The sequence below is a fragment of the Pedobacter hiemivivus genome, assembly GCF_004331685.1.
In the GTDB taxonomy this organism is placed as follows: Bacteria; Bacteroidota; Bacteroidia; order Sphingobacteriales; family Sphingobacteriaceae; genus Pedobacter; species Pedobacter hiemivivus.
This window is the reverse complement of sequence record NZ_SJSM01000018.1, coordinates 57672-112411: the sequence shown is the minus strand read 5'-3', so window position 1 is coordinate 112411 and position 54740 is coordinate 57672. Positions and strand designations below refer to the sequence as shown.

At 40.3% G+C, this 54740-nt stretch carries 39 protein-coding genes, 4 tRNA genes and 1 riboswitch (1 of these 44 only partly in view); of the genes, 26 read left to right on the top strand and 17 right to left on the bottom strand.

Going from position 1 to position 54740, the window contains the following annotated elements; translation table 11 throughout:
• A partial coding sequence (locus EZ444_RS27460) for a hypothetical protein (RefSeq protein ID WP_205945321.1) occupies window positions 1-193 on the top strand: 193 nt, incomplete at its 5' end.
• A 134-nt stretch (window positions 194-327) separates the two neighbouring features.
• On the opposite strand, the gene EZ444_RS21075 is transcribed toward EZ444_RS27460, so the two are convergent.
• From EZ444_RS21075 to rsgA, 3 genes are read right to left on the bottom strand one after another with little or no spacing between them, the layout of a single operon-like run.
• Window positions 328-654, bottom strand: coding sequence for a nucleotide pyrophosphohydrolase (locus tag EZ444_RS21075; RefSeq protein ID WP_131611126.1), 327 nt, complete (start codon window positions 652-654; stop codon window positions 328-330).
• 1 nt (window position 655) lies between these two features.
• A complete protein-coding gene (gene dtd, locus EZ444_RS21070; RefSeq protein ID WP_131611125.1) occupies window positions 656-1108 on the bottom strand; it encodes a D-aminoacyl-tRNA deacylase in 453 nt (150 codons plus the stop codon).
• Between the two features lie 3 nt (window positions 1109-1111).
• Window positions 1112-2032 carry a ribosome small subunit-dependent GTPase A gene (rsgA, locus tag EZ444_RS21065; RefSeq protein ID WP_131611124.1) on the bottom strand — a complete coding sequence of 307 codons (921 nt, stop codon included), beginning with the start codon at window positions 2030-2032 and terminating at the stop codon, window positions 1112-1114.
• 293 nt (window positions 2033-2325) lie between these two features.
• Between rsgA and thrA the strand changes: the two genes are divergently transcribed.
• From thrA to thrC, 3 genes are read left to right on the top strand one after another with little or no spacing between them, the layout of a single operon-like run.
• A complete protein-coding gene (gene thrA, locus EZ444_RS21060; RefSeq protein ID WP_131611123.1) occupies window positions 2326-4773 on the top strand; it encodes a bifunctional aspartate kinase/homoserine dehydrogenase I in 2448 nt (815 codons plus the stop codon).
• Between the two features lie 6 nt (window positions 4774-4779).
• A complete protein-coding gene (locus EZ444_RS21055) occupies window positions 4780-5715 on the top strand; it encodes a homoserine kinase (protein ID WP_131611122.1) in 936 nt (311 codons plus the stop codon).
• A gap of 16 nt (window positions 5716-5731) precedes the next feature.
• Window positions 5732-7042 carry a threonine synthase gene (gene thrC / locus EZ444_RS21050; protein WP_131611121.1) on the top strand — a complete coding sequence of 437 codons (1311 nt, stop codon included), beginning with the start codon at window positions 5732-5734 and terminating at the stop codon, window positions 7040-7042.
• Here thrC and EZ444_RS21045 read toward each other — a convergent pair.
• The 7 genes from EZ444_RS21045 to murQ all read right to left on the bottom strand — a co-directional run bounded on the left by EZ444_RS21045 (window position 7029) and on the right by murQ (window position 15760).
• Window positions 7029-7463: an META domain-containing protein gene (locus EZ444_RS21045; RefSeq protein ID WP_131611120.1), complete on the bottom strand. Its 435-nt coding sequence runs from the start codon at window positions 7461-7463 to the stop codon at window positions 7029-7031. The two genes, thrC and EZ444_RS21045, sit on opposite strands and share 14 nt — an antisense overlap.
• A 144-nt stretch (window positions 7464-7607) precedes the next feature.
• On the bottom strand, window positions 7608-8564 hold the full coding sequence (gene metF / locus EZ444_RS21040) for a methylenetetrahydrofolate reductase [NAD(P)H] (RefSeq protein WP_131611119.1): 957 nt from the start codon (window positions 8562-8564) through the stop codon (window positions 7608-7610).
• Window positions 8565-8703: 139 nt separating this feature from the next.
• Complete coding sequence (gene metH / locus EZ444_RS21035) at window positions 8704-12363, bottom strand: methionine synthase (RefSeq protein ID WP_131611118.1); 3660 nt, start codon at window positions 12361-12363, stop codon at window positions 8704-8706.
• Window positions 12364-12480: 117 nt separating this feature from the next.
• Window positions 12481-12590, bottom strand: a riboswitch (SAM riboswitch).
• A gap of 118 nt (window positions 12591-12708) precedes the next feature.
• On the bottom strand, window positions 12709-13368 hold the full coding sequence (locus tag EZ444_RS21030) for a hypothetical protein (RefSeq protein WP_131611117.1): 660 nt from the start codon (window positions 13366-13368) through the stop codon (window positions 12709-12711).
• Between the two features lie 185 nt (window positions 13369-13553).
• Window positions 13554-14306 carry a Bax inhibitor-1/YccA family protein gene (locus EZ444_RS21025; protein ID WP_131611116.1) on the bottom strand — a complete coding sequence of 251 codons (753 nt, stop codon included), beginning with the start codon at window positions 14304-14306 and terminating at the stop codon, window positions 13554-13556.
• 48 nt (window positions 14307-14354) lie between these two features.
• Window positions 14355-14927 carry a hypothetical protein gene (locus tag EZ444_RS21020; protein WP_131611115.1) on the bottom strand — a complete coding sequence of 191 codons (573 nt, stop codon included), beginning with the start codon at window positions 14925-14927 and terminating at the stop codon, window positions 14355-14357.
• A 14-nt stretch (window positions 14928-14941) separates the two neighbouring features.
• The gene (gene murQ / locus EZ444_RS21015) at window positions 14942-15760 is read right to left on the bottom strand and encodes an N-acetylmuramic acid 6-phosphate etherase (RefSeq protein WP_131611114.1); all 819 of its coding nucleotides are present in this window, start codon (window positions 15758-15760) and stop codon (window positions 14942-14944) included.
• Between the two features lie 263 nt (window positions 15761-16023).
• Between murQ and EZ444_RS21010 the strand changes: the two genes are divergently transcribed.
• Window positions 16024-17604 carry a S41 family peptidase gene (locus EZ444_RS21010; RefSeq protein WP_131611113.1) on the top strand — a complete coding sequence of 527 codons (1581 nt, stop codon included), beginning with the start codon at window positions 16024-16026 and terminating at the stop codon, window positions 17602-17604.
• Between the two features lie 8 nt (window positions 17605-17612).
• On the opposite strand, the gene der is transcribed toward EZ444_RS21010, so the two are convergent.
• Together der and era are read right to left on the bottom strand one after the other, a co-directional pair.
• Window positions 17613-18914, bottom strand: a complete 1302-nt coding sequence (gene der / locus EZ444_RS21005) for a ribosome biogenesis GTPase Der (RefSeq protein WP_131611112.1) — start codon at window positions 18912-18914, stop codon at window positions 17613-17615.
• Window positions 18915-18998: 84 nt separating this feature from the next.
• Window positions 18999-19886 (bottom strand): GTPase Era, encoded by an 888-nt coding sequence (gene era, locus EZ444_RS21000; protein WP_131611111.1) that lies wholly within the window; start codon window positions 19884-19886, stop codon window positions 18999-19001.
• 111 nt (window positions 19887-19997) lie between these two features.
• Here era and EZ444_RS20995 point away from each other — a divergent pair.
• The 7 genes from EZ444_RS20995 (at window position 19998) to cysC (ending at window position 23111) form a co-directional block, all read left to right on the top strand.
• Window positions 19998-20073: transfer RNA gene (locus EZ444_RS20995), tRNA-Met, on the top strand.
• Window positions 20074-20113: 40 nt separating this feature from the next.
• Window positions 20114-20185, top strand: a tRNA-Glu gene (locus EZ444_RS20990).
• 73 nt (window positions 20186-20258) lie between these two features.
• Window positions 20259-20334: transfer RNA gene (locus EZ444_RS20985), tRNA-Met, on the top strand.
• Between the two features lie 41 nt (window positions 20335-20375).
• Window positions 20376-20447: transfer RNA gene (locus EZ444_RS20980), tRNA-Glu, on the top strand.
• A gap of 193 nt (window positions 20448-20640) precedes the next feature.
• Window positions 20641-21591: a hypothetical protein gene (locus tag EZ444_RS20975; protein ID WP_131611110.1), complete on the top strand. Its 951-nt coding sequence runs from the start codon at window positions 20641-20643 to the stop codon at window positions 21589-21591.
• A 29-nt stretch (window positions 21592-21620) separates the two neighbouring features.
• Complete coding sequence (locus EZ444_RS20970; RefSeq protein WP_131611109.1) at window positions 21621-22574, top strand: phytanoyl-CoA dioxygenase family protein; 954 nt, start codon at window positions 21621-21623, stop codon at window positions 22572-22574.
• Window positions 22575-23111 (top strand): adenylyl-sulfate kinase, encoded by a 537-nt coding sequence (gene cysC, locus EZ444_RS20965; RefSeq protein ID WP_131611108.1) that lies wholly within the window; start codon window positions 22575-22577, stop codon window positions 23109-23111.
• On the opposite strand, the gene EZ444_RS20960 is transcribed toward cysC, so the two are convergent.
• Entirely contained in the window at window positions 23095-24039 is a 945-nt protein-coding gene (locus tag EZ444_RS20960; protein WP_131611107.1) for a bifunctional UDP-sugar hydrolase/5'-nucleotidase, read from the bottom strand. The genes cysC and EZ444_RS20960 overlap by 17 nt on opposite strands.
• Before the next feature lie 127 nt (window positions 24040-24166).
• On the opposite strand from EZ444_RS20960, the gene EZ444_RS20955 reads away from it, so the two are divergent.
• The 11 genes from EZ444_RS20955 (at window position 24167) to EZ444_RS20905 (ending at window position 44262) form a co-directional block, all read left to right on the top strand.
• Window positions 24167-25105, top strand: a complete 939-nt coding sequence (locus EZ444_RS20955; protein WP_131611106.1) for a methionyl-tRNA formyltransferase — start codon at window positions 24167-24169, stop codon at window positions 25103-25105.
• 33 nt (window positions 25106-25138) lie between these two features.
• Window positions 25139-25696 carry a phage tail protein gene (locus EZ444_RS20950; protein WP_205945318.1) on the top strand — a complete coding sequence of 186 codons (558 nt, stop codon included), beginning with the start codon at window positions 25139-25141 and terminating at the stop codon, window positions 25694-25696.
• 86 nt (window positions 25697-25782) lie between these two features.
• On the top strand, window positions 25783-31569 hold the full coding sequence (locus tag EZ444_RS20945) for an MBG domain-containing protein (protein ID WP_165503681.1): 5787 nt from the start codon (window positions 25783-25785) through the stop codon (window positions 31567-31569).
• Between the two features lie 144 nt (window positions 31570-31713).
• On the top strand, window positions 31714-32436 hold the full coding sequence (locus tag EZ444_RS20940; protein ID WP_131611103.1) for an aspartyl/asparaginyl beta-hydroxylase domain-containing protein: 723 nt from the start codon (window positions 31714-31716) through the stop codon (window positions 32434-32436).
• An 83-nt stretch (window positions 32437-32519) separates the two neighbouring features.
• Window positions 32520-33119 (top strand): RNA polymerase sigma factor, encoded by a 600-nt coding sequence (locus EZ444_RS20935; protein ID WP_131611102.1) that lies wholly within the window; start codon window positions 32520-32522, stop codon window positions 33117-33119.
• Window positions 33120-33218: 99 nt separating this feature from the next.
• Complete coding sequence (locus EZ444_RS20930) at window positions 33219-34445, top strand: FecR family protein (protein ID WP_131611101.1); 1227 nt, start codon at window positions 33219-33221, stop codon at window positions 34443-34445.
• A gap of 331 nt (window positions 34446-34776) precedes the next feature.
• Window positions 34777-38232, top strand: coding sequence for a TonB-dependent receptor (locus tag EZ444_RS20925; RefSeq protein WP_225874798.1), 3456 nt, complete (start codon window positions 34777-34779; stop codon window positions 38230-38232).
• A gap of 60 nt (window positions 38233-38292) precedes the next feature.
• Entirely contained in the window at window positions 38293-39729 is a 1437-nt protein-coding gene (locus tag EZ444_RS20920) for a RagB/SusD family nutrient uptake outer membrane protein (RefSeq protein WP_131611100.1), read from the top strand.
• Between the two features lie 3 nt (window positions 39730-39732).
• Entirely contained in the window at window positions 39733-40809 is a 1077-nt protein-coding gene (locus tag EZ444_RS20915; protein WP_131611099.1) for a TlpA disulfide reductase family protein, read from the top strand.
• Between the two features lie 578 nt (window positions 40810-41387).
• Entirely contained in the window at window positions 41388-41873 is a 486-nt protein-coding gene (locus EZ444_RS20910) for a hypothetical protein (protein WP_131611098.1), read from the top strand.
• 70 nt (window positions 41874-41943) lie between these two features.
• Window positions 41944-44262 (top strand): T9SS type B sorting domain-containing protein, encoded by a 2319-nt coding sequence (locus tag EZ444_RS20905; protein WP_131611097.1) that lies wholly within the window; start codon window positions 41944-41946, stop codon window positions 44260-44262.
• Window positions 44263-44343: 81 nt separating this feature from the next.
• On the opposite strand, the gene EZ444_RS20900 is transcribed toward EZ444_RS20905, so the two are convergent.
• Window positions 44344-45570: an MFS transporter gene (locus EZ444_RS20900; protein ID WP_131611096.1), complete on the bottom strand. Its 1227-nt coding sequence runs from the start codon at window positions 45568-45570 to the stop codon at window positions 44344-44346.
• A gap of 114 nt (window positions 45571-45684) precedes the next feature.
• On the opposite strand from EZ444_RS20900, the gene EZ444_RS20895 reads away from it, so the two are divergent.
• Window positions 45685-46578, top strand: a complete 894-nt coding sequence (locus tag EZ444_RS20895) for a LysR substrate-binding domain-containing protein (protein ID WP_131611095.1) — start codon at window positions 45685-45687, stop codon at window positions 46576-46578.
• On the opposite strand, the gene EZ444_RS20890 is transcribed toward EZ444_RS20895, so the two are convergent.
• Window positions 46558-49551 carry a glycosyl hydrolase family 28-related protein gene (locus EZ444_RS20890; RefSeq protein WP_131611094.1) on the bottom strand — a complete coding sequence of 998 codons (2994 nt, stop codon included), beginning with the start codon at window positions 49549-49551 and terminating at the stop codon, window positions 46558-46560. The two genes, EZ444_RS20895 and EZ444_RS20890, sit on opposite strands and share 21 nt — an antisense overlap.
• Before the next feature lie 48 nt (window positions 49552-49599).
• On the opposite strand from EZ444_RS20890, the gene EZ444_RS20885 reads away from it, so the two are divergent.
• Together EZ444_RS20885 and EZ444_RS20880 are read left to right on the top strand one after the other, a co-directional pair.
• Complete coding sequence (locus EZ444_RS20885; protein WP_225874797.1) at window positions 49600-50733, top strand: patatin-like phospholipase family protein; 1134 nt, start codon at window positions 49600-49602, stop codon at window positions 50731-50733.
• Window positions 50734-50784: 51 nt separating this feature from the next.
• Window positions 50785-53286, top strand: coding sequence for an ATP-binding protein (locus EZ444_RS20880; RefSeq protein ID WP_131611093.1), 2502 nt, complete (start codon window positions 50785-50787; stop codon window positions 53284-53286).
• A 3-nt stretch (window positions 53287-53289) separates the two neighbouring features.
• Here EZ444_RS20880 and EZ444_RS20875 read toward each other — a convergent pair whose 3' ends face one another.
• Both EZ444_RS20875 and EZ444_RS20870 read right to left on the bottom strand, forming a co-directional pair.
• On the bottom strand, window positions 53290-54618 hold the full coding sequence (locus EZ444_RS20875) for a sigma-54-dependent transcriptional regulator (RefSeq protein ID WP_131611092.1): 1329 nt from the start codon (window positions 54616-54618) through the stop codon (window positions 53290-53292).
• 95 nt (window positions 54619-54713) lie between these two features.
• On the bottom strand, window positions 54714-54740 hold the end of the coding sequence (locus tag EZ444_RS20870; protein ID WP_131611091.1) for a hypothetical protein. Its footprint extends 285 nt past the window's final position; 27 of the gene's 312 nt are visible here — the last part of the coding sequence; the start codon falls outside the window, past its right edge; its stop codon occupies window positions 54714-54716.

Below are 54740 nucleotides of genomic sequence, written 5' to 3'. Positions count from 1 at the left end.
GACGTGCGACTTCCTATGGAATACAGAATATGGAAATGCAGGGGGCTATGGCAATTTTTACCGTAAACTTAAAAAGAATCCTAAAACTGATCTAATATTCAATAAATCTGAGTTAAATCCAGTCAATTGCAACCAAAATGCTTATTTATCCTTCGAAAAAGACAGGTATATATTGATCAAAAAATCAGTATAACGAAATCTCAACTTTGTTCAATAAAAAAAACGATCAAGTAAAAAACATGTTCTACTTGATCGTTCCTTAAGCTGGCTCATAAATGAGGAACTTTTTCAGTGCCCTCATTATTTTGACTCCGTTTTTTTTACATCCTATTTCAACTTGTCGTTGTTTTTATGTCTGTCGGCATCTCTGATGCTCTTTTTAATCAGATTTTTTTCCATTGCCGCAGTCAGGTCGATTCCAGTCTGATTGGCCAGACAGATCAATACAAATAAAACATCGGCCATCTCATCGCCCAGATCTACGGCCTCATCGCTTTTTTTGAAAGATTGTTCGCCATATTTACGCGACATGATTCGTGCCACTTCACCAACCTCTTCCATCAAAATTGCTGTATTGGTCAGTTCATTAAAATAACGGATGCCGGTTGTTTTGATCCATTGGTCTACCGTTTCCTGTGCCTCTGCTATGGTCATATTATTCTTTATTTTTTGTATCGATAGTAATCGTTACCGGGCCATCATTTACCAGGCTGATCTTCATATCCGCACCAAATATCCCGGTTTGTATTTCTTTGTTCAATAGTAAGGATAGCTGCTTAATCATGGCTTCATAAAGAGGAATTGCTTTTTCTGGGCGGGCGGCTCGTGTAAAACCGGGCCTATTACCTTTTTTAGTAGATGCGAAAAGGGTGAACTGGCTGATCAGTAAAATATTCCCATCAACATCAGCCAAAGCCTTATTCATCAGGTCTTCTTCATCTCCGAATACCCTCATATTCACTATTTTTCCGGCAAGCCATTCCAAATCCTCCTGTGTATCTGCATCTTCAATGCCAAGCAAAACTAAAAAGCCAAGATCGATAGCACCAGTAGTGTTCCCCGCTACAATACAACTTGCAGTTGTAACCCTTTGTATAACTGCCCTCATAATTTACGCTCTGGTTTCATTCCCATGGAAGATGCTCAGGTAGCTCTCATATCTGCTCAATTCTATTTCACCATCTTCTACCGCTTTAACAACGGCACAGCCAGGTTCATTTACATGGCGACAGTTGTTGAAACGACATTTGTTCATCAAGGCTCTCATTTCCCTGAAATAATGCCCTAGCTCTTCTGGCTTAATGTCATATATGCCCAGTTCACGTATCCCTGGAGTATCTATCAGATAGCCACCGAATGGTAAGGTGTGCATTTCCGCAAAAGTAGTGGTGTGTTGTCCCTTATCACTCGCTTCAGATATTTCACCAGTTTTGATACTTCGGCCAGGTAATAAAGCATTGATTAAGCTAGATTTTCCTACACCCGAATGACCAGAAAACAAGGTCGTTTTATCTTTTAATAAACTTTCAATCAATGGAATATTGGTGCCTTCAAGTGCCGAAACTGTATAGCATGGATAGCCAATATGCTCATAAATGGCCTTATATTCTTCTAAAATCGTCAAACCGTCTTCATTAAAAAGATCAAGTTTGTTAAAAATGAGTACCGCAGGAATGTCATATGCTTCAGCCGTAGCTAAAAAGCGGTCTATAAATCCCAATGAGGTACGGGGAGATGCTAGTGTAACCACCAAAAAAGCCTGATCAAGGTTTGCCGCAATGATTTGAGCTTGCTTAGATAAGTTGATAGATTTACGAATGATATAATTCCGTCTGTCGTACAGCTTGTTAATCACACCGTTGTCTGAATTAGGTTCCAGTTCAAACTCCACCTGATCACCTACAGCAATAGGATTGGTGGTTTGGATACCCTGAATCCTAAACTTGCCTTTTATCCGGCAGTCATAATCAAGTCCATTTTCGGCGTGCACCTGATACCAGCTTCCTGTTGATTTTATTACTAATCCTTGCATATAATGCGTAAAGGTAAGAAAATGTAGGAATTTATAATTCCTACTAAATCGACCTACTAATAATTTATTTTTATAAACATTTGCTAATTAGAAAAATATAACTTTACTTTACTGCCAGTTACAAGATAGTGTAAGAAATACAATGTATAACAATTCAACCATTACTACGATTACCACAACCACCGGCATAGGACGGAGGAAGGTAAGCTAGTGGGCTGAAAATGAAAATATAACAACCACAAAAAAGCGCCTTCCTCTAATACGGGAAGGCGCTTTTTTTTTAACCAACAACTATGAATATTTTAAAATTTGGAGGTACTTCTGTCGGTTCAGCGCAAAGCATTAGCGCGCTGATGGATATACTCAAGAAGGAGACGGGAGTTGAAAACCCTATTGTTGTTCTTTCTGCAATGGGGGGCGTAACCAACACCCTATTGCTGATGGCAGAAAATGCCAGAAGTGGAGCGGATTATGCCGATCAACTTAAGGAGATAGAAACCAAACATTTCGAAGTGATCCGTGCATTGCTGCCTGCAGGGGCACAAAATCCAGTGTTGACTAAACTAAAGATCTATTTCAACGAATTGGAAGACATCCTGCAATCGGTATATACCCTTCGCGAGTTGAGCCTGCAAACCAAAGATCTGATTTTGAGCTATGGCGAGCGTTGCTCGAATGTGATGGTTAGTCATATCGCCCGTCAGTATTTTGCCAATTCAGTTTATGTAGATGGTGCCGAGCTCATCAAAACAGATGGCAATTTCGGACAAGCAAAAGTTAATACGCAGCTTACCGAAACGCTGATCAGAGATTTCTATGAGTCCAATAAAGATAAATTGCTTTTTGTTACCGGTTTTATTTCCAGTAATGAGGACGGACGCGTCACTACATTAGGTCGTGGTGGTAGCGATTATACTGCTGCTATCTGGGGTGCTGCATTAAATGCTGAGGAAATTCAAATCTGGACAGATGTCGACGGGATGCTTACCGCCGACCCGAGGATTGTTAAAAAAGCGTTTTCATTACCCGAGTTAAGTTATATTGAAGCGATGGAGCTTTCTTATTTCGGAGCTAAGGTGATTTATCCGCCAACCATGACTCCAGCGTTTTTAAAGAAAATACCAATTGTAATTAAAAATACTTTCAACGTAGATTTTCCTGGTACTTATATCAAACATGGCGCACAAGCTTCTAGTCTGCCTATAAAAGGAATTTCTTCTATTGATGAAATCAGCATACTAAACCTTTCAGGAAGTGGTATGGTGGGCAAAGCTGGGTTTAGCGGAAGGTTGTTTTCTCTTTTATCCAGAGAGCAGGTAAATGTCGTGCTGATTACACAATCCTCATCAGAGCATAGCATTACTTTTGCAGTTAAACCGACAGATGCCTTAAAAGCATTAGCGCTGATTAGTAAGGAATTTGAATTGGAGCTTCAGGCCCGTAAATTAGAGTATCCTGAAGTAGAAAACGGACTTTCAATTTTGGCTATTGTAGGCGAAAACATGAAACGTACACCTGGGATTTCAGGAAGATTATTTAGTGCCCTTGGCCGAAATGGCGTAAACATAAGAGCCATTGCACAGGGCTCTTCAGAGTACAATATCTCCGTAATTCTATCAAGAGCAGATCTTTCTAAAGCAGTAAATGCTGTTCATGATGCCTTTTACTCAGACCTTAAAAAAACACTGAATATATTTTGTCTGGGTACCGGTAATATCGGAAAAACCTTGTTCCAGCAATTACAAAACCAGATGCCTTTCCTGGCGAAGAACAATGATCTTCAGGTAAAAGTGATGGGTGTTAGCAATACCCGCAAAATGTATTTGAATCCCGATGGTATAGATTTGACTACCTGGGAAAACGTGTTGGAAGAGCAGGGGGACAAAGCTGATTTGGGCGAATTTATCAAACAGATGAAAAACATGAACTTAGCCAATTGTGTATTTGTAGACAATACAGCTAGTCATAACCCCATTCAGTTTTATCTGGATGTGTTGCAATCCAGCATCTCCGTGGTTACCTGCAATAAGATCGGGAACTCGGCGGAGTATGATCAATATGTAGCTTTTAAAGAAGCTGCCAGAAAGCATGGGGTAGAGTTTTATTACGAGACTAACGTAGGAGCTGGTCTGCCGATTATTCGTACACTAAAAGATTTAATGCTTAGTGGCGATAGGATTGCCAGTATCGAAGCCATCTTATCGGGTACGATATCTTACATCTTTAATAATTTTAAAGGCGACAGGTTATTTCATGAGGTGGTAAAGGAGGCTCAGGATTTGGGCTATACAGAGCCTGATCCTAGAGATGATTTGAACGGTAAAGACTTCATGCGCAAAATGCTAATACTTGCCCGCGATGCAGGATATGCTTTGGAAGAAAAGGATGTTGCCATAGAAAGTATGCTTCCGGCCGCTTGTCTGGCCGCCAATAGCGTAGCCGATTTCTATCAAGAAATGGAAAAGAATGCCGCGCATTTTGAAAACTTAAAGCAGGAAGCTGCAAAAAACAATAAAGTATTAAGATATATCGGTAAACTGGAAGATGGTAAAGTTTCTATCACCCTTCAAATGGTTGATGACTCGCATCCCTTCTATATGCTTTCGGGCAGTGATAACATCATTTCATTCATTACCGATCGATATAAAGAACGTCCATTAGTAGTTAAAGGTCCAGGTGCAGGTGCTGAAGTAACAGCCGCTGGTGTATTTGCAGACATTATAAACGTGGGTAAAAGATAATAGGTTATGAGAAAATCAGTAAAAGTTTTTGCCCCGGCCACTGTGGCCAATGTAGTATGTGGATTTGATGTCCTTGGCTTTGCGGTAAACGAGCCAGGTGATGAGGTGATCATGCGTTTGACAGATAAACCGGGAGTGTCGCTTTTAAAAATTACCGGTGACGAAGGCCGGTTGCCTTTAAATCCTGACAAGAATACCGTTAGTGCCATTGCAAAGCAATACCTGGAACATATTGGTAGGCCCGATGCAGGTATCGAGATAGAGCTGCATAAAAAAATGCCGATAGGTAGTGGGTTGGGTTCAAGCTCCGCTAGTACAGTCGCCGGTCTTTTTGCCATCAATACTTTGTTTGATAATCAGTTGACGAATAGAGAGCTTGTTCCTTTTGCAATGAAAGGGGAGGAGCTGGCTTGTGGATACGGACATGCCGATAATGTGGCTCCGGCCTTATTGGGTGGTTTTGTGTTGATCAGAAGTTACAGCCCGTTGGATATCATTAGTCTGCCTTTCCCACAGGATCTGCATGCTGCAATTGTATATCCTGAGGTAGATGTGCCTACTAAAGATGCCCGTCAGATGATCCGTTCAAAGGTATACTTAAAAGATGCAGTAACGCAATGGGGTAATGTTGCCGGATTGGTAAGCGGATTGTTTATGAATGATTACGATCTGATTGGGCGTAGCATGACTGATATATTGGTAGAGCCAACCCGTTCTATTTTGATCCCTGATTTCGAAATACTTAGGGCCTTGGCTATGGAAAGTGGAGCTATCGGTTTTGGTATTTCTGGTTCAGGACCATCTGTATTTGCACTTACAAAAGATGCAGAAACAGCGAATCGGATTACTCAAAAGTTACAGCATCATTTAAAAAACATTGCCATTAATAGCCTGGCCTTTGTTTCTGAAGTAAATAAAAAAGGACCGGTAATTTTAGATTAATAGAAGGAAGAACAAAATGAAATTATATAGTACCAACAACCATAACTTAAGTGTTGATTTCCCTACCGCGGTATTTAACAGCATGCCGGCAGACAAAGGTCTGTACATGCCTATGCATATTCCGCAATTGGATCAGGAATTTATCGATACAATCGATCAATTCAGTTTACCTGAAATTGCTTTTAAAGTGGCCTCAACTTTATTGCAAGATGCTATACCAGCCAAAGACCTTAAAAATATCATTGATGATGCAATTAATTTTGATGCTCCAGTAGTAAAGCTGGCCGACAATGAATATGTTTTGGAGCTTTTTCATGGCCCTTCGTTGGCCTTTAAAGATTTTGGTGCAAGATTTATGAGCCGGATCATGGCTTATTTTTTAAAAGATAACGAGAAAACGCTTGATGTATTGGTGGCTACTTCCGGGGATACCGGCGGTGCCGTAGCGCTAGGTTTTTTAGGTGTGCCAAACACCCGCGTAACCATCCTTTACCCTAAAGGAAAGGTGAGTGATATACAAGAATTACAGCTTTGTACCAATGGTCAGAATATCCATGCTGTTGAAGTAGATGGAACTTTTGACGATTGTCAGGCACTCGTAAAGCAAGCTTTTGCTGATGATGAACTCAATAGTAAGTTCCGTTTGACTTCGGCAAATTCCATTAACATTTCCAGGTTGATCCCGCAAACATTCTATTATTTCAATGCCTATGCTCAATTGAAAAAGCAAGGTAAAAAAGAGGTTGTATTTGTGGTGCCAAGTGGAAATTTTGGGAATATCGCTGCTGGTTTATTGGCCTATAAAATGGGCTTGCCTGTAAAGCAATTTATAGCGGCAACGAATGTAAACGATACCGTTCCACGTTTTCTGGAGACAGGTATATATGAAACTCGCCCATCGGTGCAAACTTACGCCAATGCAATGGACGTAGGTGCGCCAAGTAACTGGGTAAGAATCATGGATATGTTTCAAAATGATAAATCAGCCTTACAGCAAGTATTGAAAAGCTATCGTTATACGGACGAAGAAACGTTGAAAGGAATGAAAACCATATACAATGATTTTGATTATATCGCATGTCCACACACGGCAATTGCCTGGAAGGCTTTACAGGAATACAGAAAGGAAACAGGCGATAAAGATTTTGCAGGCGTTTTCCTATCTACCGCACATGCATGTAAGTTTCCGGATGTTTTTCCTGAAGAGATGAAAGCTAAGATTGAGATTCCTGAACAAGTAAAAAGTCTGGCTGCAAAGCAAAAACATGCTACAGCTATGGATACTGCGTTTGAATCTTTTAAAAATTACCTAATTACTTCTTACTAAAACGCATAATGGCAATATCACCCATCATAAAATTCAGGGTACTGTCGCTGGTTATCGTATAATTACTTGCTTTTTTAAGCATTTCTACAAAAGTGGTCTCTCCCTCACCGGGGCAGGCCATTTTTGTCATCATAAAGGGTTTTGTGAAGTTGATTGTAGCATCGTCCGCTATCAGTTGTCCAGAGAAAGAATTACAACTGGTGTTGCCGCTAAATCTTTTCTCGGCAATGTCAAACTTAATGATCGGTTTTTTACCTGGGTACAGCCCATTAAACGCTATTCTTGGTCCTGATATGTAATTAAGCTCCCAGGTGCCGCCCAATTGAGATAATCCACCATTGCCTATAGTTCCGGACTTCATGGTCGTGCAGGACACTAGAGAACTCGCAATCACAACTGTAAATAGCATCAGCCTTTTCATATAAAAATAAGTTTTACGTTATGTGAATATACAAAGAGTATTCCAAAAAACAGGGAAAGGCTTTTTTATAGGCTCCAGCGAAACTATCATCCTGAATTGGTTCAGAAACTCAGGATAATAGTATACACTGTTTTTGTATATAATTTAAAAGACTGCGCGTGCAATTCTTTTTGTAGGCTCAGGATTCCCCATTGTGTAGAAATGCAATACCGGTGCGCCCATTGCCTTAAGTTCATTACATTGGTTAATCATCCACTCAATACCCACTTCTTTTACCTCTTTTTCTGATTTGCAAGCTTGTACAGCTTCACTCAATTCCAAAGGAATGTCCAGATGAAATATTTTAGGTAAACTGATCAACTGTTTACTGCTGGTAATTGGTTTTAATCCCGGAATGATAGGTACATTAATTCCATTAGCCCTGCATTTATCAACAAATTCCTGATATTTATTATTGTCGAAGAACATCTGGGTTACAATAAAGTCAGCACCAGTGTCTACTTTGTGCTTCAGCCATTTGAAATCTGTATCCAGGTTAGGCGATTCAAAATGCTTTTCAGGGTAGCCAGCCACACCGATACAAAAATCTGTTTTTTCTGCACTTTCCATATCATCATGCAAGTACTTACCTTTATTCATATCTGCCACATGTTGGAGTAGTTCCGAAGCGTAAGCATGACCGTTAGGTGTAGGAATAAAGGCATTGTCACTTTTACGCGCATCACCTCTTAATACCAATACATTGTCGATACCCAAAAACTGAAGGTCGATCAAAGCATTTTCTGTTTCATCTTTGGTAAAACCGCCACAAATTAAATGAGGCACAGCATCAACTTTATACTTATTCATAATGGCAGCACAGGTTGCTACTGTGCTTGGACGTTTGCGGTAAGCCACTTTTTCCAATAAACCATTTGCATGTTGTTTATAAATATAGTCCTCGCGTAGATAGGTTACATCAATAAAAGGAGGGTTAAATTCCATTAAAGGATCTATCGCGTCAAATATTCCTTTGATACTTTGTCCTTTAATAGGCGGTAATAATTCAAATGAGAATAAGGTTTTACCCTTGGCATTATTTATATGATCTATAATTTTCATTAGTTTCCTTGGTTATGTCTAGTGTTTTTGTGGTTCATCACATACTGATTCATTTCAGCATCTCTCAGTAGCTACTTATCTTTCTCTTGCGAGATGCTGAAATAAATTCAGCATGACGAAGGAGAAAGGGAAAGGACTCTTAATACGCCAGGTTAGGACTCAGCCATCTTTCAACTTCTTCAAGTGGCATGTTTTTCCTTACTGCATAATCTTCAACCTGGTCTTTCGTAATTTTACCCAATCCAAAATATCTCGATTGTGGGTGAGCAAAATAAAACCCGCTTACTGCTGCAGTAGGGTACATGGCATAGCTTTCCGTTAAACGAAGGCCAATTTTAGCTTCAGCATCCAATAGTTCAAACAAAGTACCTTTTTCGGTATGTTCCGGACAAGCAGGGTAACCTGGCGCCGGACGAATACCTGAATATTCTTCTTTTATCAGCGCCTCGTTATCTAAAGTCTCATCCTTGGCATATCCCCAATAATCTTTTCTCACCAGTTCATGCATTCTTTCCGCAAATGCTTCTGCCAACCTATCGGCCAATGCTTTAGCCATAATACTGTTGTAATCATCATAAGCAGCTTCAAATTCAGCAACCAGCTCATCACAACCTATGCCGGTTGTTAAGGCAAAGCCGCCGAAATAATCAGGTACACCTATCTCTTTTTGGGCCACAAAATCCGAAAGTGCATAGTAAGGCTGATTGGCGGTTTTTTCTGCCTGCTGGCGTAAAGTATGGATCACCACCTCTTTACCTTCAACATCCAATACAATATCGTCACCCACAGCATTTGCTGGCCAGAAACCAATTACTGCTTTTGCAGTTAACAATTTCTCATCAACAATTCTTTTTAACAAGGCCTGTGCATCAGCAAATAATTTCTTGGCCTCATCACCTACAATTTTATCTTCCAGTATCCTAGGGTAGCTTCCGCGAAGTTCCCAGGTTTGGAAAAATGGCGTCCAGTCAATGTATGGTACCAGTTCTTCTAAAGGATAATTTTCAAATACCTGGGTTCCTGTAAATTTAGGAGCAGGGGCCACTAGTGCCGGATCTATTTTAAAGTTATCCTTACGTGCTTCTTCAATGGTTTTAAAACGTTTGTCAGATCGCTTGTTTAAATGTGCTTCACGTGCTTTATCATACTCAGCCCTGATACCAGAGATATATTCATCTCTGGTGTCTTTATTCATCAATGTACTAGCAACAGTTACACTTCTCGAAGCATCTAAAACATGTATCGCCGGACCAGAATAGTTTGGTGCCACCTTTACGGCTGCATGGATCCGGGAAGTTGTCGCGCCACCAATCATCAATGGAATGGTAAAACCTTCACGTTCCATTTCTTTGGCAAAATGAACCATCTCATCCAATGAAGGGGTGATTAAGCCGCTTAGACCAATAATATCAGCATTTATTTCTTTGGCTTTTTTAATGATATCCTGTGCAGGCACCATTACACCCATATCTACAATTTCGAAGTTGTTGCAAGCTAAAACAACACCTACAATGTTTTTTCCGATGTCATGTACATCACCTTTTACGGTGGCCATTAATATCCGGCCTGCAGATGAGTTCTGGTCCTGATCAGGATTGTCTAATTTCTCCTGCTCAATAAAAGGCAGTAAATAAGCCACTGCTTTTTTCATTACACGGGCAGATTTTACAACCTGTGGTAAGAACATTTTTCCGGCACCAAAAAGGTCACCCACAATGTTCATTCCATCCATCAAAGGACCTTCAATTACTTGAATTGGCCTTGGATATTTCTGACGCGCTTCTTCCACATCGTCGTCCAGATACTCAATGATCCCTTTAACTAAAGCATGAGAAAGTCTTTCTTCAACTGGATTTTTACGCCATTCTTCATCTCTTACGATCTCTTTTCCTTTCGATTTGATAGTGTCTGCAAATTCAACCAATCTTTCTGTAGCGTCATCCCTACGGTTCAACAAAACATCTTCAACCAGTACAAGCAGCTCAGGTGGAATCTCCTGATAAACCTCTAGCATTCCGGCATTCACAATTCCCATATCCAGCCCAGCCTGAATGGCGTGGTATAAAAATGCAGAGTGCATCGCCTCTCTAACGGTATTATTTCCTCTAAAAGAGAAAGATATATTGGATACCCCACCACTCACTTTTGCGTAAGGCAGGTTTTCTTTAATCCAACGGGTAGCATTTATAAAATCTACCGCATAGTTATTGTGTTCCTCCAGACCGGTCGCAACCGTTAGGATGTTTGGATCAAAAATAATGTCTTGTGGTGGAAAGCCGATTTCATCTACTAAAATATCGTATGATCTTTTACAGATCTCTTTTCTTCTTTCAAAATTATCAGCCTGTCCCTGCTCATCAAAAGCCATTACTACTACGGCAGCACCGTAAGTCATAATTTTGCGGGCACTCTCTTTAAATTTCTCTTCTCCTTCTTTAAGCGAGATCGAGTTTACAATTCCTTTTCCCTGCAAGCATTTTAATCCAGCCTCAATTACAGTCCATTTCGAAGAATCGACCATGATTGGTAGTTTAGAAATGTCAGGTTCAGAAGCAATCAGGTTCAGGAATTTCGTCATCGAAGCTTCCGAATCGATCATCCCCTCATCCATGTTCACATCTATTACCTGTGCTCCACCTTCAACCTGTTGACGGGCAACGGTTAAGGCCGCTTCAAAATCTCCACCCAGAATTAGTTTAGAGAATTTTGGCGATCCGGTAATGTTGGTACGCTCACCAATGTTTACGAAAATGCTTTCAGGTGTAATGGTAACCGGCTCCAATCCACTTAAACGCATATAAGGTTTAATATGTGGGATTTTACGAGGGGCTACATTTTTTGCTTTCGCAGCAATACATCCGATATGATCTGGAGTAGTACCACAGCAGCCGCCAACTATGTTCACAAAGCCATGCTGGATAAAATCTCCTACCAGATGAGCCGTTTCGTGCGGCATTTCATCGTAGGCACCAAACTCGTTTGGCAACCCTGCATTTGGATAAGCCGAAACGTAACAAGGGGCTTTTGCCGAAAGTTCTTCAATGTGCGGTCTCATGTCTTTAGCCCCCAATGCACAGTTAAACCCGATGCTTAATGGGTTTGCGTGGATCACCGAATTTAGGAATGCTTCAGCGGTTTGTCCGCTTAAAGTTCTTCCCGAGGCGTCGGTAATCGTGCCTGAGATCATGATCTCTATTTTACGGCCAATTTCTGTCTCATACTTTTTAATAGAAGATATGGCAGCTTTGGCATTTAAAGTATCAAAAATGGTTTCAATTAACAGTAGATCCGCGCCTCCATCAACCAATCCGCGAACCTGCTGATCATAAGCATCAACCAGCTCATCGAAGGTAATGGCCCTAAAACCAGGATCATTTACATCTGGAGAGATAGACAAGGTTCTGTTGGTTGGCCCTACAGCCCCGGCAACAAAACATTTACGGTCGGGGTTGGCCGCCATAAATTCATTTGCCGCTTCTTTAGCAATTTTAGCGCCTTCAAAGCTCATCTCATAATCCAGCTCTTCCATCTGGTAATCAGCCAGTGAAATACGCTGTGTGCTAAAAGTGTTGGTCTCAATGATATCAGTACCGGCCTTTAGGTATTCGGTATGTATCGCTTTAATGATGTCGGGACGGGTTAAGTTTAGTAAGTCGTTGTTCCCTTTTACATCACATGGGTGATTTTTGAAGCGCTCGCCTCTAAAATCTTCTTCAGTCAAAACGTATCGCTGTATCATAGTGCCCATCGCACCATCAATAATTAGGATCCGTTTTTCTAATTCTTCTCTAATGTTCATTTAACAAAAAATCATATGAGTAGGTAATAAGCTATTTTTGATAGAGGCGAAAGCCTAAACAAGTGCCGAACTCATTACATACAAAGCTTATTCGGAATTCAGGTGTTGTACGAATTCAACTTATCTTTCCGGAATCAATGGTTCGGTTCCAGTAGAATTTAGCACCTTGTAAGCACAGGTTGCCAAGACTTCGCAGGGTCTAATCCCTCCGTCTTTCTCTATAAGCCTTACAAAGGTGCAACAAAGAAAAATCATTTCCAAAAAAACAGAGGGTAAAGCATATAAAATTGTATGAATCCTTCTGTTTGTTGTTGGAAATAGAATTATATTCTGTATTTCAGTAGTTTATTTAAGATTATTGTTGTTGTGGTACTTAGCTTTGGTAACGTACAATGCCTGCGTATTTCCTCTGATAGATCTTATTTTTCCGTGCTTTTCTTCATCCTCCTTATACCATGTAATTTGAACCGGACCAATTGATTTCAGGCTTTCTTGGATCTCGCCCCTGTCAAATACATTATTGTACTTGATAGAGATGTCGCCAATTGATTTAAACGTGCCCTTAGGTTCACGCATATCAAATACGTTATTGTAATTGATGGCCATTTTTCCAATAGATTTTAAGCTGCCTTTTGAGTCATGCATATCAAACGTGCCGTAATAGTCAAATGCGATTCCATCTATTGATTTGATCTTTCCAGCCTTAATTTTATCAAAATTATCATAGTAGGTAACTTTTAAATTTCCTAGGTTTTTTAAGCCCCGTACAGGGTTATCCTCAAAGTCATCCCATTGGTTTGGTCTGCTTCTTTTTAAAGGTTCAATAAAGGCAATTTCTCCTTTAGGGCTAATGCCGATAATGAAAGTGTTATAAGTTAGTTCAATTTCTTGTACTCCCTTTTTATAATCTTCGATTGTGAATTTGGCGCTAAGAAATTCTTGGGCTTTGCCTGCCAAGCCAATGCATAGCATTAAGCTTAGGATAAGTAGTTTTTTGTAGTTCATTTGTGTAGGTGTGTTTTGTGGCAGTACCTAACACTGCCGGTGCTAATGTAATCGTTTTTTATATTGTGAAGTATTCGCTAGTGTAATTATTTAGCTAGATAGTGCAGGAGGAGCACCTAAAAAGATGATAACAACGAAGCCCCCTGATTTTAGGTCAGAGGGCTTCGTTGTTATGTAAAGAAGTATTATCTTCTGTCTCCGAATATTCTTAGCAAGTAAATGAAGATGTTTAAGAAGTCAAGATAAAGTGACAAAGCACCCATGATGGCCAATTTCTTAGTATCAGCATCTTGCATCTGTGCACCACTTTCTTCTAAACCAGCACCTATTCTTTTCAGTTTTTGAACGTCGTAAGCAGTTAAGGCCGTAAAGATAGCGATACCGATAAAGGCCATGAACAAGCTAAAGTTTGCACTTTGAATGAACATATTTATCACACTGGCAATCACTAAGCCTACTACACCGATCATTAAGATTGGGCCAAACTTACTTAAATCCACATTGGTGGTATAGCCCATTACAGCCATGATACCAAAGATACCGGCAGCACCAATAAAGCAGCTCAATACTGAACCAGAGGTGTATGCTAGTAGAATAAAGCTTAAGCTTACCCCTGTTAATACAGAATAAAGGATGAAAACACCTACTAATGCCCCAAAAGAAAGCCGGTTAAGGCCAGCGCTCATCAATAAAACCAATCCAAGTGGTGAAAGCATTGCTACCCAACCTAACATACCCATTTTACCAGTTTCCTGATTGATCAGGTAAGTCATCATTTCAGGTGTACTCGACATATAGTAAGCTGCGAAGCTTGATAAGCTTAATGCCACAAACATCCATAAGAACACATTAGCAAAGAATTTCTTAGCCACTCCAGCCGTTGTCTTTTCTACAAAAACAGATTGTTGTGACCAGTCGTAATTATTTTTGTTATCCATTTGTTTTAAATTTATTTAAAGGTACTAATTGTTTCTATCATACAAAAGCTATGCCCCAAGCCTTTTTGTCAGGGTTTCTTCAACTTTTTTAAAGAATTGAAGTGGTTTTAAGGTGCGCCATGCCAAATCGTCAAGCTGTCCACCAAAGTTAATGTAGTAATCAATGTTGCTACTTTTGAACTCGTTGATGACGTGCTGTTGGAAGTTAATCCCAGTAATCCAGCCCTCTTCAACTTCCTGAAACCACTCTTCATAATAGCTATCTTCGTCAGCAGAGTGGTAATTCAACACGTTTTCACCAATAAGGATGAATTTGTTGATGCCTTCATCCATCATCAGTTCCAGAATTTCACGTTTTAAAAGCATAATGTCGTTGCCAATAGCATCGTTCCACTCGCCCATAAACTCAATGATCGCGAAGTTTCTATCATAGTCCACATACAATACTTTCAGGTATAAAGTACCCGATCCAAAATCATCCCATTGTGGATGAATGAGGTAGTTGTATAGCTGCTTGTCAAAATAAAACTCTGAATACTCTGTGTTGTAAAACGGCGAACGCTCATCCTCTGCTGCTATATAATCATCCCTCCAAAGATAATAAGGTTCTATTTCGTGCATATGCTTGTTTGCAGTTATTTGTTATCATTTGCTCTACTGGCTTCGACAGCCTTGCGAACGCTTCCGTATCGCAATAGTAAATCTGCGGCATGGTCGTAATCGATGTGTAATTCGTCCATTACCATTTGCGTACCCCTGTCAACCAGTTTATGATTGGTTAACTGCATATCCACCATTTTATTGCCCTTTACCCGGCCTAATCTGATCATTACAGTGGTACTCAGCATATTTAAAACTAGTTTTTGTGCTGTGCCAGATTTCATACGTGTTGATCCAGTTAAAAATTCCGGTCCAACGACTACTTCTACTGGGAAATCGCTTTCGGCAGCGATAGGGCCACCTTCATTACATACGATACATCCGGTAAGGATTCCTTTGCTGCGAGCCGTGTTTAATCCTGATACAACATAAGGTGTAGTGCCCGAAGCTGCCAGTCCTATCAATGAATCTTTAGCATTGATGTTGTACTCTTGAAGGTCTATCCATGCCTGATTCACATCATCCTCCGCGTTTTCAACAGCTTTTCTAATGGCCGTATCGCCACCAGCAATAATGCCAACTACCCAGTCAAAAGGAACGCCAAATGTTGGTGGACATTCTGATGCATCAACCACACCTAAACGGCCGCTTGTACCCGCTCCAATGTAAAATAATCTACCCCCATCAGCCATTCGCTCTGCTACTGCAGTTGCTAATTTCTCTATTTGCGGGATCGCTTTTTCTACAGATTGTGGAACAAGTTTATCTTCTTCGTTAATGCCTTTCAGAATTTCAAGTACCGACATTTGGTCGATATCATGGTACTTTGACTCTTGCTCGGTTACTCTTATCATATTTTCTCTATGTATTTTTATCTCGTTTTATGGCTATACTCAGCCATCCATTCTATTTTACTCGTAATTGTATTGAAAGGATAGATTTATAAAATTCGTTATTTTCTTGTTAAACAAGAAATTTAAGCGCAAAAACCATATAATTTATACCTAATTCTGAACCTTCTGTAATAATTCCATCAAAAAGCTAAACAATTGCAAATGAACATAGTTTAATTTATTATTTGACTGGGTAATTTTATAACTTTACGCAGCGTTTATCTATGAAAAAGAATACCCATTTTAATGTCTTAATCGCCCTTACTTATTCGGTTACGTTAATCGTAGGAATGTTTATGGGCTATAAATTTTTGAAGGATCAGGGGTATCAGTTTCAAAAGCCAGTAACGTTTGCCAATAACAATACTGAAAAGGTAGATGAAATCATTCATATCATCAATAAAAACTATGTTGATGAAGTTAACGCCGACTCATTAAATCACTTACCTATCGATAGTTTGCTGCATCAGCTGGATCCGCATAGTATGTACCTTCCTGCAGTTGAAGCTAATGAATTGACTGAAGCCTTAGAGGGAAATTTTGAGGGGATCGGTATTGAATATTATATTCTGAACGATACTTTGCTGGTCACCAATGTGGTAAAAGATGGTCCCGCTTTTAATGCTGGGATTAAGCAAGGGGATAAAATCCTGAAAATAGATACAGTTATGGTGAGTGGTAAAGCCTTGCCAAGGGAACAGATGATTGGACGGATCAGGGGTAAAAAGGGCACTGCTGTGAAGTTGACTATCGTTCATCCTAAAGATACGCAGCAGGTGGTTTTTTTTGTTAACCGCAGCCGTGTAAAAGTAAGTAGTATCGATGCTGCCTATCTGTTAAACCCCGAAACGGCGTATATCAGGATCAGTAAGTTCGGAGCAGATACAGACAAAGATTTTATAGAAGCTATAAAAACGCTGAAGTCAAAAGGTATGAAAAAGCTGATTCTTGACTTGCGAGATAATGGAGGTGGTTACCTGAGTGCTGCTACTGGTTTGGCCAACCAAATTTTGCAAGAGAACAAGCTGATCGTATATACAGAAGGAAAACACGAACCTCGTACAGACTATACCACTTCGGGTGGGGGAGAGTTTGAACAAGGTAAGCTAGCTGTCCTGATTAATGAGAACTCGGCTTCTGCGAGCGAGATTCTTGCGGGTGCGGTACAGGACTGGGGTAGAGGGGTGATCATCGGTCGCCGATCTTTTGGTAAAGGGCTAGTGCAGGAACAATTTCCTTTTGGTGATGGCTCTGCTTTAAACCTGACCATTGCGCGCTATTATACGCCTTTGGGTAGGAGTATCCAGAAATCGTATAAAAAAGGCTATACGGCCTATAAGAATGAAATTGACGACCGTTTTAACGATGGTGAGCTGACTACCGATAATATATATAGTGCAAAAGATACGGTAAAGAGTAAAAACCTTACCAGAGGGGGGATTCAGCCTGATATTTATGTAAAGCTAGATACCATGGGGTATAATAGGTTTTACAGTAAGCTGATTTCTAAAAAGATATTGTTTGATTTTGTGTATGATGTGCTGGCCAATAGGTATAATGCGAGTTACTTAGATCAAAATATGTCTGCATTCTCCATCAGTGATCTCGACTATAAGGACTTAGTAAAGTATATCCAGAACAGGGACGTTGTGATTGATCAGAAGCAGTTGAGTGCTTCAAAAGCACTCATTTGTAATGAAATCAAACTGCTTTTATACAAGTATCACTTAGGGGATGCCGGTTATTATAGGGCATTAAACCTAAGTGATCCTATGGTTAAGCAAGCTGTGACCAGCTTGCAGTAAAACTCTTTTTATTTCTGTCTGAAATAGATTTGAATTGGCACTCCGCTAAAATCAAAGTTCTCACGTAGCTTATTCTCAATGAAACGTTTATACGGTTCTTTAATGTATTGAGGAAGGTTACAGAAGAAGGCGAACATCGGAGATGTACCATTGATCTGAGTGATGTATTTGATTTTAATGTATTTTCCTTTCAATGCAGGAGGTGGATATTTTTCTATGATTGGCAACATCACATCATTTAATTTTGATGTAGGGACTTTCTTCCCTCTGTTTTTAAATACCTCAAGCGCTGCTTCAATAGCCTGGAATATACGTTGTTTGTTGACAACTGAAGTGAAGATGATAGGGACATCAGTAAACGGTTGTAGTTTTTGGCGAATCTGATCTTCAAAAACATTTACGGTTTTGCTGTTCTTCTCTACTAAATCCCATTTGTTAACCAGGATAACGATACCTTTTTTGTTTTTCTCTGCCAGGTGGAAAATGTTCACATCCTGCGATTCCAAACCATCCATGGCATCAATCATCAATACCACTACATCGGCTTCTTCGATCGCTTTAATGGTACGCATTACCGAGTAAAATTCTATGTTTTCTTTTACTTTGGTTTTTTTACGTAAACCTGCAGTATCAATAAACATAAATTCGTGACCGAATTGATTGTAGTGGATATGGATCGAATCCCTTGTAGTACCTGCAATAGGGGTTACAATATTTCTTTCTTTACCAATTAGTGCGTTGATTAAAGAGGATTTACCAACATTTGGTCTTCCTACAATAGTCAGCTTAGGTAATGCATTCTCTTCCTCAGGGAGATCTTCGAAGTGTTTGATCACCTCATCTAATAAATCTCCTGTTCCTGATCCTGTCATAGAGGATATCGGGTGGATCTCTCCAAGACCGAAACTATAAAATACAGCAGCTTCATTTTGTAGTTGGGTATTGTCTACCTTATTTACAACAATGAATACTGGTTTTTTACTGCGTCTCAGCAATTGAGCAATCTCATCATCCAGATCGGTAATGCCTGTAGTCACATCAACCATAAACAAAAGCACAGTGGCTTCTTCTATGGCAATAACTACTTGCTCGCGGATGGCAGCTTCAAATACATCTTCCGAATTGGCTACATAACCGCCAGTATCGATCACTGTAAATTGTTTATCTGTCCACTCTGCTGATCCATAATGACGATCGCGCGTTACCCCGCTGAAATCATCAACAATAGCTTTACGACTCTCAGTTAAGCGGTTAAAAAGGGTAGATTTGCCTACGTTAGGTCTTCCGACAATTGCAATAATGTTTGCCATGGGTGTTTTATACGAATATTTTAAAAGCCACAAAGATACACAATCCTGTGGATATGACTGATTTTAGTTTTTTGTTATGAAATCTTAGTCGTAACCGAAGCTTTTGAGGTAGTTCTTTTTACTGCGCCAATCTGGGATTACCTTTACAAAAGTTTCCAGGAAAACTTTCTGATCCAGGAACTTCTCGATGTCTTTACGAGCCTCCATACCTACTTTTTTAAGCATTGTACCACCTGTTCCGATCAGAATGTTCTTTTGCGAATCGCGTTCAACTACAATCTCGGCGGTGATGCGCACCATTGGTCCATTTTTACTTTGTTCTTCTTTAAAGGCAGTAACGATAACCTCAGTACTGTATGGGATTTCTTTTTTATAATTGAAGAATATTTTCTCTCTTATAATTTCCGAAACAAAGAAGCGCTGGCTACGGTCCGTTAATTCTTCCTTATCATAATAAGCTGGATGCTCGGGGATATAGTCCAATATCATCGGCAAAATACCTTCCAGGTTATACTTATGCAGGGCTGAGATCGCGTATATATGTTTAGGGTTTAACTTTTCCTGCCAGTAAGCGAATTTCTCATCTACTTGTTCTTGTGTAGAGTTATCAATTTTATTTAAAAGCACCACCAATGGGATTTCGGTATTGATGATTTTTTCAAGCACATCATTTTCATCATGTTGCTCATTGATGTCGGTTACAAAAAGAATTAAATCGGCATCAGTCAATGCTCCTTTTACTGAACTCATCATAGAATCTTGTAAACCATACAGCGGTTTTATGATGCCGGGCGTGTCCGAAAAAACAATTTGGTAGCTTTCTTCGTTCACAATTCCTAAAATGCGGTGACGGGTAGTCTGTGCTTTTGGAGTAATGATAGAAAGCTTTTCGCCCACTAGGGCATTCATTAGGGTTGATTTGCCCACATTGGGCTTACCTATTATACTTACAAAACCTGCTTTATGCGACATGAAAATATTTTTTAAAATAAATTTGCATTGCAAAGGAACGAATTATATCTTTGCATTCCAATTCGGAGGAAGAGTTAAGGATTTAACAAACACTAAAGAAATTGTATATAGTGCGGGGTGGAGCAGTTGGTAGCTCGTCGGGCTCATAACCCGAAGGTCATCAGTTCGAGTCTGGTCCCCGCTACCAAAAGGTTCGCAGCTTTAATAAAGCTGAGGCAATCTTAAATGGCCCGTTCGTCTAGGGGTGAGGACGCCAGATTTTCATTCTGGAAACAGGGGTTCGATTCCCCTACGGGCTACGGAAGCCAATTGCCGAGTTAAACGGTTTTAAGAGGCAAAAGCATTTACAAACGGAGTTTTGTAAACATATAGTGCGGGGTGGAGCAGTTGGTAGCTCGTCGGGCTCATAACCCGAAGGTCATCAGTTCGAGTCTGGTCCCCGCTACCAAAAGTAAGGCATAAGCAGCAATGTGAGTCGCTTTACTAAATGGCCCGCTCGTCTACCGGTTAGGACGCCAGATTTTCATTCTGGAAATAGGGGTTCGATTCCCCTGCGGGCTACATAAAAGTTAAAAAGTTGGTTTAAGGCAATATGCTGGAAGCCAACTTTTTTTCGTTTACGGACATTTTGAATGGAAGGCTATCTACAATAACGTTTTTTTTTATCTTTGGTTACACCTTTGGTATAAATAAGATTCGATTTTAAATATGATGAAAAAATCCAGCAGTCTGAAAAGTATGAATTTATCATCCTATGAATAAAGATCACCCTTTAAAAAACTGGGTTCCATATCAGTTGCTATTTGATGAGCTTGAGGGCTGGAAAGTAACCTGGATGGATTTGCAGGATAGAAAAATTGCTGAGCCCTTTTTTGATGAAACAATCATGAAGTGCAGAAGTATGAGGGCGCAAAAAACAATGCTTAAGAGTTTTAGTTCTCCAGATTTTATGAAAGAAGTAGCTGAAAATATCCCACATTTAAAACCAAATGCCTTTATTTTTCATGTATCGAGATGTGGTTCTACTTTAGTTACGCAGGCTTTTTGCGAAATGGATGAAAATATTGTCATTGCGGAGGCTCCTTTGCTAGACGAGATCCTGAGGGCTTCAGAAAAGAACGATAGCTTGCCAACCGAAAAGAAAGAAGCCTGGTTTAAGGCAGCATTAAATTTAATGGGGCAGCACAGAAATTCGAAAGAAACGGGCTATATCATTAAATTAGATAGCTGGCACCTTCACTTTTATGAATTGTTAAGAAGCTGGTTTCCGGATACGCCCTTTTTTTTCTTATCCCGTAGGCCCGATGAGGTCCTTGCCTCACACGAAAAACGACGTGGTATACATACAGTGCCTGGGATGGTCAACAAAGATTTGCTCAAAATTGATGCTTCAAAAGAATATGGAGGTGATTTTAACAGTTATACTGCTGATGTTTTGGAGCATTTTTTTCTGCAAATGCAGTATATACAACGGTTGGGGCATCCAAAAAATGCTTTTACCGATTATGGGGATGGAGTATTTAAAATGCTGACAGAATTTTCAGCATTTGCAGGTATTTCAATTCATAATCCTGAACGAATTTATAACCGTCTGAATTATCATAGTAAAGCAGGCCAGGAACTTTTTAAAAAGGATAAGGCGGCTGAGATTCGTCATTATTATCATCATTGTATGGAGGCATACCTTCAATTTAAAAAATATTAGTACAATTAATTAGAGTTAAGCATAGTAAAATGATAAACTGCAACTTTAGCAAACTGTTATACGAGACACATCAGATCAGGAAATCAGGGGTTCGGAATTTAGCGGATTCAGATTTTGACCATATCGAGACAATATGGTTGGGCATTTACGGACTTGGGAAATTTGAAACTTACTTTTTTCTATATTCCGAATGCAGGGATTTTGAACATTTTATAGATTGGGTTACTCTGTTGAAGGGACAGGATTTTGTAAATCGTGCGGATGAGCAATTTAAAAAATGGCAAAACCTTGAGAAGGGCCCTGAAACAACTGAAGTTTTGTCTTCTAATGTGCTGAGTGCAGAACAAGTTAAATTTTGGGAAGAAAATGGCTATTTAAGGATACCTAAAGTTGTTGACGGAGCAAGTTGTGATGCAGTGAAGCATAGAATTTGCCGGTATCTGAACCTTCATCTCGAATTTCCTGAAACCTGGTATATTCCCCATCCGGATTGGCAGGGGATTATGCTTCAGCTATATCAGAACGAAGAGATGGAGGTCATCAGGCAAGACCCACACATCTTTGATATATTTGCAGCTCTTTATAAAAGCACTAAAATTATTCCGAACACGGAGAAACTAGGTTATAACCCGCCCGAAACGCAGAGCTGGGCATTTAGGCATGGTAATTTACATTGGGATTTGGATTTGTCCCTTCCTGTTACACCGCACATTCAAGCCCTGGTTTATTTGGATGATGTCCCTGTTGAAAGAGGGCCATTGCATTTGGTTCCCGGCTTTAACAATAAGTTTAAAGACTGGATAAGGGATTTTTCTTCTTTAGATAGGGCACATGAGTACATGCGGATAACAGAGCGGTCGGTGCCTGTTCCTGGTGAAAAGGGAGATCTAATCCTTTGGCAGAATACTATTCCTCATGCTGCGGGCAAAAACCAATCGGACCTGCCAAGATTTGTTCAATATATCAGTTTTACAAAAATCTAGATGGGTGTAATTGTTCAGTTTTGCGGTCTTTCGGGATCTGGAAAGACTACCCTGGCAAATGCCGTATTCCATCAATTTGAAAAGGAGGGACTAAAGGTAATGGTTCTGGATGGGGATCATTATCGGCTGACTTTGTGCAAAGATCTTGGTTTTAGTAAAGCTGACCGACTTGAAAACGTAAGACGGATTGCAGCAGAGGCGGAAAAACTAAGGTCGCAATATGATGTGCTGATCCTTTCCATAATCAATCCTTTTGAAATAGGACGTAACCATATCCGTTTAACTCATCAGGCAGAAGTGGTATGGATAAAGTGCGAGCTTGAAACACTAATAAAAAGAGATACAAAAGGACTTTACTACAAAGCAATGCTGCCGGATAAACATCTGGAAAAAATTTACAACCTTACTGGGGTAAATGATACTTTTGATGCCCCCGATAAGGCTGCACTCGTTATAGAAACAACCAGATCTTCACCGAAAGTGTGTCTTGATCAGCTAACGTTCTTTTTAAAACAGTGCATCAGACAGCCGCGGTAAGCAGTTGAAATACCTCATGTTTTTGCTTTAAGCTAGCATATTGGGACATGCCTGAAATACTATATTTGTGTTTTAAGCTTCTAATTGTATTAAACTGATTAAACTCGTAGGTTAATTCACCGACGGTTTTTCCTTTTGAACCTGCCTGGCTAACGAGTACGTCATATTTCTTCTGATTTTTTACCACGTAGGCATTCTTTATAACTTTTCCCGGCTCTCCACCAATGATTAAATCGATGTATTCTGAGGCTTCAGCTAATTTCTTATCATTGTATGTTTTTGTATTTTTGCTAAACTGTGTTAGACAAATAACAAAATCACATTTTAAATCTCTTTTTAGTTTTTTGGCGATTTGATTTACTGCCTGAAAAGGTTCACTTATTTGAACACCGGCAATAGGAGAGCAATTACCAACCCCAGTAATTCCAATTTTAATTTTTCCGGAATTCAGTATTATATATGGTTTTATACGTGAAGATAATGTTGTATGACTAAAATTATAATTGCAGTTAACCAGTTCGAAATTTAAAGCAGGTAAAATTGCAGCGAGTTGTTCCTGGCCCATAGATAGCTCATTTTTGCCAATCGTTGTCGCCCGGTATCCCATTTTATTCATCAACCTGATCACTTCGAAATGATCCTCTGTTTGGCCCCCCTCCTGAAGAAAGTTTCCTGAATCGAGTATTAAATGGCTGATATCGCGTCTAATGAAAAGTTGATTTACCTTTTTTAATCCTCCAAAGGGTCCGGCAACAGGATTAAGAGAACCTGATAAACCGGAGGTATGTAAAATGGAAAGGGCATTGCTAGCTAAAGTTCCATTTAATTCCTTGCTGAAAGCGGCTATGCTATCCACTGAGCTACCCAATAATATGGAGCCCGCAAGAATTGATGAGTTTTTTAAAAATGACCTTCGTTTTGATACCATGGGAATAATTTTTATAAAAACGAAAGTTATAAAAAAACATCGAACGAAATAAATTTTTTTTTATTGTGGATGTTTATTTTTTTTTCTCTACGTTTATGTCATAATCATCTATCTATCGTCTTAATTAATGAAAATTCTCATATTCGCTAACAGCTCTCTGTTTGTTAAAACAGTGACAGGTATATTAGATCATATTCAAGTTGTTGGAATTATTATTCCTGATACTTCTAATAATGATTTATTAAGTACAGTTGAATATGTGGAAGCACAGCAAATTCCTTTATTGAAAGTAAGTGCTGCTGATCTAAAAAAAGGTCGGGAAGTAAATTCCTGGATTTTGGAGACTGGTTGCAATGCTGCGCTAGTCATGACTTTTCCTTTTAAAATTCCTGAAAGTATCCTAAATATTCCGGAGAAAGGTGTATTTAATGTGCATTATAGTATGCTGCCAGCCTACAAAGGTCCTGATCCTGTATTCTGGCAATTAAAAAATGGTCTAAAGGAGATTGGCTTGAGCATACACAAAATGACCGATGTACTTGATGAGGGCCCCTTGGTTTTCAGGAAAGCAATGGTTTTGATGCCAGGAGAGAATTATGGACTTGCAGCTGTCCGATTGACATTACTGTTGTCACAGAACCTTGATGAAATATTTCAGAACATTTTGGCGGAAAAATATATTGCAGCAGAATCTGAGATCCAAACTAGTTATTTTAAGCGTCCGCAAGTTGATGATCTCACAATTAACTGGGAACAACAGTCGGCGGTAGAGATTGAAAATTTGGTGAATGCTGCAAATCCCAGGTATAACGGTGCTATTAGCTATTTGAACGAACAGCCGGTTCGAATTCTGGAAGTTTCTGGGGTAGATGGAAAGTTTGAGCCTGGTACTGTTGTTCCCGGAACAGTTTTTCATGTTGACCCACATCACGGACCAATGGTTCTTACTGCGGATAAGCAACTGTTGCTATTCAATATTGTGGAGACTGAGAATGGCATTTTTAGCGGAAAAAAATGGTGTGCAATGGGATTAAAGCAAGGTGATAGGTTCCTGAATTTAAATTAGTAAACAGAAAATATAAATTAAATAAAAAAAATTATGGAAGATTTTATAGGTGTGGTAAAGGTTTTTGCGGGAAGTTTTGCACCAAGAGGTTGGCAGTTGTGTAATGGACAGATTATTGGTATTGCGCAGAACTCAGCACTTTTTTCGATTCTTGGTACCACGTACGGTGGGAATGGTCAAACAACCTTTGCGTTGCCGGATCTACGTGGTAGAGTAGCGGTTGGGTGGGGACAGGGGCCAGGGCTGTCAAATTATACATTAGGAGAGGTGACAGGTACTGAAAGTGTATCAATTTTGACCACTAACATGCCTTCACATAACCATACTGCTACTTCTACTTTAAATGTCAACAATACGGGGACACCTGCAGCGATTCCTTCTGCTACGACTTCAATAGGGCTGGCTAAAGATATTAATACGGATAATGTTACAATGTATGCTACTGGTGCTCCTAATGTTGCGCTTGCTCCATCATCTGTTACAACAACTGTTGGGCTTACTGGGGGTAATCAGCCAATTTCTATTTTGCAACCTGTGCTTGCACTGACTTACATCATTTGTATGGAAGGCTATTTTCCGTCAAGGAATTAATTTAAAATAGGCTTATTACGAGTAGGTATTCACCTGCTCGTAATAAGCCGTACCTGTGAATGCGCTTTTCATCTAAAGATACTGCTATGAAAAATATTACTAAACTGTTCCTGTTCTGCTTTTTGTTCCTGTTTGGCTTTAAAAGTACGGCACAAATAGCCGCTGGGGATATTGCCATTATTGGTTATAATGCCAGCACGACCACAACGGCCGAATTGGCTATTGTTACCCTTGCTACAATCCCATCAGGACAGGTGATTTATATCACGGATAGAGGCTGGGGACCTTCTGCTTTTGACGTGTCCAATACTGTGGCAGAAGGTTTGATTACCTGGACAACTAACGCTATAATCCCTGCAGGAACAGTAATTAATACTACCATTCTTCCTGGTGGCTCACCAACTGCACCTGGTTTGAATGCCTATGGTACAACTAGTGTTACGGGATGGTCAAGTTTGGTTACTGCAAGTGGTGGGGATAATTGGTTTATCTATACGGGGTCGGTAGCTAGTCCATCCTTCATTTATGCCTTTTCCAATTGGTCTACTAATAGCCCTAATGGACAGGCAACTGCTTCAGGATCATGGCAAAGTGCAGGCGCAGTAACGGCTACGTCCTCTTATCTCCCCCCTCTTTTAGCAGCGGGGAATTTTTCTACAGCATTTACAGGGAGTACACTTCACGGTGATTTTATTATCTATACTGGTGATATTATAGGTACTAAGGATCAGCTATTGGCCGATCTAGCTGGGATAACCAACTGGTCGCACAATGAGACCACACCCGTTGTGTTGACTCCTGGCGATCCGACAGGAGGTTTCCCAGGTACTCAACCCATTTTTCAACTTCCGCCTGCAGTTACAAACGTAACCGCTTCAACTGCCAATGGCTCTTATAAAATGGGCGCTACGGTGTCTATACAGATTACTTTCTCCACTGAGGTTAATGTGACAGGGACGCCTACCCTTGCACTAAACAGTGGCGCTACTGCAAATTATGCATCAGGCAACACCACCAATACACTTACTTTTACTTATAGTGTGGGCGCTGGTCAGAATAGTGCCGACCTCGATTATGCCGATATAACTTCTTTGGCTTTAAACGGCGGAACCATGAAAGATGGTACAGGAAATGATGCCGTACTTACTTTAGCTGCACCAGGGACTGCAGGATCATTGGGCGCGAATAAAGCTATCGTTATTGATAACTTGGCACCAAATGCACCATCAGCCCTAGTATTGGCAACAGCCAGCAACAGTGGCACTTCCAACACAGACAATATAACCAATGTAACTACACCTGTGATTACAGGGACAGCAGAAGCAGGTGCTACAATTACTTTATATGATACTGATGGTACAACTGTACTGAATACAGGAACGGCTACCGGAGGGAACTGGTCAGTTACTTTGCCGGCGCTAACAGCCGCTGTACATGACATAAGAGCGAGAGCGACAGATGCAGCAGGAAATGTGGGTGTACTTTCGAGTCCGCTGAGTATCACCATTGACACCACTTCACCTACCTTGGCAATTACCAGTAATGTACCGCAATTGAAAGTCGGCGAAACCGCCACCATCACTTTTACTTTTTCTGAAGATCCATCTACCAGCTTTACATGGAATGGAACAACAGGTGACGTGGTGGTTATCGGTGGTACTTTAGGAGCCATTTCTGGTACAGGTTCAACCCGAACGGCAACTTTTACCCCAGCAGCAAGTACCAATAACGGAACGGCTAGTATTACTGTTGCAGCAGCGGCCTATACCGACATCGCAGGAAACAACGGAGGCGCAGGAACAACCCCAACACTTACTTTTGACACCCAGGTTCCGGCAGCACCATCCACTCCAGTATTGGCAACAGCCAGTGATAGTGGTACTTCTCCAACAGATAAAATAACCAATGTTACTACACCTGTTATTACAGGCACAGCCGAGACTGGTGCTACGGTAACTTTATATGATACTGACGGTACAACTGTACTCGGTACAGCTGTAGCTACTGGTGGTAACTGGTCAATTACCAGTTCAACGCTTTTAGCCAACCCACATACCCTTACTGCAAAAGCTACAGATGGGGCAGGTAATGTGGGGGGAGCTTCTACAGGCTTAGCCATTACCATTGATACGACTTCGCCAACAATGTCCATTACTAGTAATGTTGCGACCTTGAAAGCAGGCGAAACTGCAACAATCACTTTTACCTTTACTGAAGATCCGGGTGCGACATTTACCTGGAACGGAACAACAGGGGATGTGCTGGTTACTGGCGGTACTTTAGCTGCGATTTCGGGTACAGGTTTAACCCGTACGGCAACCTTTACCCCGGCCCTGGCGACCAATAGCGGAACTGGCAGTATTACTGTTGCAGCAAGTACTTATACCGATGTTGCAGGAAATAATGGTGGTGCAGGAACCACACCGACTCTTACTTTTGATAGCCAGGCTCCAGCAATTCCTGTTGGTTTAGCTGCAACATCAGGCGATACACAGGTGGTATTGAACTGGACAGCCAATACAGATACCGATCTGGCGAAATACAGGATTTTATCCGGAACAAGCCCTAATCCGACAACTACGCTGACGGAGATCACTGCCGGAACCACAACTTATACCAACACTGGATTGATCAATGGTACTACTTATTATTACCAGATTCTGGCCATTGATCAGGCAGGTAATATTGGGACAGTAAGTGCTGATGTTAGCGCAGTTCCAAAAGGAAACCAAACGATTACTTTTAATGCAATTGGCACCAGGACTTACGGAGATGCGGCTTTTGCTTTGGGCAATGCTACTTCTTCAGCAGGTTTAACTGTGGCTTATACGGCTACTGATCCTTCAGTAGTGAGTATTGCAGGGAATATGGCAACGATATTGAAAGCCGGAAGTACAGTGATTACCGCAACACAGACAGGTAGCGGAAGTTTTAATGCAGCAACGCCTGTTGTACAGACTTTAACCGCGGATACAAAAATATTGACCATTGTTAACACCAGTCGTTCCAAAGTATATGGTGATGTGTTAACGAATACTGACTTTACAGGAAGTATCACTGGTATTGTAAACGGTGACAACATTACCTTAACCAGAAGTAGTACAGGAGCAGGGGCGACTGCAACTACAGCAACTACATATCCTATCGTAGCTACTTTAGCGGATCCGGGGAATAAATTAACCAATTATACGGTTAGCAATCCGGATGGTACATTAACTGTTACACAAAAAACACTAACCATTACGGCGGCTGCAAGAAGCAAAAGCTATGGTGATGCGGTTACTTTTGCTGGTACAGAATTTACCCCAGTAGGATTGATCAACGGCAATACCGTTACTTTAGTAACTTTGACCAGTACAGGCGCTGCAGCAACAGCTACAGTAGCCGGTTCAACTTATCCGATTATAGCTTCGGCGCCAATCGGTACCGGTCTGGATAACTATGCCATCGCCTATGTAAATGGTGCCTTAACAGTTAGCCAGAAAGCTTTAGTGGTTGTTAACGTGGATCGTTCGAAGGCGTACGGGGATGTGTTGACAAATACCGATTTTACAGGAAGTATTACCGGTATCCAGAATGGTGATAACATTACCTTAACCCGGAGTAGTACAGGTGCAGTGGCAGCAGCGACTAGTGGAAGTACTTATCCTATTATAGCTACCCTGGCCGATCCGGATAGTAAATTAAGCAATTATGCAGTCAGCAATCCGAATGGTACCTTAACAGTAACGCAAAAAGCACTGACCATTACAGCTAATGCAAGAACGAAAACTTATGGTGATGTGGTTGCTTTTGCCGGTACAGAATTTACACCGGTGGGATTGATCAATGGCAATACGGTTGCTTCGGTAACTTTGAACAGTACTGGAGCCGCAGGAACAGCTACAGTGGCGGGTTCAACTTATCCGATTGTAGCTTCAGCAGCGACGGGTACGGGCTTAAACAACTATGCCATTACGTATTTAGACGGTGCTTTGACGGTTAACCAGAAAACATTGACAATTGTCAACACTGACCGTTCTAAAGCATATGGTGATGTATTGACCAATGTTGACTTTGTAGGAAGCATCAGCGGTATTGTCAACGGAGATAACATCACTTTAATCCGGAACAGTACAGGTGCAGTAGCAGCAGCTACTACCAGTAGTACTTACCCAATTGTGGCTACTTTAGTAGATCCTGGTAGCAAGCTGAGCAATTATGCAGTTAGTAATCCGAATGGTACATTAACGGTTAGCCAAAAAGCACTAACTATTACTGCTTCGGCAAGAACCAAAACTTATGGTGATGCCGTTACATTTGCCGGTACGGAATTTACATCGGTGGGATTGATCAATGGCAATACGGTTGCTTCGGTAACTTTGAACAGTACTGGAGCCGCAGGAACAGCTACAGTGGCGGGTTCAACCTATCCGATTGTGGCCTCGGCAGCAACTGGTGTAGATTTAAGTAATTATAACATCACTTATGTGAATGGTACCTTAACTGTTGTTAGAAAAGCCCTGACCATTACTGCTGATCCTAAGGAGAAATTCGCAGGTACAGCAAATCCGGTGTTAACAGCGAGTTACACTGGACTTGCAAACGGGGAAACTAGTGCTGTGTTAACTACTCAGCCAACTTTCACGACGTCTGCGGTTACAAATAGTCCGATTGGAGATTATCCGATCACGGTTAGCGGAGCAGCAGCAGTGAACTATACCATCAGCTATGTGGCTGGTAACCTGAAAGTAAAACCAGGTGCGCCTACCAGCATCACCCTTGCAGGTGTGACCCTTTATGAAAATAGTGTGGCGGGTACCAATGCCGGTACTTTGAGCAGTACTTCGGATGACCCTTCTGCCACCTTCACTTATACGCTGGTTGCAGGTACAGGTGATACTGATAATGCATTGTTTGCCATTGCAGGAAATAAGATCAATACGGCATCGGTACTTAATTTTGAGACCAAAGCCAGTTACAGTGTGCTGGTGAGAAGCACCACACAATATGGTTTGAGTCTGGATAAAGTGCTGAACATTGCTTTAAGTGATGTGAATGAAATCCCGACATTGGCAGCAATCAGCAACCAGACCATCTGTTTTACTACAACAGGACAAACAGTAGCTTTAACTGGCATCAGTGCTGGTCCTGAAACGGCACAAACTACAGCTTTAACGGTGAGCAGCAATAATCCTAACCTGTTTGAAGGCTTAGGAGTTACCGGCAGCGGAGCTACTGCAACGGTTAACTACCGGATTAAAGCTGGAGCCATAGCCGGAACAGCCACTGTAACGGTAACGGTGAAAGACAATGGCGGTACAGCCAATGGTGGCGTGGATACCTACAGCAGAACATTTACCATCACCGTAAATGCTTTACCTGTAATTTCTATCAACAGTGATAAAGGCATACAGATCAGTAAAGGAGAGCGGGTGTTACTAACCGCAACCGGAGGAACCAGCTATGCCTGGGCAGCCAACAGCAGCATTAATGGCGCACTGAATTCGGCGACAATTGAGGTAAGACCAAGAGAAACCACTACCTATACGGTAACTGTGACCAATGCGAGTGGCTGTTCGGAAAGCAAAACCTTTACATTAACCGTGTTGGAAGATTACGAGAAAGTAAAAGCGATCAATATCCTGTCTCCAAATGGTGACGGTTATAATGATAAGTGGTTGATTGAAAATATCGATTTTTATCCGAACAATGAGGTGAAAATCTTTGACCGAAGCGGTCGTTTGATATACAGTAAAAAAGGGTATGACAACAGCTGGGAAGGTACACTGAATGGCTTACCGTTGGCAGAAGGTACTTATTACTATCTCATAAACTTTGGTACCGACAAGCGCGCAATAAAAGGCTATATTACCATTACAAAGTCGAATTAAATCTGGTAATATTTAAGATTAAAAAAAACAGATGAAATTCAAATCAAGAACTATAGTACTGATTGGCATAACGGCAATCAGTACTATAGTAAACCTGCGTAAGTAATAGAATAGATTGATCAGTATGAGTTAATTATTATCCTAATGGACAAAGAACCAATTAAACAGCTGAAACTACCCTTTGAATTTAAGGTTTCATTATTGCAGGCAGATATGCAACGTATTCAGGATAGTGCTTGGGTTGCTCATTATAATAAAGCAGATTACGACGGGGCCTGGAGAAGTCTGGCTTTATTCTCAAAAGACGGAACATCCGCATCGATTTATGCCTCGATGGATAGCAATTCTATTTTAAAGGCTACAGAAATCATGGATGTATGTCTCTACATACCGAAAGTTCTCGACGCTTTTAAATTTGAAAAGTTCGCAGTGAGATTGATGCGCCTGGATGCCGGAGCAGTAATTAAACCACATAGGGATAATGCTTTGGGCTACGAGAATGGTGAATTCCGCTTACATATTCCGATTGTAACCAACCCTAATGTCAATTTTGTATTAGCTGGAGAACGGGTTATTATGAATGAAGGAACCTGTTGGTACATCAATGCCAACGAAGAACATGCTGTGACTAATAATGGGACAACGGATAGAATTCATCTTGTCATAGATGGAAAAAGAAATGAATGGACGGACGGAATATTTTTTGCTCTCGCACCAGAAAGTTCGTTTCAACAAGCCGAAAAGAAGATGTCTTTAAGAGACCAGGAACTAATGATTGCAGAGCTACAACGGATGAATACACCCGTTGCCCATTCTATTATTGAACAGCTTAAAAATTCTATGAATTCAATAAAAGAAAAGCGTTGATTTTAATCACCGTTGTATAGATCCATTAAAAATCTTTATTATTGCCGTCTGCATTACATTTAAGGGTACAGGGGAAACAATTAATGGCTAAAGCTCATATCAATGAAACAAATTTGCTGCTTGAAGCGGCAGAGGGAAATGAGCGCTCTTTTACCGAATTGTTTTATTGGTATTATAAACCTTTGGGAAGATTCGTGTTTAAAATGACAGATTCTCAGGAAATCACAGAGGAAATTGTACAGGATGCTTTTGTTAAAATCTGGTTGAGACGGGAAACGTTAAAGCACATCGATAGTTTTGGTGCATATATGTTTGCCATTTGCAGGAATGAAACTTTTGCAGCGATGAAAAAAATAGCGGCAGAAAAAGTTTTTAGAACAGATTTTGAAAAGTACCTTACGGTTGAAGGCGAAATTGATTTGCTGGATAATCCGACAGAAGAATATCGTGCTATGATTATCGCCGCAGTGGCAAAGTTACCGGCACAACAGCAAAAGGTATATGCCATGAGCCGTTACGATCGTTTAAAATATGAAGAGATTGCCACACATCTCGGAATTACTGTAGTTACAGTTAAAAAACACATTCAGCTTGCTGTACAGTTTATTCATAAGGATATCGCTTCTAAGCGACTAAATGCAGGTTTAATTTTGGTATTAACCACTCCTTTAATATTGAGATAATATTTTTTGTAATTTTTTTAAATTCTCCTTACTACTTTTTTGACCTGCCAGCACTCTATCTAATTAAAGGGGGTAATTAGCCCGATTTAATTATAGAAAATGGAGGAACGATTTAGCTATTTATTTGATCAGTTTGCCAAAAGAAAGGCAACTGCGTCTGAACGTGAAGAATTCTTTGCTCAGGTGAATAGTGGCAAACACGATGCGCAGTTACAACAGTTGATGGGGGATACTTATGCTGAGGATAAGCTTGTTGATCCGGAAGATGACCAAATCAGTGATTGGTACTTGCCCGGAGCTGATAAAAGAATAGTAGAAGCCGTGTTTAGCTCAAGGCCAAAAGTTGCTGTTTATAAAACGACTTATTTTACTCGCTTGTGGCCACGTGTAGCTGCGGCTGCAGCAATTCTTTTGGTAGTTGGAGCTGGGCTCTTCTATATTTCCCGACAAAATAATGGCTTATTAAATGCCATCGCGTACAGTAATGACATTGCTCCAGGCAAAAATTCAGCTACACTTACCTTAGCCAATGGCCGCAAGATTATACTCTCTGATGTTATGCAAGGTGAATTGGCTAAAGATGCTGGTGTAAGCATTACAAAAGATGCAGAAGGACAAATTAGCTACGAAATAAAAGAAACGCTTTCTGCAAAGAGTAGAGCTGCCAAAGGCGGAGAAATGGGCGAGACAAATACGCTTTCTACTGAAAACGGTCAAACCTATCAGCTGCGTTTTCCTGATGGTACGGCCGTTTGGCTCAATGCGGCATCATCAATTACTTATCCGGTATCTTTTAACACGCGGAAGAGGAGAGAGGTTCAACTTAATGGGGAAGCCTATTTTGAGGTGGCTAAAGATAAGGCCCATCCATTTGTAGTACAAAGTGCAGGGCAGGAAGTGGAAGTACTAGGTACGCATTTTAATGTCAATAGTTACGCAGATGAAAGTAGCATAAGGACTACGTTACTTGAGGGGGCAGTAAAGGTCACCAATCTTAAATCTAAAGCATCAAATTTCTTAAAACCTAATCAGCAAGCGATTTTAACGGGTCCTAATCAAGTAGAAGTGAGAGATCTGGATGCACAAGCATCAATATCATGGAAGAAGGGCGAGTTTACGTTTGACAGGGAAGAGATCAGCAGTATTATGCGTAAGGTAGCCAGATGGTATAACGTACAGGTAGTTTACAAGGACAATTTAAATGGCGTTAAACTAACCGGAAGTGTATCCAGATTTGAAAATATTTCTAAGCTTTTAAAAATGCTCGAAAATACAGAGGAAGTGAATTTTGAGATTGATGGCAATAAGGTCATTGTGAAGAGATAGTTCCCTTTAAAGAAAAAATTAACCAATTAAACCACCGAACATGAGAGAACCTTACGAAAGATAAATTAAGCAGTAAAGGGGGATAATTGTGCTGCTTTTGTAGCATAAGGATGAAAAACCGTAAAGTGGTTCGAAGCACTTTACGGCCAGTAATTTGAGTCAACCCTTCCGGAATTACCGAAAAAAACAATTAGTTATCAACTTATCATCTTAACCCAAACTAAACAAAAGTATGAATTTAAATGCTTTTTACCTAGGTATGTCACGTCTGTGGCTTCCGCCAAAATTATCGAAAAAACTGTTTATGCGAGTTAAATTGATCATAGTTCTTATGACCAGTTGCTTATTGCAAGTGGGGGCAGCTGGTTTTGCCCAAACCATCACTTTGTCGGCAAAAAATACTACACTAGAGCAGGTGATGAAGAAGATTAAATTGCAAAGTGGTCTGGCTGTACTTTATGGCAGCGATTTGCTGGATCAGGCCAAAGTTGTGAATGTGAATTTAAAGAATGTTCAATTGAAGGAGGCACTTGATGAGATTTTTAAAAGTCAGTCCTTAACCTATGAGGTTCATGAGAAGACCATTGTAATCACACGAAAAAAGCCTTCTTATTTAGATCGGATTGTGGACGCCTTTAATGCCATAGACATTCAGGGACATGTAACCAATGCTCAGAACAATAGCCTTGCATCTGTTAATGTAAGTGTAAAGGGGAGTAGAAAGAGTACAGTTACTGGCCAGAATGGTGAGTTCTCGTTAAATGTGCCTGATGAAGGAGCTATCCTGGTGTTTTCTTGTGTAGGTTACGTGACCCGGGAGTTGCCAGCAAAAAGAAATATGCGGGTGACCCTGGAAGTCGAAACCAACAAGTTAAATGAAATGGTGGTAGTTGGATATGGTAGCGTTCGTAGAAAAGACCTGACAGGTTCAGTCGCTTCAGTAGATGTATCGGAATTTAAAAATGTCCCCTTTGCTACTATAGATCAGGCTTTAACTGGTAAAGCAGCAGGTGTACAGGTTGTGCAAGCTGATGGATCACCTGGCGGAGCTGCTAAGATCAGAATTAGGGGTGGAACCTCTTTATTGGGGGGAAATGACCCGTTATACATTATCGACGGGGTGCAGATGCAAGTTCAGAATAGATACTTGAAGAGCGCGGCAGAGATTATTAGTCCTATTGAGAATTTTGGTGGCGGTTATGCCGGTGATAATCCGGCTAATACAATATCTGGTTCTTTTGCCAGGGGATTAAATAGCCTTGGGGGCTTAAATATCAATGATATTGAAAGCATTGATATTTTAAAAGATGCTTCTGCGACAGCGATCTATGGATCAAAAGCAGCCAATGGTGTCGTAATTATTAATACAAAAAAAGGTAAACTGAATCAAAAGCCGGTTTTTGAAGCTAATTATTACACAGGTGTAAGTAAACCAATCAAAGAAAAGCTTTTAAATAGAGATCAATACATCATGATTATTAAAGAAGCTGCTAAAAATCTAAATGATGTCAAAGCAGGTTTAAATGATCCGATTACCTATCCGCCAGACCCTGTTGCCACTGATATTTTAACAAATCCAGATTTTATGGGAACGGCCAATACCGATTGGCTCGATCTTGTGCTCCGAAATGGTGTAAATACAAATGCTGATATTTCTGTAAGAGGCGGTGGCGCTGGTTCGCGTTATTATACTTCCTTATCCTATAATAAAAACAATGGGGTAGTTTTAGGAACAGATTTCAGTAAGATTGCCGGTAAAATAAATCTCGACAATGAGATAACTAGTAGGCTTCGTATTAATACCAATTTGGATTATGGCGTAACTACCAATAACATCTCAAACGGGGTGTATACACAGGCACTTTTTGCCCCGCCGACAATTAACCCATATAATACAGATGGAAGTCCAAGGATTATAACGGCTTCCGACAATGGGACGATGGATTTTGAAGGCTTTCAAAATCCATTATTCCTGCTTAAAGGGGTTAATCGGGGAAATACCCTTTCTTTAATCGGATCATTGGCCTTGGAATATGATATTCTGAAAGATTTGAAATTCAGAAGTACAGTTTCAGCGAACTATAACAACTATCGTCAGAACAATTATGTGCCAAGTACAGTTTTGATCAGTAATAAAAATGACGGCAATTTTCCTGGAAGTTCTAATAACGGTATCGCTACGCAGGCACAATCGCAGCATACTGATATCTTTTATGAAAATACGATTACCTGGAATAAGCAATTTAATGAAAATAATAGGTTAAGTTTATTGGCTGGTACTTCATGGCAAATTACCAAAAGCAATTCTTTTTCGGCAAGTGGTCAGGGTTTTCCTGATGATGAATATTTAAACAACCTTTCTTCAGCGGCCTTAACATTGCCTTCTACAGGTGTTTCTGGTCAAAATTCTTTGCTCAGTTTTTACCTACGTGCCAATTATAGCTTGTTCGAAAAATATTTATTTACCTTCACCGGGCGTTCTGATGCTTCTTCTAAATTTCCTAAGAAAAATAGGGTTGGCTATTTCCCATCGGGTGGTGTAGGCTGGCGTATTTCACAGGAAAACTTTTTAAAGGACGTAAAATGGATTGATGAGATTAAATTAAGAGCAAGTGCAGGTTATACCGGCACTCAAAATATTGCCGATAATCTTTTTTATACACTCTATTCGCCGATATCTTACAATGGGCTAAATGGGTTAGTGCCATCGCAATTGGGCAATGAAGGGCTCAAATGGGAATCAACATTACAGAAAGACGCAGGCATAGATTTTCAGTTCTTTAATTCACGCTTAAGCGGTGGGATTGGTTACTATGAAAAATCAACAACGGGTGTCTTGTTTCCTACAACCGTAGATAGAACTTCAGGTTTTTCGGGGGTAACGGCAAATATCGCGGACATCAGGAATCGAGGACTTGAAGTTACATTAAGGGCAGAATTTATCCGCAACAAAAATGTACAGTGGTCTGGTACTTTTAACATTTCAGGGAATAGGTCTAAAGTGCTTGCCCTCTCAAATGATTTCGCTGATCCATCCAACCCAAAAGTATATAGGTATGGCAATACCGTGCTAAAAGTAGGGGAGCCATTGGGTTTACTTTATGGGAATGTTTTTGAGGGCTTGTATAGAACGCAACAGGAAGTAGATGATTTCAAAAGTAAATATCCTAATTACAAGAATTTAACACCTTATATAGGTGTTGGCGACGCCAGATATGTATTGGATCCGATTAGAAGCGGAAGCTATCTTTTTAATAAACAAGAAATTATTGGACATGCAGAGCCTAAATATTACGGAGGATATACCAACAGCCTAACCTACAAGAATCTTAGTCTTATTGCTTTGGCTACCTTTTCTTATGGAGGTGATATTTTTTATCTCGCAGATATACAAAATCAGAACACACTTTTACGGACGAATAAAGGGGTTAGAATTCTAGACAGATGGACACCAGAGAATCCTAACTCAAATAGGCCCAGACTAATTTTAGGGGAGTCAGATTTGACTACAGCAGAATCGGCAAGCAATAATGTTTATGATGCTTCTTTTATTAAGTTAAAGTCGGTTACTCTAAATTACCAATTTCCAAAAGTCTTGATGGATAAGTTAAAACTGACCAGTGCTTCTGTCTATGTTTCTGCTACAAACCTTTTTACAATTACAAATTATCCGGGGGCTGATCCAGAGGTAAGTAATGATCCGTATAGTTTAATTGGTGGTTACAGTGATACCGGTAGTTATCCTACGGTAAGGCAGTTTAGCTTAGGACTTCGTTTTGGATTTTAACTGCGAAGCATTAGTAAACGTGAATAAAAAGAAATGGGAAATAATGAAAAATAGAAGATCATGAAATATATATATAAATATTTAGTGCTGGGCATGGTCCTTACAACCTTTTGTGCCTGCGAAAAAGAACTGGGTGCTTTACCCAAAAATGATAAAGTTGATGCCAATACGATACTTGATCAGGGGACTGCTCAAACTGCGCTGAATGGGGCCTATTACTATTTTGCGAACGCAGTTATGGCTAAAACGAGGTGGCAGGCGCACCAAGTGGCACCTGCCGAATTAGCGGGTTATATGGGTTATGGCTATGGTGCTTTCGGAGCGGAATGGAGCAATAAAAATACCAGTATTCAGAGCTACTACTGGGAGGAATCTTATAAGTTAATTAATGCCGTAAATGGAGTGGTAACTGGGGTAAATAAATTGCCGGACAATAAATTTACAGGCACACGGAAAAAGGAAATCATTGCTGAAGCCCGTTTTTTAAGAGCTTATGGACATTTTAAGATATTAACATTTTACGGCGAATGGTATAAAGCGGATAGTCGATATGGAGTATTGCTTAGAGATGAACTATCTACGATTAGTAATATAGCTAAACCACGAAGTACGGTTAAAGATAGTTATGATTTTATTTTGGCGGATCTGGATGATGCCATTGCAAATGGTCCGGAAGAAAAGTCGGGCGTTTATGCGACTAAATGGGCAGCAATGGCCTTAAAAGCGCGTGTTTTAATGAGCCGTGGTAAGGCGGCAGACTATACCACACTGATTGGGTTGGCAGATGAAATTATCGACGAAGGGCCCTTTACTTTGGAATCTAATGCCAAGGATATTTTTCAGAAAAATGGATTAAATAGTTCTGAAGTTATTTTGGGACTTAAACCACAGGCTGGACAAGAGTTGGACTACAATGCCAAAAGCTGGCAATATTGGCCTGGGCATTCGAGTTTGTATGTTGCAACACCAATGCTGAAAGTGCTTTATGATAATGATCCCCGTCAGGCCTGGGTAATAGGACCTAAAAGAGGGACTACTTCTGTAAGTTATTTCCTTACTAAGTACATGTTTGTAGGCGGGGTGCCTACCTTGGTTTCGGAAACCGATTACGCATTACGTTTAACGGAAGTTTATTTGTTAAAAGGCGAAGCTATTGTTCGTTCGGGAGGGAGTTTAGCGGCAGCCAAGACTGTAGTTCACGAGGTGCAGGAGAAGGCCGGAATTACCAGTGTGGTAAATTCCATTCCTTACAATGCAGTCGAAGGTGCAAATACACCTTCGGATCTGTTGATGGAGATTTATAAGGAGACCGTGAAAAGTCTGATTGCAGAAGACGGAATGGAATGGATGGCACTGCTTAGATTGCCTTTTGCTACGGTGAAGCAATTGAAACCGACCATTATAAGTGAACAACTGTATATATTGCCAATACCAAAGGACGCATTTTTATATAATCCTTTATTTGGTGATCAAAATCCAGGTTATATTAAGAACTAAATCATGATAAAGAAATTAAAATTTATAATGTCGCTGCTGTTGTGCGCTAGTATTGGCGCATATGCGCAGACAGCCATTGTTTTAGGCAATATTTCTGGTCTGAAAGAAAGCAAAATTGTCTTTTACTATTTTAAAGACGGCAAGTCTGTTACCGATACAGTGAAAGTAAAAGATGGTCAATTTAGGTGGGTTGTAAAGATGCCTGAGGCACAAAAAGTAAGTGTAGTGCTACTTGACGATTACTACCAGTTCTTTGTAGAAAGTGGAAACATTAAAATTACAGGTGGGAAAACCATCGAGGAACTTAAAGTAACGGGTTCTAAAACTCAGGACGAATACAAAGCTCATGATCAGACCTTGCTGGGTTTGAACAATCAGCGATCTTCTTTATACGACAAGTGGGGGAAAGTAAGTGATGAAGAGCAAGCTGTATTAGAGGCAAAAATTGAGGATTTGGGAAAGCAGCGCAAGCAGCGGAATAATCAATACATTATTGAACATCCTAAAAGTGCAGTTAGCCTCAGCCTCGTTTCCGATAAAGCAATTGTAGGGAACTATGAGGATGCAATTTATGCGTACGAAAAATTAGACCCATCTGCCCAGAATAGCATGATTGGCAAGCAAATCGCAGAAAGATTAACCGTGTTGAAAAGAAGTGCCATAGGCGCAGCTATGTTAAATTTTACACAGAATGATCCAGAGGGCAAGCCGGTTCAATTTGCAAACTTTAAAGGTAAATATGTGCTGGTAGATTTTTGGGCAAGCTGGTGCGGACCATGCAGGGCCGAAAATCCTAATGTGTTAAAAGTTTACAATCAGTATAAAGACAAAAATTTCACTGTTGTGGGGATCTCTCTCGACGATAAAGCCGATCGCTGGAAAAAGGCGATTAAAGATGATAAAATGCCATGGACTCAGGTTTCCGATCTGAAGGGATGGAAAAATGAAATTGCCACTTATTTTGGTATCAAGGGCATTCCAAATACACTGTTGATCGATCCAAAAGGCAATATCATTGCCGTTGGTTTGAGAGGAGAAACATTGGTTAAAGCACTTGGTAAGTATTTAGGTGGAGTTTAAATTTTAAAAACAGTGTAGTAATTAAGTTCCTTAAGGTTACATATGCATGTTGAAGCCGTTAATTGTAATGATTAGCGGCTTTTTTATTTTGTTCTGGAAAAAGCGTAAATTGACTATTGGAATGATAATCCGAGATTATTTATTTAACATTGGATTTTAGTTTCATAATATTCCAGCGTAAATCGAAAAATGATTTCTTACAGTTCGGTTAGTGATGATAAATTGGGGGCAATCCTACAACGGGACGATGCCGCTTGTATTCGGAAGAAGAAAAGGAGAATGATCAGAAACTAGCGGAGTTATTTAAATAACCTGATTTGCTACCGATACCCATACGGGTTCTAAACGGCCCCTCTACGGCTAAAGCCGTAAAGAACCCGTAGAAAAGGTGTAGGGAACTCGTATTTAGTCTTTACGCTTATTGGAAGGAAATAAGCGATTCAGCTATTAGAAAAATAAATAATAAGCTGACAAGATAAAACAGGCGTATTGTTTGAAATTATTCAAAACAATACACCTGTTTTTTTTATTTAACATTAAACCAACTCGTTAATTGTTCATTTTTATTTAATGTTATTATGAAAAAATCAGCCCTTTATTTGTCTTTTTTGGCCTTGCCATTATTGTTTAGCTGCAATCAGGATGCTCAGAAAAATAAGGAATTGAAGGATAGTTTAAGTGCTGTAGCAAAAGGCCTGGCTCCTAAAGAATGTTATATGGCCATCGATGAAACAGATACTGCGAGAATGACAATTAGACCTGGAGTCAATGATAAGATAACAGGAGATCTTATTATTAATTATAAAGCAAAAGGGAAGAATGATGGTTCGTTTGTAGGTGCATATAAAGGAGATACCTTGTTTGTTGATTATACCTTCAAGATTGGGACAGCAAATAAAACCGTTTATAAAAATCCATTGGCTTTTTTAAAGAAAGATGGTAAACTCATCTTAGGTGTTGGCCAGATAGAAACAAGTGTAGGTAGATCTTACTTTGTAAAAGGAAAGCCAATTAGCTTTGATAAAGGCAGATTTACATTTGCAGCTGTAGAGTGTAAGGAATAATTTTTAATCTGAATTGAAATCTTTATTTTGCAGGGATTAACGTTAAACTTAAGCCCTCATTAAAACAACTGTGTATCATAAAACCATTAAAAGTGCTCTTAGGGCCTTGTTTGTTGTTTTGATGTTTTTTCCATTGCAAAAATCACTTGCACAGGCTCCGGCTATTACCTACGCCAGCCCTAAAACATATATTGTTGGTAGTAGCATCATTCCTTTGCTACCTGTTAATACTGGAGGGGCAGTGCCTGCCAATAGCTATAATATGGTAAGCAGGTTTGCCGGCGGTTACGCTCCGGTTTCTTTTGATGGTGTAGGTGCCGGTGCAGGTTTTGATAATCCTTCAGGAATAGGAACTGATGCTTTAGGAAATGTATATGTTTCAGATTTTGGAAGTGGGGCCATCAGAAAGATTACACCTGCAGCTATTGTAACTACCATTGGTAATGTAAATACACCATCGGGATTGACCGTAGATAATTTGGGGAACATATTTGTTTCTAGTTTCGATGAAAGTAGGATTTATAAAATAAGCCCTGCAGGTGTTAAGACTGTTTTCGCGGGTAATGGTGGTTCTGGCTCGGTCGATGGAATGGGGACAGCTGCAAGTTTTTATGGTCCTGGAGGCATGACAACAGATGTTACGGGAAATTTATATGTTGCTGATCAATCCAACAATAAGATCAGAAAAGTTACACCAGCGGGACTTGTTACCACAATTGCGGGGAGTGGCTCGGCAGCCGCAAATGATGGCCCGGCTCTTTCTGCCAGCTTTTATAATCCTGATGGAGTAGCAGTTGACGCACTGGGAAACATATATGTAGCAGATAGTAAGAATAATAAGATCAGAAAAATATCGGTGGGAGGCCTGGTGAGTACATTTGCAGGTAGTGGTGCCGCCGGTTATTTGAATGGTACTGGAGCGGCTGCAAGTTTTAATTATCCGACAAGTCTCGATGCAGATGTTGCTGGGAATTTATATGTTTCAGATTATAGAAATAATGTGATAAGAAAAATATCCCCAACAGGGGTGGTTACAACACTTGCCGGAAGTGGTAGTACCGGTAATTTGAACGGAATTGGGACAGCGGCAAGTTTTTACGGTCCCTTAGGACTGGTGTTTGATCAAAATGACAATCTTTATGTTGCAGACTATATAAATGATCTGATTAGGAAAATTACATTAACGGGCTATGTTATTGATAAGGTGTTGCCTCCGGGGTTTAATTTTGATCCAAGTACAGGCATCATTAGTGGTACCCCAACCGGGCCGGCAGTTGCAACCGATTATAAGATTACAGCTTTTAACATTTACGGCAACAGTAGTGCAGATGTAAACATTGAGGTGCTTAGGCCTTCCCCAGTTAGTTTGGCTCCTTTTCCTGTAAAAACAGTTTGTAGTGATGATTTTGATCCTGGAGCGGTAAGTAATGTTCCTGTGACCTATACCAGTAGTAATCCTCTTGTGGCTATAGTTGTTAACGGTGAAATTCATATTGTTGGGCCGGGTGTCTCCACTATAACGGTCAGTAATGGGGCTAGTTTTGCAGACCAGATATTAACAGTTGATCCGCTTTTAATCCCATCTGTTAAGATCACACCTACTTATTTTTCATCCTGTGAAGGCATGGAGTTAACTTATGAAGCTATTACTATCGATGCGGGTATTAATCCCACTTATCAATGGCAGGTTAACGGGCAGAATGTGGGTTTAAATAGTTCGAAGTTCATTAGCAGTGACTTAAAGACTGGTGATGTCATTACATGTGTGGTGACAAATAATGACGCCTGCATACCAGTTTCATCGCCTGTGTCAGGACCGGCATCCCTAGATACTACACCCTATACTTCCATTGCTGTCAGCATCGTTTCATCTGTAAGTGGGCCTATGTGCCCTGGTACTCCCGTAACATTTACTGCAATACCTTCTGATAATGTACACTCCCCTAACTATTCATGGTATGTAAACGGCGTGTTAACCGCAACAAATAGTTCGGTTTTTGCTGTTGCAACTTTAAAAAACGGAGCCGTTGTTTATTGCGTTATGGTTGCAGGAGGTGCGTGTATTCTTAATCCTGTAGTGAATTCTAATTCAATAAGCGTCAGTATCCTTAATGGGGCTGACTGTGTCATCAAGGTGCCCAATGCTTTTAGTCCGAATGGCGATAATATTAATGATAAATGGATTATAAATGCGTTAAATGCATCCGAGGGCTGTACTGTTAAGGTATTCAACCGTCAGGGTTCGATTGTTTACCAGTCTATTGGCTACGGCGAGCCTTGGGATGGAACAACCAATGGCAAAGCGGTGCCAATCGGAACTTATTATTATTTAATTGCACTGGAAAATGGAAAGAAAAAGATGTCGGGATCAATAACGATTTTGCGTTGAAAGCGGAGCATTCTCGAAGAAAAGAATCAATAAATGCAACTGAAAAAATCAGGAGGACCATACTTTTGAACAACCATTAGATCACGATTTGAACAGCAATCCTGAAATCGGTCTACGAGCACGCTTTGTTTGATACATAAAGAATAAACCTGTCGCTAAAAGTCCAATGAGGCCTGCTATACAAACCGCCAATCTAGGCCCAAAAGCATGTGCTGCCCAGCCAATCAATAAACTGCCAATTGGAATCATTCCCTGGTAAGCCATTACATAATAACTGATCGCTCTCCCTCTCATTTCTGGGATTGCATGAGTTTGAATGTAAGTATTGATCGCAGAGGTTTGAGCCATCATGCCCACACCACTTAGTGCCATAAATATCAATGCAATAGGTAGTATACTCGAATACGACATGAATACCAAACTTAAGCCAAATACGGCACTGGCAATAATTGTGATTTTCAACAGCGGCTTGGCCGATTTTAAATTGGCCAGATACATGGCTGCGACCACCGAACCTAAACCGGCTGCACTTTCGAACCAGCTAAAAGTCCCGGCATTGCCATGAAATAAATCTTTTGCGAAAATGGGCATTAACGTGTTGAATGGGATTACAAACAAACTGCTAATTCCGATCATCACAATCATACTACTCAAATCTTTATCACCAGATATATATTTAAAACCATCTTCCAACTCTGCCCAAATGCTTTTCTGAGCATGTGGAATTACCTTGAGGTCCAATTTCATCATTAATAAACAGATGAGGACAGGGATATAGCTTACAAAATTACCCACAAAACAAAAGTCTTCGCCAAAAGTGCTTAAGATTACCCCGGCAATGGCCGGGCCTACGATTCTAGCCAGATTTGCCATGGTAGAGTTAAGTGCGATGGCATTAGGTAAGTCAGCTTTATCTTCCACCATTTCAACCATAAGGGATTGGCGACAAGTCACATCAAAAGCATTAATGATACCTTGAAGCAAACTTAAACCTATAATAATTGGGATGTTGTAAAATTGAAAATAGATGATCGCAGCTAATGCACCGGCCTGCATCATAGAAATCACTTGAGTAATGAGCAGGATTTTGTATTTGTTATTTCTATCGATTAAACTCCCTGCGTAAGGAGAGAGAATTAAAGAAGGAATAAGGCTAACAAAGGCAACCAAGCCTAATAACATGGCCGAATCTGTTAGTCTGTACACCAGCCAGCTTACCGCCGTCTTCTGCATCCAGGTTCCTATAAGGGAAATGGATTGTCCGTAAAAGAAGAGTTTGAAATTGCGGTACTTTAATGATCTGAACATGGAGTATTTTAAATAATGTTATTGTCCTACAAATTTCGGGATAAGATTTAAAGTGGTAAAATTGATTGTTTTAATGATATTGATTAGTTTTAACGATCGATTATAACGGCAACAATGGAAATAAGACAAATCAACTATTTTATTAAAGCGGCTGAAATGCTACACTTTACTGAAGCAGCTGCGGCATGTTTTGTGACACAGTCGACCCTTTCTCAACAAATCAAACAATTGGAAGAGGAATTGGGGATGATGTTGTTTGACCGGATAGGAAAGCATGTGCATTTAACTGAGGCTGGTGGGGTATTCCTGAATCATGCCAGACAAATTGTGTTGGATGTAAAGAAGTCTAAGCAGGCAATTGTCGAGTTAAATAACCTGGTTATTGGCGAGCTAAGGATAGGGGTTACCTCTGCATTTAGCTCCGTTTTGCTACCTGCTTTGGCGCCCTTTTCTGCCAAATACCCGGGTATTAAAATAGTAGTGGAATATGGTACTGCGGCCGAGTTGGAGCATAAACTGAAACAGGCCGAATTGGATGTGCTCCTTGCTTTTCACGAACAGACAGATAGTGACGATGCCAATCTGGAAATGGAGCATCTTTTTTCATCAAGGATTATGATGGTGGTATCAAAGGATCATCCAATGTCCGATCTTAAAAAGATCTCTTTGACCAACCTTGCCAAGGTGGAGCTGATCTTGCCGAGCAAAGGTTTTAGCTCCAGGGATTTATTGGACGAACTATTCCATAAAGCACGTCTTTCCCCCCTGATAAAAATTGAGATGAATAACATCCATTCTTTGCTATCATTGGTGGATGATGGAAGTTGGGCCACCATCCTCAACGAAAAGGCGCTTATTACCTGGGAAAACCTGGTTGCCATTCCGATCTCCGGAAAGGAATATTATAAACAAGCCTTTATTTTATGGCAAAAAGGAGGGTACAGAAAGAAATCGGCAACCCTCTTTATACAGGAGTTGATTGAGACACTACAACTTGGGAAAACCTGATGAACTCATCCCTAATTGCTTAGTGGCTGGTAGCTTGTTCGGTGATTTGTCCCACTGGTCCTTAAAGTAAACGATGTTGTCGGCAACAACGTCCGATGAGTTTTTAAGTTTAATCACAACCGGATTGTCGTTAGCCCGAACCATTTTTAAATCAGCTAATTTTGCACCAACTACATCGTCTAAAAAGATCGCATACCTACTATCACGCTGCTCATAATTAAATGAGCTGTTCTTTACAGTAAGGCCCTTAACATGGCGTGCCCATATTCCATAAGAAGGTTGAGTTTTTAGATTACCCACATTGTATTGACCAACACCCAGTTCGGGTGCCAGGTTTGTAGTATCCGAAGCCGGATTTCCACCTTTAACCAGTACATGCACATCATTAAATACAATGTTTGTGATATAACCCGTATGCAGTCCGTTTGGCAGCTTAAAATTAAGTCCACCTGTAACTGTTTCCGTGTCTGGTAATTTGTAACCTGCAATGATTGGGGTGGCTTTATCCTGTTTGCCATCATAAGCCTTCCAGCGACCGTTTTTACCGCCATGAGAACTTCCACCATACACCTCAAAAATATCTATTCCATTAAGTATGATATTCTCCACCTTACCTATGTTCACATTCTTAACCAGTAATTCATCATGTTTTATTCCATTTTCGGTAAAAGCATACTTGCCCACGCTAGCCCCAAGGATGCGGGCGCGGTTAGAGATGGAGATAAAGAAGGGAGCTCTGGTTCTGTACATCTGAGAGCGGGAGTGTAGTTTTCCGGTATGGCCACAATTTAGGTGAATGTCACTAATGTGCGCACCATCATTGGTCGAAATAGAGAAGCCGGCCTTGTTGGCACCAAGCACATAGATGTTGTCCACACAGATGTCCTTAATGTCATCAGCGGTTTCAGAACCGATTTGAAACAAGTTACAGTTTGTATCTCCAATAATATTGCGGACTTTATAATTCCTTGCCGGACGTGTAAAGCCTAATGAACAATCTGAGCCTGGTTTTATGAGGTCATCAGAACTTACTTTCGAGTAAATATTAGTAGCCGTAACATTGTTGCAGCCCATAAAATCGTAAATATCACGCGCATTACTTTGATTTGCTTTACCAAAATAAGTATTGTGTACATTGATGTGATCCGTACCTGTAGCCAGTAAAACAAAGTGCCCGGCACGATCAATCCTTAACATGTTGCTCACATCAACTATTTTCGAACCATCTTTCCCAATGTAATAGGGTTCATCTTTTTTAGGATCATACCAAAGGTCTTCGGAACGTGAAATGCCGCCAATTTCAAGATTGGTACATAACTTCAGCGTAAACATCTTATCCGCGCGATTATCCGGTGCATTGCTCATCACTTTATCGCTATTAACCAAGTTCCCATTACCTGTGATCAAACCATTGCCAATAATCTTCACATTATCTAGTCGCTCCCCAAAAAACATGGTATTCCTAAAATAATGATGGCCGACATCCTGCTTCGTCATGTAATTCTCTGGATCAGCATAAGGTCCCGGGTCAGTAGGTGAAAGCCCAGAACGGTATTTTTTATCACTAAACCAGGTAGATTCAGGTGCATCTGCCCCTTTAATGGCGCTAATGGTCGCCTCTTTATCCACAAATAAATAAACATTGCTTTTCAAATGAACCGTCCTCACATTATAATGCCCTGCACTAAACAAAATCGTACCACCGCCCATTTTATTTGCAGCGTCAATAGCGTCATTGATACCCTGGGTATCATCTGCGTTACCATCACCCTTTACCCCAAAACTTTTAACATCCATTTTACCTGAATAAAACTTAAGTGTATTAGATAGACCCTTATTTGGACCATCCTTAACATTAAGTTTAAAAGCATATAATTTTTTAGGCAATAAACCCGATACTCTAGCTGTAGCTTTTTTAGCATCAATTACAGCCGAAGCTGCGGTCCAGCTTTTACCATTATCCAAAGATTGCAGTATAGCCACATTTTTGATGTTGACATTGATGCCCCATTTAAAACCAACAGCAGTATAGGTATTAGGTGTTTCTTTATACTGAATATCTGTGTTAACGATTCTTTCAAAGCTAGAAACCGGATTGGTTACCGTCAATGTTGCGCAGGCAGTACCAGTAGCTGGACTGGTTAAAACCTCTGGCTTGGCAGTTGTATATGATCCACTAAATGAATATTGTCCTGCCTTATTTAATTTTACGTTTTCAATGGTAAGCTTTAGATCTGGTCCATTTTCTGGTCTCAAATCCAGGTTGCTAAAGGTAAGGATTGAGCCCCCCTCAGCAGCTTTGCTAATGGCTACAGTACCAACTTTCGAATAAGAATAAGCACTACCAACACGACCGATAGATTGTCTGGCCAAATCCTTTAACTTAACCGTTCCACGTCCAATTACATTAACAGTTGTATTGTTTAGCGTAACCTCAATACCCGCAGGTAAAAAGAGTTGGACAGTAGCATTAGGCGTTCTTTGGCCTGCACTAAAATAAAGGGTTAAATCATTACTTGTATTTACAGTGGCCTGCTCGGTTTGTAAGTAAAGGTGTCCTGCTACAGCCATCGGTTTTACTACGATTTGATAGCTCCTTTTCGCTTTTCCATCTTCAGCAGTAACCACAAGAAGGTCGCCGTTTATCAGCTCTCCATCTTCTTTTGTCGTACCATCCTTATCCGTAACCTTGTACTTTTGAAAAGATCCATCTTTCGACTTCAGTTGCATCAGGATTTGCTTCACACTCATTTTTGTGGAGACTAAGCCCTTATCTTCTGGCGTATCTACTGTAAATAAATAAGTGCTCCCTGCAATAATTACAACGCGATCATTTGTTATTTGCGCAATATGAGTGGCTGATTTGCTGATCTCTATTTCAGTGTCAGACTTATACTTTTTGATTTTAACCGCCAAAGCAGGTATCGTGATACAGATCAAAAGAATCCGGGATAATGATTTTAGTTTGTTCATGGTGAATTGAAATGGTTGTTAAAAATCGGTATTCTGTATTAAATTAATATGACTAAGTATTCAACTATTCTGGCAGAAAACCTATATTTACCTGCAAGCCTTAGTTTTATTATGAAGAAAATCCTTTCTATTGATGGTGGGGGAATAAGAGGAATTATTCCGGGAATGGTTTTGGTTGCGCTTGAAGAAAGGCTGAAACTAGAGAGTAAAAATCCAGATGCTGCTATCGTCGATTATTTTGACTTTTTTGCAGGCACCAGTACTGGAGGTATATTGACCTGCCTGCTGTTATGCCCTGCAGAGGAGAATCCGACAAGACCCCGGTTTTCTGCCAGAGCAGCGTTAGATCTATACTTGGAGCATGGGAATGAAATCTTTAAAATGAGTTTCTTTAAACGCATCCGGGCTAAACTTGGGCTTGCCGGAGAACGTTACAATAGTATGATTTTCGAAGGTGTACTGAAGAACTATTTTGGCGAGAAAAAACTGAGCCAGCTCATCAAACCATGCATCATCAGTGCCTATAATATTGAACTTAGGAAAACCCATTTTTTTAGACAACAGAACGCAATCTCAAGAGGCAATATCCGTGATTTTTACTTAAGAGATGTTTGTCGCGCTACCTCAGCTGCACCCACTTATTTTAGTGTAGCAGAGATCCACTCACTGGCCAATGTACGTTACCCACTACTTGATGGTGGAGTATTTGCTACAAACCCAGCTTTAAGTGGCCTGATTGAAGTAACCAGGGCTTTTAACCAAACTCGGATCAATGATATTTCTTTAGTCTCACTGGGTACCGGTCGTTCTAGAAGATCTTATGATTACGACCATTTTAAGAAAAGCAGTGCGATGGCTATTGTACCTGCAATACTAGACATTATGATGAGTGGCGTAGCCGAAACCAGTGATTTCTTCCTGAAACAGCTGTTCAATTCTATTGGGCACTCAGAAAACTACATTCGTATAGAGCCGGACAGTTTGGAAAGTATTAAGGAGGGACTGGATGCCGCAAGTCCTGCAAATATTGAAAGGTTAATCGCACTGGGCGATAGGACCGTTAGTGAAAATGAAGCCCGGATCACTCAGCTTGCAAAAATGCTGATCGCCGAAGCAAAAGATACTTCAAACAAAAAACCATGGGATTTTTTAAAGGCCGTAAGATCATTGGGCTCTCTGTAAGTATCCAATTATAGCACACTTTTTGCTCCTGTTTTATCGTTAACAATCAGGATGAGCAATAAAACCCAAAGCCGTTTCTTCAAAGCCATAAAAGGAAAAATCATAATTGCATTGCTCTTAGCTTGTTTTGCCATGTTTATGGCATGGGCGGTAAGCAAGGTGGCTTTTAAAGAAATGCTGACTACTGTGGAGAACATCACTGCGCCAAGTGAGCGGTTAAGGGTAGTGAGTGCCATTTCACGAAAAATAGGCGCGCTTGATCAACTGCAAAAAAAGCAAGCATTTAACGATCCCGGTAATTATAACCAACTGTTTAAGGAGTCTGGGCAATTGCGATTGGTGTTAGATACCTTAGCCGGATTGTATGCGAATGACTCTACCCAGCTAACCCGAATTTTAACCATCAAAAGACTTTTAAGGGAAAGAGATAAGCAATTTATAAATTACCTTAAAGTAAGGGAGCGACTGGTTAATAATAAATCTTTCTCCCAACAGGTTAAAAGCCTGAGCGCGCTGGCAGCAAAAAGTTCCGAACAGACCGATAGTACCATCGTAGCTACAGAACAGAAAACATCTACAACAACGATATACCCGACAGAAGAGCGGCCTAAAAGCTTTTTTGGTAAAATATTTGGCAGGAAAAAGACCAATGATGAGGATAATGGGGTTAAGATCGTAAACGAAGAAAAGGTAAAAAGAGATACCATTGCTTTGTCTGCCGAAGCCCGAATGACTAAAAATCTGGAGCAATCCTTAAAGATCATAGAGAAAGAGCAGCGGATTAAAAACGAGAGTTTCTTAAGCATGGAAGCGCTCTTAACCGATGCAAATACTTTGCTCGTTAGCCAGATGCTTGATGTATTAAGAAAGGTAGAAAGTGAGGTGGTTGCACAAATTGAATTAAACGGGATTCAGGCAAAAAATGTGGTAAATACAGGCATCAGTACCATTAGCATCATTATGCTTGTCTTTTTCTTTTTAACCGTATTGTTGCTCTATTTCATTTTAACAGATATTACAAAAAGCAATAAGTATAGGGCTGAACTGGAATTGGCAAAAGACGAAGCGGAATATCATGGAAGAGCCAAGCAACGGTTTCTCTCCAATATGAGTCACGAAATCCGAACACCCTTACAATCCATTATTGGCTATTCCGAGATCATCCGGAAGCAAGAACGGCCACAACGGAAAGATATTGATGCTATTTATCACTCTTCAGAACACCTATTGCAGATTGTAAATGAGGTTTTGGATTATAACCGCATCATTTCGGGCAAATTCACCTTCTCAGAAAAAGCATTTGATATTGAACAATTACTTCATGAGGTGGTTTCGGTGATGCGGACCCAAGCCGAACTCAAATCACTCCAACTGATTACTGAATTTGAGCTTTCTGGTATAAAATACGTAAATGGAGATCCTTTTAGGTTGAAGCAGATTTTGTATAATCTTTTGGGAAATGCCATAAAATTTACGGTGAAGGGTGAGGTCACGCTTTCAGCATTTTTTAAAAGGCAGGGCGAGCTTCTTCATTTTACCTTTATGGTAAAAGACACCGGAGTTGGATTAACCGAGGAAGAAAGTAAGCTGATATTTAATGAGTTTGAACAGGTCAATACTTTGCCTGATGAGGAATTAAATATATCCGGCGCTGGATTGGGTTTAACCATCATCAAATCATTGATTGAACAACAAGGTGGCCGGGTATATGTGAAAAGTAAGAAAGGAGAGGGCAGTGTTTTTACGGTTTACCTCACACTTAAGATAGCCAGCGAACCCGAATATGAAAGCGCGCTTGTTGAGCCTCTGGCTTATAAGGGGAAAGTTTGGGTAATAGATGATGACCAGTTGATTCTTGATCTATGCGCCGTCATTTTTCAAAATCATGGCATCGACGCCCGGTTCTTTAACTCACCCACACAATTGCTAAATGCAGCCTGGGATAACAAGGTTAAGTATGTGCTGATGGATATGCGCATGCCCGAAATGGATGGCATTACACTTTGCAGAAGGTTAAGAGAAAAGGTAGGCAATGCGGTGAAGATCTATGCCATTACCGCACAGGTATTGCCTGATGAGCGCGATTTGCTCTTAAATAATGGATTTGACGGCTTGGTGATGAAGCCGTTTAAAGAAGCGGAGCTTTTATCGGTGTTTTATAACCAGGCTATAACTGAAGATGTAGATGAAGAATGGGCGGAAACAGAAATAGAATCCGTTGACCTGGATTTAACTTCGTTAAAGAAAATGACTTTCGATGATGAAGAGCAGTTAAAAAAGATACTCTTCAGGTTTTCGGAAGACAGTTTGAACGATAGCGATGAAATACGGGATGCGATGAATAAAGCTGATCAGCCGCGGTTGCGATTGCTTACCCATCGATTGGCTGGAAGAATCGCACAGATAGGGGCAAAAAAGCTCGCTACAGCATTTAGATTGATGGAAATGGAACTTAGAGCGGATGAGGATTTAGACCCGCTTAAAAAGCACGAAATAGAAAGCTTGTTGCAGCAGTTAAATCAGCTGTTGATACAGGTTAAGGCCTCAGCATAGCATTTACTCTATATCATAACGCTCCATTTTACTGTATAGCGTTTTCCTGTCTATATTGAGCAGTTTTGCAGCTTTAGATTTATTGTATTTAACCTTAATTAGCGTTTCCATAATCATTGCCTTTTCATTTACTTCATTAATTGCTTTTAAATCTGTACCACTAGACTTTGGTGCTTGATTAATGGAAATGATCATATCTTCTGGCAGGGCCTCAACTTCTGCTGTATCTGTTGGTGTTAGTAAAACCATTCGCTTAACTACGTTTTTAAGCTCCCGCAAATTTCCCGGCCAATCGTACTGAAGTAAAAGTGTTTTGGCTTCAGCCGAAATGTTTTTGACATCCCTGTTTAACTCCTGATTAGATAGTTTTATAAAGTGATTGATGAAAAGTTCTATATCCTTTCCTCTATTTCTCAATGCCGGTAATTGTATTTTAAATTCATTCAGTCGGTGGTAAAGATCTTCTCTGAATGAACCATTAGCTACACTCATTTTCAGATCATCATTGGTTGCCGTAATAATTCTTACATCAACTTTAATAGATTTGGTGCTGCCTAGGGGCTGTATGGTCCTTTCCTGAAGCGCCCGAAGCATTTTAACCTGAACCTCATAACTTAAATTTCCAACTTCATCTAAAAAAAGAGTCCCCCCGTCAGCAGCTTCAAATTGACCTTTTTTATCAGTTAAAGCACCTGTGAAAGACCCTTTTGCATGGCCAAACAATTCGCTGGCTGCTAAATCTTTCGATAGCGCGCCACAGTCGATAGCCACAAATGGTTTGTTGGCACGTTTACTCTGTGTATGTAAAGCACGTGCAGCATATTCTTTACCGGTACCACTTTCGCCTTGTATAATCACCGACATATCCGTAGGAGCTACCAGATTAATGTGTTCGTAAAGTTTGTCAGCAATTGTGCTTTTGCCTTTTATAGCGTCTGTATGTTCAACTGATTTGCTTGATTTAGCAGTTTCTTTTTTGCCCAATGCATTTTTTATGAGCATGAGTAGCTCATCTGGGTTAACCGGCTTGGTGATGTAATCAAAGGCACCGAGCTGTATAGATTTTACGGCTGTTCTAACATCGTTAAAACTGGTCATGATGATTGCTGGCTGAGCAGAACCTTTCTCCAATATATGAGAAAGAACGTCTAGTCCGGTACCGTCTGGTAAACGATAATCAATTAATAAGAGGTCAAAATTTTGTTGATCAGTGATCTTAAAAGCTTTTTTTACATCGTTTACAACATGAGGTTCATGGCCGTGCTTTGTAAGAAAGCCCTCTAAGACTTGAGAGAAGGTAGAATCGTCTTCAATGATCAGTATTTTTGCCATAGGTATTCGCTTGTGATAATAGCAAAAATACAAAAGCCGGATGAAATCCGGCTTTTGTGAGGTAATATATTATATAAATTAAGGGATATAGGTGCTTATTCTATAACAACGCCGTCTTTACC

Excerpts from the sequence above, each read along its gene's own strand:
- metH (WP_131611118.1), bottom strand. The coding sequence starts at position 12,363 with ATGAACATTAGAGAAGAATTAGAAAAACGGATCCTAATTATTGATGGT.
- EZ444_RS20940 (WP_131611103.1), top strand. The coding sequence starts at position 31,714 with ATGGACAAAGAACCAATTAAACAGCTGAAACTACCCTTTGAATTTAAG.
- EZ444_RS21020 (WP_131611115.1), bottom strand. The coding sequence starts at position 14,927 with ATGCACGAAATAGAACCTTATTATCTTTGGAGGGATGATTATATAGCA.
- EZ444_RS20915 (WP_131611099.1), top strand. The coding sequence starts at position 39,733 with ATGATAAAGAAATTAAAATTTATAATGTCGCTGCTGTTGTGCGCTAGT.
- EZ444_RS20960 (WP_131611107.1), bottom strand. The coding sequence starts at position 24,039 with ATGGTATCAAAACGAAGGTCATTTTTAAAAAACTCATCAATTCTTGCG.
- era (WP_131611111.1), bottom strand. The coding sequence starts at position 19,886 with ATGTCGCATAAAGCAGGTTTTGTAAGTATAATAGGTAAGCCCAATGTG.
- EZ444_RS21045 (WP_131611120.1), bottom strand. The coding sequence starts at position 7,463 with ATGAAAAGGCTGATGCTATTTACAGTTGTGATTGCGAGTTCTCTAGTG.
- EZ444_RS20935 (WP_131611102.1), top strand. The coding sequence starts at position 32,520 with ATGGCTAAAGCTCATATCAATGAAACAAATTTGCTGCTTGAAGCGGCA.
- dtd (WP_131611125.1), bottom strand. The coding sequence starts at position 1,108 with ATGAGGGCAGTTATACAAAGGGTTACAACTGCAAGTTGTATTGTAGCG.
- cysC (WP_131611108.1), top strand. The coding sequence starts at position 22,575 with ATGGGTGTAATTGTTCAGTTTTGCGGTCTTTCGGGATCTGGAAAGACT.
- rsgA (WP_131611124.1), bottom strand. The coding sequence starts at position 2,032 with ATGCAAGGATTAGTAATAAAATCAACAGGAAGCTGGTATCAGGTGCAC.
- EZ444_RS21030 (WP_131611117.1), bottom strand. The coding sequence starts at position 13,368 with ATGAACTACAAAAAACTACTTATCCTAAGCTTAATGCTATGCATTGGC.
- EZ444_RS20910 (WP_131611098.1), top strand. The coding sequence starts at position 41,388 with ATGAAAAAATCAGCCCTTTATTTGTCTTTTTTGGCCTTGCCATTATTG.
- thrC (WP_131611121.1), top strand. The coding sequence starts at position 5,732 with ATGAAATTATATAGTACCAACAACCATAACTTAAGTGTTGATTTCCCT.
- der (WP_131611112.1), bottom strand. The coding sequence starts at position 18,914 with ATGGCAAACATTATTGCAATTGTCGGAAGACCTAACGTAGGCAAATCT.
- EZ444_RS21075 (WP_131611126.1), bottom strand. The coding sequence starts at position 654 with ATGACCATAGCAGAGGCACAGGAAACGGTAGACCAATGGATCAAAACA.
- EZ444_RS20920 (WP_131611100.1), top strand. The coding sequence starts at position 38,293 with ATGAAATATATATATAAATATTTAGTGCTGGGCATGGTCCTTACAACC.
- thrA (WP_131611123.1), top strand. The coding sequence starts at position 2,326 with ATGAATATTTTAAAATTTGGAGGTACTTCTGTCGGTTCAGCGCAAAGC.
- EZ444_RS20925 (WP_225874798.1), top strand. The coding sequence starts at position 34,777 with ATGACCAGTTGCTTATTGCAAGTGGGGGCAGCTGGTTTTGCCCAAACC.
- EZ444_RS21025 (WP_131611116.1), bottom strand. The coding sequence starts at position 14,306 with ATGGATAACAAAAATAATTACGACTGGTCACAACAATCTGTTTTTGTA.
- EZ444_RS21055 (WP_131611122.1), top strand. The coding sequence starts at position 4,780 with ATGAGAAAATCAGTAAAAGTTTTTGCCCCGGCCACTGTGGCCAATGTA.
- EZ444_RS20875 (WP_131611092.1), bottom strand. The coding sequence starts at position 54,618 with ATGGCAAAAATACTGATCATTGAAGACGATTCTACCTTCTCTCAAGTC.
- EZ444_RS20880 (WP_131611093.1), top strand. The coding sequence starts at position 50,785 with ATGAGCAATAAAACCCAAAGCCGTTTCTTCAAAGCCATAAAAGGAAAA.
- murQ (WP_131611114.1), bottom strand. The coding sequence starts at position 15,760 with ATGATAAGAGTAACCGAGCAAGAGTCAAAGTACCATGATATCGACCAA.
- metF (WP_131611119.1), bottom strand. The coding sequence starts at position 8,564 with ATGAAAATTATAGATCATATAAATAATGCCAAGGGTAAAACCTTATTC.
- EZ444_RS20885 (WP_225874797.1), top strand. The coding sequence starts at position 49,600 with ATGACTAAGTATTCAACTATTCTGGCAGAAAACCTATATTTACCTGCA.
- EZ444_RS20890 (WP_131611094.1), bottom strand. The coding sequence starts at position 49,551 with ATGAACAAACTAAAATCATTATCCCGGATTCTTTTGATCTGTATCACG.
- EZ444_RS20945 (WP_165503681.1), top strand. The coding sequence starts at position 25,783 with ATGAAAAATATTACTAAACTGTTCCTGTTCTGCTTTTTGTTCCTGTTT.
- EZ444_RS20970 (WP_131611109.1), top strand. The coding sequence starts at position 21,621 with ATGATAAACTGCAACTTTAGCAAACTGTTATACGAGACACATCAGATC.
- EZ444_RS20930 (WP_131611101.1), top strand. The coding sequence starts at position 33,219 with ATGGAGGAACGATTTAGCTATTTATTTGATCAGTTTGCCAAAAGAAAG.
- EZ444_RS20900 (WP_131611096.1), bottom strand. The coding sequence starts at position 45,570 with ATGTTCAGATCATTAAAGTACCGCAATTTCAAACTCTTCTTTTACGGA.
- EZ444_RS20895 (WP_131611095.1), top strand. The coding sequence starts at position 45,685 with ATGGAAATAAGACAAATCAACTATTTTATTAAAGCGGCTGAAATGCTA.
- EZ444_RS20950 (WP_205945318.1), top strand. The coding sequence starts at position 25,139 with ATGGAAGATTTTATAGGTGTGGTAAAGGTTTTTGCGGGAAGTTTTGCA.
- EZ444_RS20955 (WP_131611106.1), top strand. The coding sequence starts at position 24,167 with ATGAAAATTCTCATATTCGCTAACAGCTCTCTGTTTGTTAAAACAGTG.
- EZ444_RS20975 (WP_131611110.1), top strand. The coding sequence starts at position 20,641 with ATGAATAAAGATCACCCTTTAAAAAACTGGGTTCCATATCAGTTGCTA.
- EZ444_RS21010 (WP_131611113.1), top strand. The coding sequence starts at position 16,024 with ATGAAAAAGAATACCCATTTTAATGTCTTAATCGCCCTTACTTATTCG.